Genomic DNA, 56,862 nt, shown 5'->3' with positions numbered 1-56,862 from the left:
TCAGGTCGACGAGCTGATCGCTGCCGAAGCCTACAAACCCTTTTACATGCACCGTGCCGGCCACTGGCTGGGCATGGACGTGCACGATGTCGGCGAATACAAGGTCGGTGGCGAGTGGCGCGTGCTCGAAGTGGGCATGGCGATGACGGTCGAGCCGGGCATCTATATCGCCGTGGACAACCAGAACGTGGCCAAGAAGTGGCGCGGCATCGGCGTGCGCATCGAGGATGACGTGGTGGTGACCAAGAGCGGTTGCGAAATCCTCACCACCGGCGTGCCGAAGACGGTCGCCGAGATCGAGGCGTTGATGGCTGCCGCCCGCAGCCAGGCGGCTTGAGCCGATGAAGCGGGTGCAGCTGGCGATTATCGGTGGTGGTATTGATCGGCTCGGCGCCAGCCTGATGCTGGTGTTGCCAGCGGGAGCGGCCTGATGGCGCGGGTACAGCTGGCTATTATCGGCGGTGGCTTGGTCGGCGCGAGCCTGGCCCTGGCTCTGCAAGCGGGGGCCAAGGCGCGTGGCTGGCAGATTGTGCTGGTCGAGCCGTTCGCCCCTGGCGACAGTTACCAGCCCAGCTACGACGCGCGCTCCACGGCGTTGTCCTACGGCACCCGGCAGATCTACGAGCGCCTTGGCCTGTGGCCGGCGATCAGCCCGCGGGCCGAGGCGATCACCCAGATCCATGTCTCCGACCGCGGCCGCTTTGGCGCCGCGCGCCTGAGTGCCGAGGACGAAGGGGTAGCGGCCCTCGGCTATGTGGTGGAAAACGCCTGGCTCGGCCACTGCCTGTGGCAGGCCCTCGACCGCGACGTGGTGAGCTGGCGCTGCCCGGCCGAAGTCACCCGCCTGCAGGCCCTCGGTGATGGCTACCGGCTGACCCTCAATAATGAGGAAATCCTTGACTGCGACCTCGCCGTGCTGGCCGATGGCGGGCGTTCCGGCCTGCGCGAGCAGCTGGGTATTGCGGTGCGGCACACGCCTTATGGGCAGACGGCGCTGATCGCCAATATCAGCCCCACCGAGCGGCACGCCGGCCAGGCCTTCGAGCGCTTCACCGACGAAGGGCCGATGGCCATGCTGCCACTGGCGGACAACCGCTGTGCGCTGGTCTGGACCCGTCCCGGTAATGACGCCGCGCGCCTGCAGGCGCTGGACGAGCGCGCCTTCCTTGCCGAGCTGCAGCAGGCCTTCGGCTACCGCCTCGGCGCCTTGCGTCAGGTTGGTGCCCGGCATACCTATCCGTTGGCACTGGTCGAGGCCCAGGAGCAGGTGCGCCCGCATCTGGTGGTGCTCGGCAATGCCGCGCACAGCCTGCACCCGGTGGCGGGGCAGGGTTACAACCTGGCCCTGCGTGACACCCTGGCCCTGGCCGACTGTCTGCTGGCCAGCCCGGCGCCGCTTGGCGATTTCGCCACCCTGCAACGCTACCTGAGCGTCCAGCAGCAGGATCAGGCGCTGACCGTCGGCTTCTCCGACCGGGTTACCCGCCTGTTCGGCCGCAACGAGTCGTTGCTGGTGGCCGGGCGCACCCTCGGTCTGCTCGGGCTCGACCTGTTGCCGCCGGCCAAACGCTGGTTCGCCCGCCAGGCCATGGGCCTGGGTACCCGTGCCCTCTAGGATGCCCATGAGTAACCGCCGACTGGCCCGCAAGGCGCGTTTGCTGCGCTGGGCGATGAACCTCTACCCGCCCTATCTGGGCGCGGGTATCCGCGTATTGAAGATGGCCCCGGACCTGCGTGAGATCCGGATTCGCATGGGCTTGGGCTGGTACAACCGCAACTATGTCGGCACCCAGTTTGGCGGTTCGCTGTATTCCATGACCGATCCCTTCTTCATGCTGATGATCATGGAAAACCTCGGCCGCGATTACATCGTCTGGGACAAGGCCGCGCACATCGACTTCGTCGCGCCGGGCAAGGGGCCGGTGTTTGCCGATTTCCATATCGACGAGACCCTGCTGAGCGACATTCGCAGCCATACCGCCCAGGGCGACAAGTATTTGCCCGAACTCAAGGTGGAAGTGCGCGATGCGGCGGGCAGCCTGGTCGCCATCGTGCACAAGACTCTCTACATCCGTCTCAAGCCGCGTGTGCGGCAAGTGGCATAAGGAACAGCGATGCAAGCGGATCTGATCATCGTGGGCGCCGGTATGGTTGGCAGCGCCCTGGCCCTGGCTCTGGAACACAGCGGCCTGGATATCCTGGTGGTCGACGGCGGCCCGCTGAGCATCAAACCCTTCGCGGCCGACGCCGCCTTCGAACCACGGGTCAGCGCGCTGTCCGCCGCCAGCCAGCGCATTCTCGAACGCCTTGACGTGTGGCCGGGGATCGCCGCGCGACGCGCTTCGGCCTACTGCGATATGCAGGTGTGGGACGGCTCCGGCACCGGCAGCGTGCATTTCTCCGCCGCCAGCGTGCATGCCGAGACCCTCGGTCATATCGTCGAGAACCGCGTGGTCCAGGATGCCTTGCTCGAACGTCTGCACGACAGCCGCCTGGGCCTGCTCGGCAATGCGCGTCTGGAGCAGCTGCGCCGCTCCGGTGATGGCTGGTTGCTCAAACTGGCCGATGGTCGTGAGCTGCGTTCGACGCTGCTGGTGGCCGCCGACGGCGCCAACTCGGCGGTGCGCCGCCTGGCCGGTTGCGCCACCCGCGAATGGGATTACCTGCACCATGCCATCGTCACCAGCGTGCGCTGCGCCCGCCCGCACCAGGCCACGGCCTGGCAGCGCTTCACCGACGACGGCCCGCTGGCCTTCCTGCCGCTGCGGCGTGGCGACGATGACCACTGGTGTTCGATCGTCTGGTCGGCGGTGCCGGCCGAGGCCGCCCGGCTGATGGCGCTGGACGACGAAGCGTTTCGCCACGAGCTGGGCAAGGCCTTCGAGTGGCGCCTGGGCGAGGTCAGCCAGGTCGACCCGCGCCTGTGCATCCCGCTGCGCCAGCGCCACGCCAAGCGCTACGTGGAAAGCGGCCTGGCGCTGATCGGCGACGCCGCCCACAGCATCCATCCGCTGGCCGGGCAGGGCGTCAATCTCGGTTTCCTCGATGCCGCCGTGCTGGCCGAGGTGCTGCTGCATGCCCTCGAGCGCGGCGAACAACCCAACGACGTGCGCGTGCTCAGCCGCTATGAGCGCCGGCGCATGCCGCACAACCTGGCGATGATGGCGGCCATGGAAGGCTTCGAGCGCCTGTTCCAGGCCGATCCGCTGCCACTGCGCTGGCTGCGTAACAGCGGCCTGAACTGGGTCGACGACTTGCCGGAGGCCAAGGCGCTGTTCGTTCGCCAGGCGCTGGGGTTGTCCGGTGATCTGCCGGTGTTGGCGCGGGCCTGAGGTCAAGGCGATTGTTCTTCAAGGATGAAAGGAAGCAGTATGTTGAAACCCATTTTCCGGGTAGCGCTTGCGTTGCTCTTGCTGGTTGCTGCTACAGGTTGCGGCACCCTGGTTGCGCGAGTGGGTGGGGCGCAAGCCTCACACCCGGTGGATACCTACAAGAGCACCAATAGCGATCTGTTGTCCCTGGGCATACGCAGCGGCGCTAGTGGTAGCGGCAATCCCGAGGCATTGCTCTGCTGGATGATGATTGTCTGCCCGCTTGTCGTCGTCGCATCCCTTCCTATAGACGTGTTGATCGATACCGCGCTCTTGCCAGTCGATGCGTTAGCCGAAGAAGAGCAGAGAGGATCGGCACCTTTGTAACAGGAGCTGGCTTATCTGTTGAGAAACTAAATAGTATTCACTACTATTCGGCTCCTTCTTCTCAACATGAGGCGGCATCATGCAGGCTCGCACTGGTCTTATCGCTACCCTGGCTCTCACCGCACTGGCTTCCAGCGTCCAGGCGGCCGATGAAGTGGTGGTCTACTCCGCGCGTATCGACGAGCTGATCAAGCCGGTGTTCGACGCCTACACCGCCAAGACCGGCGTCCAGGTGAAGTTCATCACCGACAAGGAAGCGCCGCTGTTGGCCCGCCTCAAGGCCGAAGGGGCCAATACCCCGGCCGATCTGCTGATCACCGTGGATGCCGGCAACCTCTGGCAGGCTGAGCAGGAAGGCGTGCTCAAGCCGCTGCAGTCCGAGGTGATTGCGGCCAACATCCCGCCGCAGTATCGCTCCAGCACCGGTGCCTGGACTGGCCTGTCGCTGCGCGCGCGGACCATTTTCTACTCCACCGAGCGCGTCAAGCCGGAAGAGCTGTCGACCTACGAAGCCCTGGCTGACAGCAACTGGGAAGGCCGCCTGTGCCTGCGCACCAGCAAGAAGGTCTACAACCAGTCGCTGACCGCCACCCTGATTGAAACCCATGGCGAAGCCAAGGCCGAAGAGATCGTCAAAGGCTGGGTCAACAACCTGGCTACCGACGTGTTCGCCGACGACACCGCCCTGCTGCAGGCCATCGACGCCGGCCAGTGCGACGTAGGCATGGCCAACACCTACTACTACGGCCGCCTGCACAAGCAGCAACCGTCGCTGAAAGTGAAGCCGTTCTGGCCGAACCAGGCCGACCGTGGCGTGCACGTCAACCTGTCCGGCGCCGGCGTGACCCTGCATGCACCGCATGCCGAGCAGGCGCAGAAGCTGCTGGAGTGGATGACCAGCGCCGAAGCGCAAAGCCTGTTCGCCGACGTCAACCAGGAATACCCGGCCAACCCGGCGGTCAAGCCGTCTGCCGAAGTGGCTGCCTGGGGCAGCTTCAAGGCCGACAGCGTGCCGATGGAAGTAGCCGGCAAGCGCCAGGCCGAGGCTACCAAGCTGATGGATCGCGCCGGCTGGAACTGATTTTCGTCCAAGCTGGTTATACTCGACGCCCCGGCTAGTCCGGGGCGTTCTGTTTTCTGCCGTCGAGGAAGTTGCGTGGCCCATCCCGCCCAGCGTCGCTGGTACCCCATCGCTTTTGCCATCGCCGCCCTGGTCCTGCTGCCGCTGTCGGTGTTGCTGCTGTCCTGGCATGAGGTCGATCAGAGCATCTGGGCCCACCTGTGGCAGACGCAATTGCCGCGTCTGCTGGGCAATACCCTGCTGTTGGTGGTGGGGGTCGGCACGGGCGTGGTACTGCTGGGTGTCAGCCTGGCCTGGCTGACCAGCCTCTGCGAGTTCCCCGGGCGGCGCTGGCTGGATTGGGCGCTGATGCTGCCATTCGCCATCCCTGCCTATGTGCTGGCCTTCGTCTTCGTCGGCCTGCTGGACTTTGCCGGGCCGCTGCAGACCCTGGCCCGCGACTGGTTTGGCAGCGGCCTGCGCTTCCCGCGAGTGCGCTCCAGTGGCGGGGTGATCATCGTCCTGGTGCTGGTGTTCTATCCCTACGTCTACCTGCTTGCCCGTGGCGCCTTTCTGGCCCAGGGCAAAGGCCTGATGGAGGCGGCGCGCGTGCTCGGCCAGTCGCCCTGGCAGGCGTTCTGGAGTGTCGCCCTGCCGATGGCGCGCCCGGCCATCGGTGCCGGCCTGGCCCTGGCGATCATGGAGACCCTGGCCGACTTCGGCGCGGTCTCGGTATTCAACTTCGATACCTTCACCACCGCCATCTACAAGACCTGGTACAGCTTCTACAGCCTGTCCAGCGCCACCCAGCTTGCCAGTCTGCTGCTGCTGGCGGTGCTGCTGGTGCTGTATGGCGAGCGCCGTGCGCGGGGCGCCACGCGTCCGGCCAGCGAACGTCCGCGCGGCCAGCCGTTGTATCACCTGCGCGGCTGGAAGGCGGCGCTGGCCAGCGGCTGGTGTGGCCTGGTGTTCACCTGCGCCTTCGTCGTGCCGCTGGCACAGCTGCTGGTTTGGTTCTGGCAGCGCGGCCGTTTCGACCTGGATGAGCGTTATGTCGGGTTGATTCTGCACACTCTTTATCTGGGTGGCCTGGCAGCGTTGCTCACGGTGAGCGTCGCCCTGCTGCTGGCCTTCGCCCGCCGCCAGGCTCCGACTCGTGGCATGCACGCCGCAGTGGGCCTGGCCAACCTCGGCTATGCGCTGCCCGGCTCGGTGCTGGCGGTGGCGGTGATGCTGGCGTTCAGTTACCTGGACAACCATCTGGTCATCCCCTTCTCCAGCTGGCTGGGCGGGGCCGGCAAGCCGTTGCTGCTGGGCAGTCTGGGCGCCTTGCTGCTGGCCTATCTGGTGCGCTTCATGGCGGTCGCCTATGGCCCGCTGGAGAACAGCCTGGCGCGCATTCGCCCGTCATTGCCACAGGCTTCGCGCAGCCTTGGCGTGGGTGGTCCGCAGCTGTTCCTGCGGGTCTATCTGCCGCTGCTGGTGCCGGGTGCGCTGAGCGCCGCGCTGCTGGTGTTCGTCGACGTGCTCAAGGAAATGCCGGCGACCCTGCTGATGCGCCCCTTCGGCTGGGACACCCTGTCGGTACGGGTGTTCGAGATGACCAGCGAGGGCGAGTGGGCACGTGCCGCGCTGCCGGCACTGAGCCTGGTACTGGTCGGCCTGCTGCCGGTGATAGGCCTGATTCGCCGCTCGGCCCGCCAACCGGGGCACTAGTTCCAGGCGCTGTGCCTCGCTCGTCTGTGCTTCGCCCGGCCTTGACCGGTCGGTCATTTTGCGAGATGACCAGACGCCTTTGCGGGGCTACAATGCGCGCCTGCTGACGCAGCCCGACCATGAACCCCGTATCCGCTGCAGGCCAAGGCCGGCGCGGGCGGGCGTCTAGCGCAAGGAGTTACCCATGGGACAGCGTACCCCTCTGTACGAACAGCATCTGGCGCTTGGCGCCAAGATGGTCGATTTCGGTGGCTGGGACATGCCACTGCACTACGGCTCGCAAGTCGAGGAACACCATCAGGTGCGCCGTGACTGCGGCGTGTTCGACGTTTCCCACATGACCGTGGTCGATGTCACCGGCCCTCAGGCGCAGGCCTGGCTGCAGTACCTGCTGGCCAACGACGTGGCGCGTCTGAAAACTCCGGGCAAGGCGCTCTACAGCGGCATGCTCAACGAGCGCGGCGGCGTGGTCGATGACCTCATCGTCTACCTCACCGACTGGGGCTACCGCGTGGTCGTCAATGCCGCCACCCGCGACAAGGACCTGGCCTGGATGCAGGCGCACACCGCCGGCTTCGACGTCACCCTGGCTGAGCGCGCCGAACTGGCCATGCTCGCCATCCAGGGCCCGCAGGCCCGCGCCAAGACCGCTGAGCTGGTCAGCGCCGCGCGCGCCGCGATCATCAACGAACTCAAGGTGTTCCAGGGCCTGCCGGAAGGCGACTGGTTCATCGCCCGCACCGGCTACACCGGTGAAGACGGCCTGGAAATCATGCTGCCGGCCGAACAGGCCGCGGCCTTCCTCAGCGAGCTGGTCGGTGCCGGCATCGCCCCTATCGGCCTTGGCGCGCGCGACACCCTGCGCCTGGAAGCCGGCATGAACCTGTATGGCCAGGACATGACCGAGGACGTTTCGCCGCTGGCCGCCAACATGGCCTGGACCATTGCCTGGGAGCCGGCCGAGCGCAACTTCATTGGCCGCGCCGCCCTGGAAAGCCAGCGCGCCGCCGGTGACCAGCCCAAGCTGGTCGGCCTGGTGCTGGAAGAGCGCGGCGTGCTGCGCGCCCACCAGGTGGTACGCATCGAAGGCGTCGGCGAAGGCGAAATCACCAGCGGCAGCTTCTCGCCGACCCTCGGCAAGTCCATCGCCCTGGCCCGCGTACCAGCGGCCACCGGCGAACGCGCCGAAGTGGAGATTCGCGGCAAGTGGTACCCGGTGCGCGTCGTACAAGCGAACTTTGTGCGTAACGGCAAAGCCACTATTTAACTGCTAACTTTTCCGGGCGGGCTACCCGCCACCTGATCCTGAGGACATCCTGATGAGCACTATCCCCGCCGATCTGCGTTTTGCTGCCAGCCACGAGTGGGCCCGCCTGGAAGCGGATGGCACCGTCACCGTGGGTATTTCCGACCACGCTCAGGAAGCCCTGGGTGATGTGGTCTACGTCGAACTGCCGGAAGTCGGCAAGCAGCTGGCCGCTGGTCAGGAAGCCGGGGTGGTGGAGTCGGTGAAAGCCGCTTCGGACATCTACGCGCCGATCGCCGGTGAAGTCATCGCGGTCAACGAAGCCCTCAGCGACAGCCCCGAGCAGGTCAACGGCGAACCCTACGCCGCCTGGTTCTTCAAGCTGCAGCCGAGCAACGCCGCCGACCTCGACAGCCTGCTGGATGCCGCCGGCTATCAAGCCGCCTGTGAGGCCGACGCCTGAGAAGCGGCCAGGATCTGCTGCGCGTCGGCCAGACGTCGTTGGAAGCCGCCTCGGGGTGCTCATTTACAGCACGTAAACTCCGCCCCCTCGGCCACTTCCGCCTAGCCTGGCTCTAGCTCGCGAGATCCTGATCCGCTTCTACGATCACCGCCCAGGTCATATTCGTTGTCGAGCCTCGATTCGTCGAGGCTCTGTCATTTCCCGAGAGCCACACCATGTCCCAGACGCCCCGTCTCGCCCAGTTGCACCAGCCCGATGCCTTCCTCCGTCGTCACCTCGGCCCCGATGCCGGCGAGCAGCAGGCCATGTTGTCCGTCCTCGGCGTGGCCGACCGCGACGAACTGATCGTGCAGACGGTGCCACCGGCCATCCGCCTGAATGGCCCGCTGGCTCTGCCGGCGGCACTGGACGAGCAGGGCGCCCTGGCCAAGCTCAAGGGTTATGCCCAGCAGAACCAGCAGTGGACCAGCCTGATCGGCATGGGCTACCACGGCACCCTGACCCCGACCGTGATCCTGCGCAACGTGCTGGAGAACCCGGGCTGGTACACCGCCTACACCCCCTACCAGCCGGAAATCGCCCAGGGTCGCCTGGAGGCGCTGCTGAACTTCCAGCAGCTGACCATCGACCTCACCGGCCTCGACCTGGCCAGTGCCTCGCTGCTCGACGAAGCTACCGCTGCCGGTGAAGCCATGGCCCTGGCCAAGCGCGTGGCCAAATCGAAGAGCAACCTGTTCTTTGTTGACGAGAACTGCCACCCGCAGACCATCTCCGTGGTGCAGACCCGTGCCGAAGGCTTCGGCCTGGAAGTGCGGGTCGGCAATCTCGATGAGCTGAGCCAGCACCAGGTATTCGGCGCCCTGCTGCAGTACCCGGACACCCACGGCGAGATCCGCGACCTGCGTCCAATCATTGCCGCGCTGCATGCCCAGCAGGCCCTGGCCTGCGTCTCCGCCGACCTGCTGTCGCTGCTGCTGCTGACCCCGCCGGGTGAGCTGGGCGCCGACGTGGTGTTCGGTTCGGCCCAGCGCTTCGGCGTGCCGATGGGCTACGGTGGTCCGCACGCGGCCTTCTTCGCCACCAGCGATGCCTACAAGCGCGCCATGCCCGGCCGCATCATCGGCGTGTCCAAGGATGCCCGTGGCAACACCGCCCTGCGCATGGCTCTGCAGACCCGCGAGCAACATATCCGCCGCGAGAAGGCCAACTCCAACATCTGCACCTCGCAGGTTCTGCTGGCCAACATCGCCAGCTGCTACGCCGTCTACCACGGCCCCGCCGGCCTCAAGCAGATCGCCCAGCGCGTGCACCGGCTGACCGCCATCCTCGCCGCCGGTCTGGCGCAGAAGGGTGTGCAGCGCGACAACCAGTACTTCTTCGACACCCTGACCCTGGAAGTTGGCGGCATGCAGACCGCCATCATCGAGTCGGCCAAGGCGGCGCGCATCAACCTGCGCATCCTTGGCCGCGGCAAGCTGGGTGTCAGCCTGGACGAAACCTGCAGCGCGCAGACCGTCGAGCAGTTGTTCGCCATCTTCCTCGGCGCCGACCACGGCCTGAGCGTTGCCGAACTGGACGCCAGTGAGCTGCCGCAGGGCATCCCGACCGAGCTGCTGCGTACCTCGGCCTACCTGACGCACCCGGTGTTCAACACGCACCACAGCGAAACCGCCATGCTGCGCTACCTCAAGCGCCTGGAGAACAAGGACCTGGCGCTGAACCAGTCGATGATCCCGCTGGGCTCCTGCACCATGAAGCTCAACGCCACCAGCGAGATGATCCCGATCACCTGGCCGGAATTCGCCAGCCTGCACCCCTTCGTGCCGGCCGAGCAGGCCCAGGGTTACAAGTTGATGATCGACGAGCTGGAAGAGTGGCTGCGCGCCATCACTGGGTTCGACGCCATCTGCACCCAGCCCAACTCCGGCGCCCAGGGCGAGTACGCCGGCCTGCTGGCGATCCGCAAGTACCACCAGAGCCGTGGCGATGGCCACCGCGACATCTGCCTGATCCCGGCCTCGGCCCACGGCACCAACCCGGCCTCGGCGCAGATGCTAAGCATGCGCGTGGTGGTGGTGGACTGCGACGCCGCCGGCAACGTCGACCTCGCCGACCTCAAGGCCAAGGCCGCCGAGGCCGGTGACAAGCTGTCCTGCCTGATGATCACCTACCCCTCGACCCACGGCGTGTACGAGGAAGGCATCCGCGACATCTGCGATGTGGTGCATGCCCACGGTGGCCAGGTGTACATGGACGGCGCCAACCTCAACGCCCAGGTCGGCCTGGCGCGTCCGGCCGATATCGGTGCCGACGTGTCGCACATGAACCTGCACAAGACCTTCTGCATCCCCCACGGCGGTGGCGGCCCGGGCATGGGCCCGATCGGTGTGCGCGCGCACCTGGCGCCGTTCGTTGCCAACCACCCGGTGATCGAGCTGGAAGGCCCGAACCCGCAGAACACTGCGGTCAGCGCCGCGCCCTGGGGCAGCGCGAGCATCCTGCCGATCAGCTGGATGTACATCGCCATGATGGGCCCGCAACTGGCTGATGCCACCGAAGTGGCGATCCTTAACGCCAACTACCTGGCCAGCCAGCTGACCGGCGCCTTCCCGGTGCTCTACACCGGGCGTAATGATCGCGTCGCGCATGAATGCATCCTCGATCTGCGTCCGCTCAAGGCGGAAACCGGGATCAGCGAGGAAGACGTCGCCAAGCGCCTGATGGACTACGGCTTCCACGCGCCGACCATGTCCTTCCCGGTGGCGGGCACGTTGATGATCGAGCCGACCGAGAGCGAGTCTAAGGAAGAGCTGGATCGTTTCATCAGCGCCATGCTCAGTATCCGTGCCGAGATCGCCAAGGTCGCCAGCGGCGAATGGCCGGCCGAGAACAATCCGCTGAAGAACGCCCCGCACACCCTGGCCGATGTCACCGGCGTGTGGGAACGGCCGTACAGCATCGAGGAAGCGGTGACCCCGTCCGCGCACACCCGCGCGCACAAGTACTGGCCGGCGGTGAACCGTATCGACAACGTGTTCGGCGACCGCAACCTGTTCTGCGCCTGTGTGCCGATGGACGACTACCGCGAGTAATTCACGCGAGTGCCATGAAAACCGCCTTCGGGCGGTTTTTTATTGCCGGCGATTTTTCCTGCACAAGCGGTTGCAGCTGCAAACTCCTGCGCATATGGGCCAGGCTGCGGAGAAAAGCCGGAGTCCGCTCAGGGCTTTGCTACGCTCTTGATCTGGGGCAGGGCGATAAATCTTTTTGCAGTCATAGTGCTCCAGAGTAGCGGACATGGCGGATGCGGCGGGGGAGGCCGGATCGGCAGCGCTGCGCTACACATCAGGCTACTCACTATCCACGTTGCCTGCTTCCGGCTCTCGAGATGCCGGCGCCGGTTGCGTGTGGCAATCGATCAGGGAGTCTTCGATGGCTGAAGCCAGCAAGAAAATGAGCCTGGTGGGGCTTACCACCCTGGTAGCGGTGAACATGATGGGCTCCGGCATCATCATGCTGCCGTCGAGCATGGCGCAGCTGGGGGCGGTGTCGCTGCTGTCATGGATCATCACGGCCATCGGTTCCATGGCCATCGCCTACTGCTTCGCCCAGTGCGGCATCTACTGCCCGCGCTCCGGCGGCATGTCGGCATACAGCGAGGAGGCGCACGGCAAATCGGCGTTCTTTCTCTGCTCGTTTCTCTATTTCCTCTCGCTGGCCATCGGCAACGTAGCCATCGGCATTTCCGCAGTGGGCTACCTGACGCCGTTCTTTCCCTGGCTGGGCAGCGGTGCCATTCCGCTGTTTATCGGCACGGTCGGGCTGATCTGGCTGACCACGGTGGCCAACTTCGGCGGCCCGAGCATCACCGGCAAGATCGGCGCGATCACCGTCTGGGGGGTGATCATCCCGGTGGCGGGGCTCAGCGTGATCGGCTGGTTCTGGTTCGACGCCAGCGTGTTCGCCGCCGCCTGGAATCCGAACAACCTGGCCACCAGCGATGCCATCGCGCAGAGTATTCCGCTGACCCTGTGGGCCTTCCTCGGCATGGAGTCGGCGGCGCAGAACTCCGACGCGGTGGACAATCCCAAGCGCAACGTGCCGCTGGCCTGCCTGTTTGGAACCCTCGGTGCGGCAGTGGTGTACATCCTCTCGACCACGGTGATCCAGGGCATCATCCCCAATGCCGAGCTGGCCAACTCCAGCGCGCCGTTCGCCTATGTCTACGCGCAGATGTTCAACCCGCTGGTCGGCAACATCATCATGATCCTCGCGGTGATGGCCTGCATCGGCTCGCTGCTGGGCTGGCAGTTCACCCTCGGCCAGACCGCCAAGGTCACCGCCGAGGAAGGCATGTTTCCCAAGCTGTTCGCCCGGGTCAGCAAGCTGGATGCCCCGATCATCGGCATGATCGCCTGCGCGGTGTTGCAGACCCTGCTGGCCCTCTCGACTATCTCGCCGAATGCCAGCGAGCAGTTTGGCAAGCTGGTCAACCTGGCTGCGGTGACCAACCTGATTCCCTATGTCACCGCGCTCTCCGGGTTGCTGGTGATCATGTACAAGGCCCAGGTCGGCGCGGCGATCTTTACCCGCAACGTGGCGGTGCTGCTGGTGGCGATGTTCTATTGCTATTACGCCCTGTATGCCTCGGGCAAGGATGCGGTGTTCGGTGCGGCGATTGTCCTGGTCATCGGCTATCTGCTGTACGGCTTCATTTCCCGGCGTTTTGTCGAGCCGCCGGTTGCACCCGTGCCTAGCGGCAAGCGTTAGGCGTGGCGCAGATATCAGTTTTCGGGGAACAGGACATGACACCAAAATCGCTCAAATCGACTGTTTATATGCTGCTCTGCCTACTGCTGGCCCTGCCGCTGCTGGCTGCCGCCGACACCCTTGAACGGGTGCGCAACAGCGCCAGCATCACCCTGGCGTTCGTGCCGGATGTGGCCCCGTTCAGCAGCCAGCAGGGTGAGCAGGTCAGTGGCTATGGCATCGAGCTGTGCCGGCGTATCGCGCAGAGGATCCAGACCGAGCTGGGTGCTAGCGAACTCAAGCTGAATTTCCTGGCGGTAGAGGATGCGCAGAAGCTGGCCCTGATGGGCGAAGGCAAGGCCGATCTGCTCTGTACGCCGAGCCCGGAAAGCCTGGCGGCACGACGGCAGATGAGTTTCTCAGTGCCGGTCTACACCGCCGGCCTGGGCGTGCTGGTGCGCGAGGATGCGCCGCAGACCCTGCTCGCCGTGCTCAGTGGCCAGCCGGCGCATAGCGGGCCGACCTGGCGTGCCACGATCAATCGCGGTCTGGCCCAGCACACCTACGTGAGCATGGCCGGTGGCGTCACCCAGGCGTGGATTCTGGACAAGGTGCGTCGGCTGGGTGTGGTAGTGCAGCTGCTCACTGTTGAGGATTATGACCAGGGCGTAGAGCTGATCAGCAGTGGTCAGGCCGATGCGTTCTTCTCCGAGCGCATGTTCCTTGAGCACTACCTGAAGACGCACGGCGGTACCGAGCAGCTGCAGGTGCTGCCGCGCATCTTCGAGTCCGTGCCGGTAGCGTTGGGCGTACCGCGCGGTGACGAGGATTTCCGCCTGCTGATCGACACTGCGTTGAGTGAGCTGTACCGCTCCGGCGAGCTTGAGCGGCTGTATAGCGAACACCTGGGCAAGCCGGGTGAGGCGGAGAAGGCGCTGTTCAAGGTCTATGCCCTGCCTTAGAACCTGTCTCGACTGGCGTGTTGCGCGCACCACACGAGCGCAGCCTACTGTAAGTCGCTCAGCGACAGCCGCTGTCCGGCAACTCGCCCAGCGCCCGGCTGATCAGCGCCTGGCTGCGTGGACTGGCGAGGATGCTGGTGTGGTTTTCGGCCATTACATAGAGATGCTCCGCCTCATCCTGCGCGGCACTGCGTAACTGGCTCGCCAGGGGCACCACGCCGTCGTTGGGCTGCTCCAGCAGCCGGCTGTTGCCGCTGTAGCTGACCAGCAGCCACTGGCGAATATGTGCTGGCAACGGCGTGGCGAAGAGCGTCTGCAGGTACTGGCTGCCTGGCGCCAGGTCGCGCCAGACCGGCGCCACTACTGGCGCATGGGCGATGCCGTCCGCTGCCGCCGGGTGACCATCCCAGGGCGTGGCCAGCGTCAGGAACAGGCACTGCCGGTCATTGCCGCCGCCGGCGCTGAGCAATTGCACGGCGCGCCGGGCCACCAGCCCACCCATGCTGTGGGCGAACACATGAAAGCGTGGCGGGCGGTGGCGCAGTTGCACATCGCGCAGCGCTTCACCGAGCAGATAGGCGCTGTGGTTCAGCGGCAGGCCGCTGGGGTAGTGGAACAGCACCAGCTGGAAGCGCTCACGGTCGATGCTCTCCGCCAGCGCGCGCCACACTGGCGGGCCGCTGTTGATCCCATGCACCAGGATTATCGGTTCCTTGTCGGCGTCCCAGGGCTCCAGCAAGTACAGGCCGTAACCAACCTCGCTGAGGAAATCCAGCGGCTGCCAGGCGCCCTGGCTGATCCGTTGCGGCGAGAAGCGTGGGTCATCGAAGTCCACCACCTGCAGGTAGTTGTGCTGCAGGCGTGGCAGCTCGCGGTAGGCCTGGCTCAGGTCGAGGGCCGGCGGTGGCGCGGGCGAATGGCTGGCGAGTTCGGGTTGCAACTCGTTGAGCTGGCCTAGCTGGCTGCGCTGTTCGGCGCTTGGCTGCACCCGGAAGGGCGCGCTGCGGGCCTGCGGCAGCCAGTGATATGGCTCGTCGACATCCAGGCGCAGATTGCCGTTGCGATCATTGAAAGCCAGTAGCTGGTAATTGCTGACGGGCATGCTGAAGTAGAACAGCCCGCCCGGCTGGACAATGCGGTAGGCCAGCAGCCGATTCTGCGGATCAAGCAGGGCGACCAGTGCCTGCTCCGAGCTCTGCAGGGTGCCGGGGATCAGCAGCAGTTCGCGCTGGGCCGTAGCGTACTGGCGATCCAGCTCCAGCAACTGGCAGCCGCCCAGCAGGGCGAGCAGCCCCAGTACAAGCAGTCGGGCCATCCATGTGCTCCATCCAGAAGAAATTGGCTGCAGTCTAGCTGCTCGTCAGCCGGCGCGAGTCGATCGAGCCGGCGGTTGCGCCGCGAGTTGCTAGCCTTGCGGCTGCAGCGCTTCGACTTTGAGCAGCACGCCGTCCTGGCCTGTGACCTTGACGGCAGTACCGGCAGGTAGATCGGGGCCGATCACCAGCCACAGGCTGTCGCCGGCCTTGATCTTGCCGCGTCCACCGACGATGGCCTCGTGCAGGACGAACTGGCGCCCGAGCAGCTCGCTGCCGCGCTGGTTCAGCCCGGGTTGGTCGGAGGGCTTTGCGGCACTGCGTTGGCGCTGCCACCAGAACAGTGCGGTGAGTACCGAGAGAATGGCGAACAGAAAAAACTGCCAGGCCCAGGGCAGTTCCGGGAAGAGGAAGGTCAACACCCCGACACAGGCTGCGGCCAGGCCGATCCACAGCAGGTAGCCGCCGGCACCGAAGACCTCGAGGATCAGCAGTACGGTGCCGAAGGCCAGCCAGTCCCAATAGGAGAGGTTCTGCAGGTAGGCCATCATTTCTGCTTGTCACCGAAGGTCGCTTTGACGATTTCGCCGATGCCGCCGACCGCGCCAATCACCTGGCTGGCTTCCAGCGGCATGAGGATCACCTTGCTGTTGTCGGAGCTGGCCAGGTTGCCCAGGGCCTCGATGTACTTCTGCGCGACGAAGTAGTTGACCGCCTGCACGTTGCCGCTGGCGATGGCCTCGGAGACCATGCGCGTGGCCTCGGCTTCGGCCTGGGCGGCACGCTCACGCGCTTCGGCTTCGAGGAAGGCGGCCTGGCGCTGGCCTTCGGCCTTGAGGATGTCACCCTGCTTCTGCCCTTCGGCGGTGAGGATGGCGGCGGCGCGCAGCCCCTCGGCTTCGAGAATCTGCGCGCGCTTGATGCGTTCGGCTTTCATCTGCCCGGACATGGCGGCCATCAGATCGGCGGGCGGGCTGATGTCCTTGATCTCGATGCGGGTGATCTTGATGCCCCAGGGCGCGGTGGCTTCATCCACGGTCTTCAGCAGGCGCTCGTTGATCGCGTCGCGCTGGCCGAGCATGGCGTCCAGCTCCATGGAGCCGAGCACGGTACGGATGTTGGTCATCACCAGGTTGCGGATGGCGTGTTCGAGGTTGTTGACCTCGTAGGCGGCCTGCGCCGAATTGATGATCTGGAAGAAGCAGATGGCGTCGATCTGCACAGTGGCGTTGTCGGCGGTGATCACTTCCTGCGGCGGGATATCCAGCACGCTTTCCATCACATTGAGCTTGCGGCCGATCTTGTCCATCACCGGCACGATGATGTTGAGGCCCGGTTTGAGCGTGTTGGTGTAGCGGCCGAAGCGCTCCACCGTCCACTCGAAGCCCTGTGGCACCACCTTGAAGCCCATGAATACCACGGCCACGGCGAGGCCGACGAAGAGCAGCAGTACGCCACCAATTTCCATATTTATTCTCCTGTCTTGTACATAGGGGGATTAACGCATCTAAGCACAGTCGCTGCGCCGTTGCTGCCTGGTCCGCGTCAACTGCCGCCAGCCAGCAGAGCCTGGATCAGTTGCGCATCGTGCTGGTAGCTGTCGGGGGCATAGCGCAGTTGGCCGTCGGCATCCACTTCGGCTGTCCAATAGGCGATCAGCAGCGGCGCCGGTTGCGGCAGGCGGTATTGCTGAGTCTTGCCGCTGGCAATGCGGGTTTGCACGGTTACCAGTTCCTCTTGTGGCAGCAGCCAGGTCAGCAGGCTGTCGACGGCCTCGACCCGCACGCAACCGGAGCTGAACAGGCGCGGCGCCTTGTCGAACAGGGCGCGGCTGGGCGTGTCGTGCAGGTATACCGAAAACGGGTTGGCGAAACGCAGGGCGACCTGGCCGAGCGGGTTCTTCGCCCCGGCAGCCTGGCGCAGCAGGATGGCGCCGGGGTTATCCCAGTCGACCTGTTCGGGATCGAGCCAATTGCCGGCATGGTCGTAGACGTCCATCTCATGTTCGCTCAGGTAGCTGCGATCGGCGCGGATGGCCGGCAGCTTGTCTTCGCGCAGGATGGTCGGTGGCACCGTCCAGGTCGGATTGAGGGTCAGGCGGTTGATTCGCGACGCCAGCAGCGGTGTCTGTCGCTCGACCCGGCCGATCTGGGTGCGGGTACGCCAGAGTTCTTCACCCTGCTGCAAGACCAGCAATTCGGCGGCGGCGACATTGATAGCCACCTGGGCCTGGCCGAGGTCGTCGGCCAGCCAGCGCAGGCGCTCCAGGTTGACGCGCAACTGCGCGCGGCGGGTCGGGGCATCAAGGTTCAGTTCGCTCAGGCTGGCGGGGCCGAGGATGCCATCGGGCTTGAGTCCGTGGCGGGCCTGGAAGTCTGCCAGGGCGCTGACGGTACTCGGGTCATAGAACTCGGCCTGGGCCTCGTCGGCGGGCAGGTTGAGGCGCTCGCGCAGTAACGGCACCCGCGCATCCTGTTTACCGGGGCGCAGCAACGCGCCGGTTGGTAGCGCTGGCCAGCTGGGCAGGGGCTGCAGGCGTTCATAGGCATACACGGCACGCAGGCGCTGGTATTGCGGCAGGCTGGGACGGGCGCTGGTAAACGCGACGGCGGGATCATCCACGTGCAGCAGGGCGATGGAAAGGGCCGCCAGCTGCGGATCCGGACGAGTTTGCTGGGGGTCGCGCCACAGTGGTTCCAGCTGCTGCTGGTCGAGACGGCCGCTACGCAGATCGCGCAGGGCGCGCAGGTAGCTGCTGCTGGCCTGCAGGTCGCTACAGTGATCCTCGGTCTGCGCGAGTGGGTAGTCGGTTGGGTTGAGACCATCGTCCGCCAGCTGCGCGAGTTGCTCCTGGAGCAGGTGCAGGTGGCTGCCGTCACGCCAGGCCGGACGGCCATCGCGTTGTGCGTAGAAGTTGTTCAGCAGGGTTGCCATAGAGTCGTCTAGGCTTGCCAGAACGGTCGTACAGGGGCTGGCGGGCTGCATCAACAGCGGGCGCAGGTCGACCGGCTGGGCGTCGGGTGCCTCCATGGCGTTCGCGACCAGTGGCAGGGTGAGCAGGAGAATGCTCGGGTAAGATGCACACTTTTTGAACAACATACTGCTCCAGTCCATGGCTCAGGGTGCCCCGTCAGCAGTGACGGGCGGCTGCTAGTCAGTATAAGTGGATTGGTGTCGGGGCTTGTGACAAGGCTCGACGGGCGTAGCGTTTTTTGAGGTATTGCGCGCATGTTTGGACGACTTGGCCGCTTGGCCCTGCTGGGGCTCTGGCTGTTTTGTGCACCACTGCTGGCGGCGCCCACGGCGAATGACCAGCTGATCAAGGACCTCGCCCGCGTGGCGCCGGGTCTTAATCAGCAGGCACTGCGGCATGCCGTGGCAGCCATGCAGTGCGCGGTCAACCACGGCGCCGAACCGGCCAGCCGGCTGGCAGTGATCGATTATTCGCAGCCGTCCACGGCGCGCCGCCTGTGGATCTTCGATCTGCAGCGCAAGCGCCTGCTGCTGAGTGACTATGTGGCCCACGGGCGCCGCTCCGGGGAAAACTTTGCGCAGAGCTTTTCCAACCGCGAGGGCAGCTACCAGAGCAGCCTCGGCCTGTTCCGTACCGCCGAGAGCTACCGTGGTAAGCATGGCTATTCGTTGCGCATGGATGGCCTGGAGCCGGGGCTGAACGATCTGGCCCGCGAGCGGGCCATCGTCATCCACGGCGCCAGCTACGTCGACCCGCGCCTGGTGCGCAGCCAGGGCCGTATCGGCCGCAGCCTGGGGTGCCCGGCGGTGCGTCCGGAAGTGGCGCGCATGGTGGTCGACAAACTCAAGGGCGGACAATTTTTGTTTGCCTGGCACTCGGACCAGCGCTGGTTGCGCAACTCCGCCTACCTGGACTGCAAGCCGCAGCGAGTGGCGAGCATTCTGGCCAAGCAGGGCCTGCCCAAAAGCTGAATGCTTCCAGGCCCCGTTACTTCTGCTCGCTCTGCGGGGTGACCCGCAGCACTTCCTCGATGGTGGTCAGGCCGGCGGCAACCTTCTGTGCGCCGGACAGGCGCAGGCTGCGCATGCCTTCCTTGAACGCCTGGCGGCGCAGGGTGACCAGGTCGGTGTCGGCGGTGATCAGCGGCTTGATACCGTCGTTCAGCAGCATGATCTCGTACACCCCGGCGCGGCCACGGTAGCCGGTTTCGCGGCATTCCAGGCAGCCCACCGCGCGATGGGCCTGGGTCGGCAGCGGCGAGCTCCAGGGCTTGGTCAGGCTCTGCCAGTCATCCTCGCTGATCTGCACCGGCTCCTTGCAGTGCGGGCACAGGGTGCGCACCAGTCGCTGGGCCATCACGCCGAGGATGGTGGCCTTGAGCAGGTAGTGCGGCACGCCCAGTTCGAGCAGGCGGGTGATGGCGCTGGGCGCGTCGTTGGTGTGCAGGGTCGACAGCACCAGATGGCCGGTGAGCGCCGCCTGGATCGCCATCTCGGCGGTTTCCAGGTCGCGGATCTCGCCGACCATGATGATGTCCGGGTCCTGGCGCATCAGCGCGCGCACACCGCTGGCGAAGGTCAGGTCGATGTTGTGCTGCACCTGCATCTGGTTGAAGGCGCCCTCGATCATCTCGATCGGGTCTTCGATGGTGCAGACGTTCACTTCTGCCGTGGCCAGCTGCTTGAGCGTGGTGTACAGGGTGGTGGTCTTGCCCGAGCCGGTGGGGCCGGTGACCAGGATGATGCCGTTGGGCTGGCCGGTCATGCTTTCCCAGCGGCGCAGGTCGTCGGGGGAGAAACCCAGCTGTTCCGGTTTTTTCAGCAGCACTTCCGGGTCGAAGATACGCATCACCATCTTCTCGCCGAAGGCGGTGGGCAGGGTCGACAGGCGCAGTTCGACTTCGCCGCCGTCTGGGGTCTTGGTCTTGATCCGGCCGTCCTGCGGCTTGCGCTTCTCGGCCACGTTCATCCGCCCCAGGCTCTTCAGGCGGCTGACGATGGCCACGGTGACCTGCGGCGGAAACTGGTAGACGTTGTGCAGCACGCCGTCGATGCGAAAACGCACGGTGCCCTGTTCGCGACGCGGCTCGATGTGGATATCGCTGGCGCGCTGCTGATAGGCGTACTGGAACAGCCAGTCGACGATATTGACGATGTGCGCGTCGTTGGCGTCCGGCTCCTGGTCGCTGGCGCCGAGGCTGAGCAGCTGCTCGAAGTTGCCGAGGCCGCTGACCTTCTGGTCAGTCGCGTTGGCGCCGCTGACCGAGCGGGCCAGGCGGTAGAACTCGGTGGTGAAGCGCTGCAGGTCGGTGGGGTTGACCACCACCCGCTTGATCGGCCGCTTCAGCACATGGGTCAGGTTGGCTTCCCAGCTGTGCACGAAGGGCTGGGCGCTGGCGATGGTTACCGCCTCGCTGTCCACCGCTACGGCGAGGATTTTGTGGCGCTGGGCGAAGGCGTAGGACATCAGCGGGGTGACCGCGGCGACGTTGATCTTCAGCGGGTCGATGCGCAGGTAGGGCTGCCCGGCCCAGGCTGCCAGCCACAGGGTCAGGCTCTCCAGATCGTGCTTCTTGCCCGGGTGCTGCAGGTCATCGACCTGCTGCGCGGCGAGGAACTCCAGCGGGTGCAGCTTGGCGTTCTCCGCGCCGCGGCGCAGCATCAGGCACTGCTCTGCCTGTTCCTGCGACACGCGGCCCTGGGTTATCAGCTCGCGCAGGATGTCGTTGAGGTCCAGTGTGCGGTCCTGGGTCGACGAGGCTAGAGCGGACATGCGGTTCCCTTTATGGAGTCGGCGAGCCTGTCAGCTTATTGCACCAGCAGCTTCCAGGGTTTGAGCGTGGCCACAGTATGAGCCTGCGCCACCCGTGTGGCCAACACCTCGGCATCCATGGGCTGCAGGGCCAGCTCGTGCAGCTTGCACAGCTCGCCGTACAGGCGATCGACTTCCGCCACCTCCAGAACCTGACGCGCCAAATGCAGCCAGGCCTGGATACGCTCGATGCGCGGCAGCTGTTCGGCGAGGTCTTCCGGCTGTTGCTGGTAGCGCTTGAGTTGCAGGGCGGCGCCTTCTTCTTTCAGCAGGGTCGGCAGCCAGTTGCCCAGCACCGCCGCACCCTGGCGATTGCCGCGGTTGTTGCGCTCGACCGTCCAGCTGCGCGCCAGCAGCCAGCGCGACAGGTTCAGCGAGAACAGGCCCCAGCGGTTGCCTTGCAGTTCGGCGGCGAACAAGGCCGGGGCATTCTTGCGCAGGCTGTCATCGTGCTGGCCGGCCAGCAGGCGCGGGCGCCAGTCGCCGAGCAGCCCATCCAGCGCTTCACGCAGGGTCGTGCTGGAGGCACGCGGGGCGGCCTGGCCGAGGCTGCCAAGCAGGGCGCGCAACTCGATCAGTTTTTCCAGCCACTGGGCCAGCAATTTCCAGTGACCGTTGAAACGGTACTGCTCGGCCAGGCGCTGGCTGCTGCCGAGCAGGTGCCAGGCGAGGGCGCAGAAGGCATCGTCCAGGCTCTGTTCGGCGCTCAGTTCGGGGGCGGGCAGGCTCAGGCTGTAGCTGCCCGAGTCGAACAGGCGGTAGCCTCGCTCGGCCTTGCTGATGTCGCAGGGCATCAGCGGCAAGTCGGCGGCCAGCTCGGCGGCCAGCTCCAGCAGGGCGGCCGGATCGCCTTCACGCAGCTCCAGCTCCAGCTCGCAGATTTCCTCTTCGCCTTCGCCGGCAATGACCTTGCCCAGGTCCAGGGCCGCCTCGATGACCACCTTGGCCTTGCCACGGCCCCAGGCGATCTCGGCTTTTTCCCGGACGAAGTCGGTGGTGAAAATCGGTTTCAGCTGCTTCTTGTCCAGTTCGGCCAGGCTGGCCGGCCAGCATTCGGCGCTGAGCTTCTTGGTGTCCAGTTTGGCTTTGCTCAGGTACCAGTCCCACTCGTTGCGCTCGGACAGCCCGGCCACACTCTGGCCGCGGGTCTTCAGGGTCTGGATGAACTGCTCGCCGTCACGGCGCAGGCGCAGGGCGACCTTGGCTTGGGCCAAGTCACGCTCGGGAGTATCGAAGTACTGGTTGAACAGCTCGCAGGTCTGCCAGCCGGACTTGTTGCGTTTCTTCAGCAGCGGATGATCACGCAGGGCGGCCAGGGTCTCGCGGCTTACGCGCAGCTTGATTTCGGTTTCTTTGACCATGGTCGACTCTTGGGAAGAAGGAAAAGAACTGTTCTGATGCCACAAAGCCGCCCTGAGGCGGCTTTGTGTCGAGCCGTTGCCAGCTTAGACGAACAATTTCACGCCCAGCCAGAACAGGCTGGCAGACAGCGTGATGGTGACCGGCAGAGTGAACACCCAGGCGGTCAGGATATTGCGCACGGTACTGAACTGCAGGCCGCTCTTGTTGGCGACCATGGTCCCGGCTACGCCGGACGACAGTACGTGGGTGGTCGACACCGGCAGGCTGTAGACGTTGGCCAGGCCGATGGCGATGGACGCGGTGATCTGCGCACTCATGCCCTGGGCGTAGGTCATGCCCTGCTTGCCGATCTTCTCGCCGACGGTCAGCACTACGCGCTTCCAGCCGACCATGGTGCCAATACCGAGCGCCAGGGCGACCGCGAGGATGACCCAGAAGGGGGCGTATTCGGTGGTGGCGGTCAGGTCCTTGCGCAGCTTGGCGAGGTCGGCCACTTCACGCTTGGGCAGGTTGTCCAGCTTGCTGACCTTCTTCGCCGTGTCATCCAGGCACAGCAGGTAGCGGCGCGCCTGGGTGCGCTGCGCTTCGGACATCTGCTCGTAGTCGGTGACGCCTTCGAGGGTCTTCAGCAGTGCCGCAATGGTCGGCTCGGTGAGCTTGGCATCGCAGTGGAATTTCTTCGGCAGCTCGGTGGTGCCGTTCTTGCCCAGCGCCAGGTATTCGCTCAGCGAGTCGTTATTACGCTCGTAGAATTCCTGCAGGTGAATGGCGGCGTCGCGGGTGCGCTCTATCTGGTAGGTGGTGCTGTTCAGGTCGAGAACGAACTTGGCCGGGACGATACCGATCAGCACCAGCATGATCAGGCCGATACCCTTCTGCCCGTCGTTGGAGCCGTGCACGAAGCTCACGCCCATCGCCGAGGCGATCAGCACCACGCGGTTCCAGAATGGCGGCTTGTTCTTGCCCTTGATCTCCTTACGGGTCTCGGGCGTCTCATGCATTTTCGAGCCGCCCCACATGCGCTTGAGTGCCAGCAGCAGCAGCCCCGCCACGGCAAAACCGGCCAGCGGGGAGAGCAGCAGGGACAGGCCGATGTCGATCGCCTTCTGCCAGTTCACCCCTTCGCTCAGGGCGATGTCGGAGATCAGCGCATGAGCCAGGCCGACACCGAGGATCGAACCGATCAGGGTGTGCGAGCTGGAGGCCGGAATGCCGAAGTACCAGGTGCCGAGGTTCCAGGCGATCGCCGCACTGAGCATGGAAAACACCATCACCAGGCCATAGGCGGTGTTGGAGTTGATCAACAGCTCCACCGGCAGCAGGTGGACGATGGCGTAGGCCACGCCAACGCCACCGAGCAGCACGCCGAGGAAGTTGAAAATGCCGGAGAAGATCACGGCGAGGTGCGGGGGCATGGCCTTGGTGTAGATCACCGTGGCAACCGCGTTCGCGGTGTCATGGAACCCGTTGATGAATTCGAAGGTCAGGACGAAGGCCAGGGCCAGAAGCAGGCTCACGGCGACCCAGATATCAAGCCCGCTGAATAGATCGAACATGACGGTTTTGTGACCGGTTAGTTATGGGGCGGCGGATTATGCCAGAACATCGATAACTATGCTGATCGGCGGCCAGCCCGGCCGTTGGATCACGACAGGAGGTCATGACAGCGTCGTTGACGCTACTGTTTATCTTCTCGCCCGCAGGCCTCTATGATGACTTCACGCTGATGGAGACCGCCGATGCCTTTGCCCAACCTGAAAGACCAGCTGACCGCGCTGATTGCTGCGCCGTCGGTGAGTTGCACCCAGCCGCACTGGGATCAGTCCAATCGGGCGGTGATCGATCTGCTGGCCGGCTGGCTCGGCGACCTCGGTTTCGCCTGCGAAATCCAGGACATCGCGCCGGGCAAGGCCAACCTGCTGGCTACCTACGGCAGTGGCCCCGGCGGCCTGGTGCTGGCCGGGCACAGCGACACCGTGCCGTTCGATGCCGCGCTGTGGCAGAGCGATCCGCTCAAGCTGACCGAGCAGGGCGACCGCTGGATCGGCCTCGGCGTGTGCGACATGAAGGGCTTCTTCCCCCTGGCGATCGAGGCGGTGCGCACGCTGCTCGATCAGCCGTTCAAGCAGCCGCTGCTGATCCTCGCTACCTGCGACGAGGAAAGCTCGATGTCCGGCGCCCGTGCCCTGGCCGCTGCCGGCAAGCCGCTGGGGCGTGCTGCGGTGATCGGCGAGCCGACGGGCTTGAAACCGATCCGCCTGCACAAGGGGGTGATGATGGAGCGCATCGACATCCTTGGCCAGAGCGGTCATTCCTCCGATCCCAGCCTCGGCCACAGTGCCCTGGAGGCCATGCAGGATGCCATGGGCGAGCTGCGTGCCCTGCGTAATCAGTGGCAGTGCGAGTTCAACAACCCGCAGTTCAGCGTGCCGCAGCCGACCCTCAACCTCGGCTGCATCCATGGCGGCGACAACCCCAACCGCATCTGCGGCCAGTGCGCGCTGGAGTTTGACCTGCGTCCGCTGCCGGGTATGGACCCCGAGCAGTTGCGCGCGGCGATCCGCAGCAAACTGCAGCCGCTGGCCGAACGGCATCAGGTCAAGATCGACTTCGCGCCACTGTTCGCCAACGTACCGCCCTTCGAGCAGAGCGCCGATTGCGAGCTGGTGCGCCTAGCGGAGAAGCTGACCGGGCATGCGGCGCAGTCGGTGGCATTTGGCACCGAAGCCCCGTATCTTCAGCAGCTCGGTTGCGAGACCATTGTCCTCGGTCCCGGCGATATCGCCTGCGCCCACCAGCCGGGCGAGTTTCTCGAGCTGGCGCGTATCCAGCCCACGATTACGCTGCTGCGCCAGCTGATCCAGCACTACTGCCTCTAAGAGCCTGCCTGAGCCATGAAGGAGCACCTGATGTTGCGACGAAGCTAGGTCGATTCCCTCTTCCCTCGACGGGGAGACTTTCCATCGCTCGTCCATCCATCGTTCGACAGGCTTTTTCATGCACGACTACGTCAACTGGCTGCGCCACGCTACGCCCTATATCAACGCCCATCGGGACTGCACCTTCGTGGTCATGCTGCCCGGCGAAGGCGTCGAACACCCGAATTTCGGCAATATCGTCCACGACCTGGTGCTGCTGCACAGCCTTGGTGTGCGCCTGGTGCTGGTACACGGTTCGCGCCCGCAAATCGAGACGCGCCTGGCCGAGCGTGGGCTGACCCCGCGCTACTACAACAACCTGCGCATCACCGACGGACCGACCCTGGAGTGCGTGATCGATGCCGTCGGCCAGCTGCGCATCGCCATCGAGGCGCGCCTGTCGATGGATATTGCGGCCTCGCCGATGCAGGGCTCGCGCCTGCGCGTGACCGGCGGCAACTTCGTCACCGCGCGGCCGATCGGCGTGCTCGATGGCGTCGACTACCACCACACCGGCGAAGTCCGTCGGGTCGACCGCAAGGGCATCGGTCGCCTGCTCGACGAGCGCAGCATCGTGCTGCTGTCGTCGCTCGGCTACTCGCCCACCGGGGAGATCTTCAACCTGGCCTGCGAGGACGTTGCTACCCGCGCCGCCATTGACCTGCAGGCCGACAAGCTGCTGCTGTTCAGCGCCGAGCGCGGCCTGCTCGACGAAGCCGGCAAGCTGGTGCGCGAGCTGCGTCCGCAGCAGGTGCCGGCACATCTGGCGCGGCTCGGTGCCTGCTACCAGGCCGAGTTGCTGGATGCCGCCGCCCAGGCCTGCCGGGGCGGGGTCAAGCGCAGCCATATCGTCAGCTACACGGAAGATGGGTCGCTGCTCACAGAGCTGTTCACCCGTGACGGTGGCGGCACCCTGGTCGACCAGGAACAGTTCGAATCGCTGCGCGAGGCGACCATCGAGGATGTCGGCGGGCTGATCGACCTGATTACCCCGCTGGAGGACCAGGGCATCCTGGTGCGCCGTTCACGCGAGGTGCTGGAGCGCGAGATCGAACAGTTCAGCATCGTCGAGCGCGACGGCCTGATCATCGCCTGCGCGGCGCTGTACCAGATCGCCGACTCCGACTGCGGGGAGCTGGCCTGCCTGGCGGTGAACCCGGACTACCGGCATGGCGGTCGCGGTGACGAACTGCTCGAACGCATCGAGGAACGCGCCCGCGCGCAGGGCTTGAAGACCCTGATCGTGCTCACCACGCGCACCGCCCACTGGTTCCAGGAGCGCGGCTTCGAGCCAAGCAGCGTCGAGCGTCTGCCCGCCGCGCGCGCCTCGCTGTACAACTACCAGCGCAATTCGAAGATCTTCGAAAAGGCTCTCTAGATAGCGCGTGCAATGCAAAAGGGTCGCTACTGCGGCCCTTTTTTATGCGTTCGATGGTTCAGGCGCTGCGGCGCTGATGCTGTTTGAACTGCTCGTTGCCGTCGTCCCAGCCGGCTTCCCAGGCCGCGGCCTGAACCTCGGCGGGGTAGGGCTGCTGGTGCTGCGGCTGGCCGGTGAGACCGGCCATGTAGCCTTGCTGGTAGGCCTTGTTGAGGCTTTCCAAGCTCCAGTGGCGATCTTCGTCAGTGCTGTCGTCGGCGGGCGTCATCGGGGGTGGCCAATGCGGATATCCCCCACAGGGTAGCCGTCGCCGCGGACGACCGCCTGCCATTGGTCAGGGCCGAACGGTCGAGCTGGCGGATTTGTGACGGGCTGCCCTTAATGGCCGCCGTCCGCCCCCTAGGTCGCTGATTTCAAACGCCAATACCGAGAATGCTGGCCTGGTAGGCGGCGACGAAGGTGTCGAAGTCGCCCGGCTCGGCACTTTCCAGTTCGGCCTGCTCGGCCAGCGACTGCTGTGCCATAGCGGCAAAGCTCGCCTGTTCCTCGGCGCTCAGCGGCTGCGCGCGGAAATTCGCCGCATGTTCCTTGCTATGGCGCAGGGCCATGGCACGGAAGCTCTCGCCGGTCTCGCGCAGCTCGGCCAGAACCCGCGCCGACGGCGTTTGCGCCGGCTCGTCGACCTTGCGCTGCTGCAGGTGCAGGGCGGTCTGGTAGGCGTCGTCGCCATAGGCGCGGTCGAGCAGTTCGGCGATCGGCTTGAAGCGTTCGAGCAGCTCGGCGGCCCAGGTCAGCAGTTCCACCGGCTGCCCCTCACGCTGCAGCTGCAGGCCCGGGCGGCGGCCTTCCTTGACCGTCATGAGGAAGTTCTCGGTGCTGGCGCGGCACACGCCGCTGGCCAGCAGCGGGCTGTCCTCCAGGGCGCAGAACAGGATGAAGGCGTCGAGGAAGCGTGCCTGATCCAGGTCGATACCCAGCGGCAGGTAGGGGTTGATGTCCAGGCAACGCACTTCCACGTACTGCACGCCACGGGCCATCAGCGCCTGGATCGGCCGCTCGCCGGAATAGGTGACGCGCTTGGGGCGAATGCTCGAGTAGTACTCGTTCTCGATCTGGATGATGTTGCTGTTGAGCTGCAACCATTCGCCGGCGGCGTTCTTGGTGCCGATCGCGGCATAGGCCGGGTAGGGCGTGGCTACTGCCGAACGCAGGCTCTCGGTGTAGCTGGCCAGGTCGTTGTAGCAGGGCGTCAGGCCGGCCTGGGCGTTGCTCTGGTAGCCCAGGTCGCTCATGCGCAGGCTGGTGGCATACGGCAGGAACAGGGTGTCGGCGTCGAGCTGTTGCAGCTGGTGCGGGCGGCCGCGCAGGAAGCTGGCGTCGAGCGCCGGCGAGGCGCCGAACAGGTACATCAGCAGCCAGCTGTAGCGACGGAAGTTGCGGATCAGTGCGATGTAGCTGGCCGACTGGTAATCGCGGGCGCTCTGGGTGTCGCCATCCAGCTGCTGCAACAGCGGCCACAGGCCTTCGGCCAGGCTGAAGTTGTAGTGGATGCCGGCGATGCACTGCATGGTCTTGCCGTAGCGCAGGGCCAGGCCCTGGCGGTAGACGTACTTGAGGCGGCCGATATTCGAGCTGCCGTAGCGGGCGATCGGGATATCCGCCTCGTCCGGCAGCAGGCCGGGCATCGACGGGCTCCACAGGTACTCGCCGTCCAGCTGGCTGCTGGCGAAGCGGTGGATGCGCTCGAGATCGGCAAGAGTATCTGCCGGGTTCGCTTCGGCCGGAGTGATGAACTCCAGCAGCGCTTCGGAATAGTCGGTGGTGATCTGCGGGTGAGTCAGCGCCGAGCCCAGGGCGCGCGGGTGTTCAGTCTGCGCCAGGCTGCCGTCGGCATTCACGCGCAGGCATTCGCGCTCGATACCGTGCAGGTTCTGGGTCAGCAGGGGCAGGGCGGCAGCATCGCCGAGCAACGCCAGGCGGCGGGAGAAAAGCTCGCTCAAGATGGTTATTCCTTCACTCGACGGTCGCCCTTATATGGGGGTGGAAACGTCGCTTACAAGTCGGAATGGACGGACCGGCCTGGAGGCCTGACCGGAAAAGGGCAGGATGCGCCGAGCGGGGGCTCGGTGCAATCCTGAGAGAGGCGCCGGGTGGTCTGCCGGCGACTTCCTGAATCTCATGCAGGCGGTTGCAGGCACCGGTTGCTTTTGCCCCTCTCCCACAAGTGGGGGAGGGGCTACGGGGCGCTACTTGCAGATAAAGGTGGCCTGGGCCGTGGCGATCAGCTTGCCAGCTTGCTCCACCTTGGCCTCCAGCACATGCACCTTGCGCCCGGCATTCAGCACGCGGGCGGTGCAGAGGATCTCTCCCTGCTCGACCGCACGGATGTAGTTGACCTTGCACTCCAGGGTCATGCTGCCGGCCGCGCCGCCAAACAGGCTGTGGCTGGCCTGGCCGAGGGTGGTGTCGATCAGCGAGAAAAGCGCGCCGCCGTGCATGCGCCCGTGCAGGTTGAGCAGATGCTCCTGCATGCTCATGCGCGCCTGGGCTTCGCCGTTCTCGGCCTTGTCGATGTGGATGCCCAGCAGTTTGCTGAAGTTGCTGTCCTGGCCAACGGGTGAGGGAGTAGTCATGGCTTACTTCTTCAATTGCTTGGCGTTGGCGAACAGCGCGGCCATGCCGGCATTGGCCGGGGCCGGCTTGTCCTGGCTGGAGTGGCGCTCGCTGCGCGGTTGGGCGCCGCCGCGGTTCTGCCCGCCATTGCCGCGGTTGCCGCCACGTGGGCCGTCGACCTTCTCGCCAGGGGTGTCGCTCATGCGCATGGACAGGCCGACGCGGTTGCGTGGGATGTCCACTTCCATGACCTTGACCTTGACGATGTCGCCGGCCTTGACCACCTCATACGGGTCCTTGACGAACTTCTCCGACAACGCCGAGATGTGCACCAGGCCGTCCTGGTGTACGCCGATGTCGACGAAGGCGCCGAAGTTGGTGACGTTGGTTACCACGCCTTCCAGCACCATGCCTGGCTGCAGGTCCTTGAGGGTTTCCACGCCGTCCTGGAACTCGGCGGTCTTGAACTCCGGGCGCGGGTCGCGGCCGGGTTTGTCGAGTTCCTTGAGGATGTCGGTGACGGTCGGCAGGCCGAACTGTTCGTCGGTGAACTTGGCCGGGTCGAGGCGGCGCAGGAAGGCCGAGTCGCCGAGCAGCGAACGGATATCGCGTTCGGTGCCCTGGGCAATGCGCTGCACCAGCGGATAGGTCTCCGGGTGCACGGCGGAGGCGTCCAGCGGGTTGTCGCCGTTCATCACACGGAGGAAGCCGGCGGCCTGCTCGAAGGTCTTCTCGCCGAGGCGCGGCACCTTCTTCAACTCGGCGCGGGTCTTGAATGCACCGTTGGCGTCGCGGTGGCTGACGATATTCTGCGCCAGGGTCGTGTTGAGTCCGGAAATGCGCGCCAGCAGGGCGACGGAGGCGGTGTTCACATCGACGCCGACGGCGTTCACGCAGTCCTCGACCACCGCGTCCAGCGAACGCGCCAGCTTGAGCTGCGACACGTCGTGCTGGTACTGGCCGACACCGATGGATTTCGGGTCGATCTTCACCAGCTCGGCCAACGGGTCCTGCAGGCGGCGGGCGATGGAAACGGCGCCGCGCAGCGACACGTCGAGGTCGGGGAATTCCTTGGCGGCCAGCTCGGAGGCTGAGTACACCGAAGCGCCGGCTTCGCTGACCATGACTTTGGTCAGCTTGAGGCCCGGCAGTTTCTTGATCAGGTCGGCGGCCAGCTTGTCGGTCTCGCGGCTGGCGGTGCCGTTGCCGATCGAGATCAGATCCACCGCGTGCTTGGCGCATAGCTTGGCGAGGATCGCCAGGGTGCCGTCCCAGTCGTTGCGCGGCGCGTGCGGGTAGACGGTGGCGGTTTCCAGCACCTTGCCGGTGGCATCGACCACGGCCACCTTGCAGCCGGTACGCAGGCCCGGGTCGAGTGCCAGCGTGGCGCGTGGGCCCGCCGGGGCGGCCAGCAGCAAGTCATGCAGGTTGCGGGCGAAGACGTTGATCGCCTCGTCTTCGGCCTTCTCGCGCAGCTCGCTGAACAGGTCGGTTTCCAGGTGGGTGTAGAGCTTGACCTTCCAGGTCCAGCGCACCACCTCGCCCAGCCACTTGTCGGCAGCGCGGCCACGGTTGTCGATGCCGAAGCGCTCGCCGATCATCAGCTCGCACGGGTGCATAGTGCCTGGCGCTTCGTCACCGACCTTGAGGCTGGCGCCGAGGATGCCTTCGTTGCGCCCACGGAAGATCGCCAGGGCGCGGTGCGAGGGTACGCCCTTGAAGGCTTCGTCGTGCTCGAAGTAGTCGCTGAACTTGGCACCCTCGGCCTCCTTGCCAGCAACCACGCGGGCGCTGAGGGTGGCGTTGTCCTTGAGGAAGCTGCGCAGGCGCTCGAGCAAGGTGGCATCTTCGGCGAAGCGCTCCATGAGGATGTACTTGGCGCCTTCGAGCACGGCCTTGACGTCGGCGAAGCCTTTATCGGCATCGACGAAGCGCGCGGCCTGGTCTTCCGGATTCAGCGTCGGGTCGTTGAACAGGCCGTCGGCCAACTCGCCGAGGCCGGCTTCCAGGGCGATCTGGCCCTTGGTGCGGCGCTTCTGCTTGTACGGCAGGTAGAGGTCTTCGAGGCGCGTCTTGGTTTCGGCCAGGTTGATCTCGCGGCTCAGCTCGGGGGTCAGTTTGCCCTGTTCCTCGATGCTGGCGAGGATCGCGGCGCGGCGCTCGTCCAGTTCGCGCAGGTAACGCAGGCGTTCTTCCAGGTTGCGCAGCTGGGTATCGTCCAGGCTGCCGGTGACTTCCTTACGGTAGCGGGCGATGAATGGCACGGTGGAGCCTTCATCGAGCAGGGCCACGGCGGCGGCGACCTGTTGTGGGCGCACGCCCAGTTCTGCGGCGATGCGAGTGTTGATACTGTCCATTTAAAACACCTGACGGAGAACACCAGCCGGCCGCCCTGAGGCTGCCCGGCACGAAAGCGCCGCATTATAAACACCGGTCCTTGCGGCATTGGGAACCGTTCGGGGAAAAATCTGCTAACAATGGGGGCAGCCGCCAATCATCGGTGCTGGGCAATAATGCCGGCACTTCGAATGGGAGAAATCATGAGCAGCACACCTGTAGTGGAAGGCGAGAAGATCCTCATTGTCGACGATGACCCCGGCCTGCGCCGCCTGTTGGAGCGTTTCCTCAGCGAGCAGGGTTACCGCGTGCGTGCGGTGGAGAACGTCGAGCAGATGGACCGCCTGCTGGCCCGCGAGCTGTTCCAGCTGCTGGTGCTCGACCTCATGCTGCCGGGTGAGGACGGCCTGTCCGCCTGCGGCCGCCTGCGCGCGGCGAACAACCAGCTGCCGATCATCATGCTCACCGCCAAGGGCGACGAGACCAGCCGCATCCAGGGCCTGGAGCAGGGTGCCGACGACTACCTGGCCAAGCCGTTCAACCCGCGCGAGCTGCTGGCGCGGATCAAGGCCGTGCTGCGCCGCCAGACGCCGGTGGTGCCGGGTGCGCCGGGCAGCGAGGACGAGAGCGTCAGCTTTGGCGAGTACGAGCTGTCCCTGGCTACCCGCGAGCTGAAGAAGGGTGAAGAAGTACACATGCTCACCACCGGCGAGTTCGCCGTCCTCAAGGCCCTGGTCCAGCATGCCCGCGAGCCGCTGACCCGCGACAAGCTGATGAACCTGGCCCGTGGCCGCGAGTGGGACGCCCTGGAACGATCCATCGATGTGCAGATCTCCCGTCTGCGCCGGCTGATCGAGCCGGACCCGTCCAAGCCGCGCTATATCCAGACGGTGTGGGGCGTGGGCTACGTGTTTGTGCCGGATGGCAGCAAGTAACTCGGTATCACGCTCGTTCGGGGTGCTGTAGGAGCCAGCTTGCTGGCGATCCCCTCACCCCATCGCCATTAAGCTGGCTCCTACAGGTATCGCGTCGCCCTGATGAAAACCCCGCTCTGGTTCCCGCAAAGCTTCTTCGCCCGCACCCTCTGGCTGGTGCTTATCGTCGTGCTGTTTTCCAAGGCGCTGACCTTGGTCTACCTGATGATGAACGAGGACGTGCTGGTCGATCGTCAGTACAGCCACGGTGCCGCGCTGACCCTGCGTGCCTATTGGGCGGCCGATCCCGAGGACCGTGCGCATATCGCCGCCGCGGCGACCCTGAAACAGGTGAGCGCCGACCAGGTGCCGCCGACCGAACAGCACTGGCCCTATTCGGAAATATTTCTACGCCAGATGCAGGCCGAGCTGGGTCCGGACACCGAGGTGCGGGTACGGGTCAAGAGCCCGCCTGCGCTGTGGGTGCGGGCGCCGAATCTGGGTGACGGCTGGACCAAGGTGCCGCTGTATCCGCACCCGCTGCGTGGGCAGAAGATCTGGAGTGTGCTCGGCTGGTTCCTCGGCATCGGCCTGCTGTCCACGGCGGCGGCGTGGATCTTCGTGCGCCAGCTCAGCGCGCCGCTCAAGCGCCTGGTGTTCGCCGCCCGCCAGCTCGGCCAGGGGCGCAGCGTACGGCTGCCGGTAAGCGACACGCCGAGCGAGATGACCGAGGTCTACCGCGCCTTCAACCAGATGGCCGAGGATGTCGAGCAGGGCGCCCGCGAGCGCGAGCTGATGCTGGCCGGGGTGTCCCATGACCTGCGCACGCCGCTGACCCGCTTACGCCTGTCGCTGGAGTTGCTCGACAGCGACTCGGAACTGACCGAGGACATGATCCGCGATATCGAGGACATGGACGCCATCCTCGACCAGTTCCTCGCCTTCATCCGCGACGGCCGCGACGAGAAGCCGGAATCCTGTGACCTCAGCGAGCTGGTGCGTGAAGTGGTGGCGCCCTACAACCAGCAGCGTGAGCAGGTGCGCCTGTGCCTGGAGCAGGTGCCGCCGTTCCCGCTGCGCCGGGTGTCGATGAAGCGCCTGCTGACCAACCTGCTGGAAAACGCCCTGCGCTATGGCGGCCAGGGAGTCGAGGTGGTGGCCAATCTGTCTGGCGACAGCAGCGCACCCTATGTAGTGCTCAGCGTGCTGGACCGCGGCCCGGGCATCGATCCGGCCGAGCTGGGCGAGCTGTTCAATCCTTTTATCCGTGGTGATCGTGCCCGTGGCGGCAAGGGCACCGGCCTCGGTCTGGCCATCGTCAAGCGCATCGCCTCGCTGCACGGCGGCAGCGTCGAGCTGCGCAACCGCTCCGGCGGTGGCTTGGAGGCGCGCATCTGCCTGCCGCTGGGGTTGCTGCTGCCGCGCGATGCGGTATAGCGCTGAGCTTCTGCTTTCCGGGTAAATTGCCGATCACGGGGCGGTGCAGGCAGAATGCCAGCCCCGCTGGAGTGACAGCGACTGAACATGGAGGTTTGTGCATGAATACCGTCGGCTTGCTGATCGCCCTGAGTGGTTTCATCTGGTCGGTCGCCCGTGGCATTCAGGTGTCGCTACTGTGCTGCGTCCTGAATTTCATCTTCCCGCCCATTGCGCAGGCAATCTTTGCCATTTACGAGCCGGCGATCCGTTTCCCGTTGCTGGTTCTCGTTTCCGGGCTGGGTCTGATGTACGCCAGTGGCGGCCTGCAGTTCGGCTGAGAATCCACTTCCCAACAAAAAGCCCCGAACTAGGCGGGGCTTTTTGCATTGCGGCAAGGCTTACAGGCCGGCGGCAGCGCGCAGATCGGCAACCTTGTCGGTCTTTTCCCAGGTGAAGGTGGTGAAGCTGTCGCCAGCCACGGTCACTTCCTGCGGGGTACGGCCGAAGTGGCCGTAGGCCGCCGTGGCGCGGTACATCGGGTGGAGCAGGTCGAGCATCTTGGTGATGGCGTACGGACGCAGGTCGAACACTTCGCGCACCAGCTGGATGATCTTGTCTTCGGCGATCTTGTGGGTGCCGAAGGTGTTGATCGAGATCGAGGTCGGCTGGGCCACGCCGATGGCGTAGGAGACCTGGATCTCGCAGCGGTCGGCCAGGCCGGCGGCGACGATGTTCTTCGCCACGTAACGGCCGGCGTAGGCCGCCGAACGGTCAACCTTGGATGGGTCCTTGCCGGAGAACGCGCCGCCGCCGTGACGGGCCATGCCGCCGTAGCTGTCGACGATGATCTTGCGCCCGGTCAGGCCGCAGTCGCCCACCGGGCCACCGATCACGAAGTTGCCGGTCGGGTTGATGTGGAACTGGGTGTCCTTGTGCAGCAGCTCGGCCGGCAGGGTGTGCTTGATGATCAGCTCCATCACCGCCTCGCGCAGGTCGCTCAGGCTGACCTCCGGGTTGTGCTGGGTGGACAGCACCACGGCGTCGATGCCGACCACCTTGCCGTTCTCGTACTGGCAGGTGACCTGGCTCTTGGCGTCCGGGCGCAGCCATGGCAGCAGGCCGGACTTGCGCGCTTCGGCCTGGCGCTCGACCAGGGCGTGGGACAGACGGATCGGCGCCGGCATCAGCACGTCGGTTTCGTTGCTGGCGTAGCCGAACATCAGGCCCTGGTCGCCGGCGCCCTGGTCTTCCGGCTTGGCGCGGTCGACGCCCTGGTTGATGTCCGGGGACTGCTTGCCAATGATGTTCAGCACGCCGCAGGTGGCGCCGTCGAAGCCGACGTCGGAGTTGGTGTAGCCGATGTCGCAGATCACGTCGCGGACGATCTGTTCCAGGTCGACCCAGGCGCTGGTGGTGACTTCGCCGGCGACGATGGCTACGCCGGTCTTGACCAGGGTCTCCACGGCCACGCGGGCGTGTTTGTCCTGGGCGATGATGGCGTCGAGGACGGCATCGGAAATCTGGTCGGCGATCTTGTCCGGATGGCCTTCGGACACGGACTCGGAGGTAAACAGGGAGTATTCGCTCATTTCAAAATCCTATTCATTCCTGGGTTTGCTTCGCATCCGGCTTGGCGAAGTGCCGTACCTGAATCTGAAAGCCGTTCTTGAGGCCCACATAGAGGCTCTCGCCGGGCGTGAGCCCCGCGGCATCGGCCCAACGGGCCAAGTCTTCCTGTTCGAAGCCGAGCCAGAGATCGCCGCAGGCCGTCCTGGCCCAACTCTGGTCATGGCTGCACAACTCGGTGATCAGCAGGCTACCGGCCGGTTTGACCAGGCGCGCCAGCTGCTTCAGTGCCTCGGCCGGGGCGGCGAAATGGTGCAGAACCATGTTCACCACCACGCAGTCGGCGGCGCCGATCTCGTCGTTCAGGGCATCGGCGAGCAGCAGCTCGACATTGCCCAGTTGTTCTTGCGCGCAGCGCTGGCGCGCCAGTTCCAGCATCGCCGCACTGTTGTCCAGCGCGGTCACCTGGCTGAAGCGCCGTGCCAGCTCCGGCAGGAAGCCGCCATCGCCGGGGCCGACTTCCAGGGCCGTGGCTCCGGCGGCGAAGCCCAGCGCATCGAGCAGGGCCAGCACGCTGTCGCGGTACTGCGGCAGGCCGGCGATCAGGTCCTGCTGGGCCTGGAACTTGTCCGCTGTCTTGGCGAAGAAGTCGCGGCTGGCGGCGGCGCGCTGGGCGTGCACAGCGGCGATACGCTCCTGCACCTCGGCTGGCAGTTGCAGTTCATCGACCTCCGCCAGCAGCGCGCCATGCAGGGTGCCGCCGAGCAGTTCGCTGTGCGGCAGTGCGCGGCGGTAGAAGATCGCATTGCCTTCGCGGCGGGTGGCCACCAGGCCGGCCTGGGCCAGCACCTTGAGATGGTGACTCATGCCCGACTGGCCGATGGCGAAGATCTGCGCCAGCTCCAGCACGCCGAACGAGTCGTTGGTCAGCGCGCGCAGCACGTTCAGGCGCAGCGGATCGCCGCCGGCCTTGCACAGGGCGGCGAGCTCATCGGCTGGCTCAAAACGCAGTTGGGGCACGCGCATATTCATAGTGGCGGCAGTCTAGTCGGTCACTTTTCATCCAGCAACACCAATATCAAAACTTTTTGATATTGGTGTCTGGGCGAGTCGGCCGGCAGCTTTCGTCGATCTTTCATTGCCCCGAAGCGCCTGGCTGGGCGAAAATGCGCGCCTTTTTCCGCCCTTTCATTAAGTAACAGTCCGTCCAGGAGATCAGCGATGCCCAGCCGTCGTGAGCGTGCCAATGCCATTCGTGCCCTCAGCATGGATGCCGTGCAGAAAGCCAACAGCGGCCACCCGGGTGCCCCCATGGGCATGGCGGACATCGCCGAAGTGCTGTGGCGCGACTACCTGCAGCACAACCCGAGTAACCCGAACTGGGCCGACCGCGACCGCTTCGTGCTGTCCAACGGCCACGGCTCGATGCTGATCTACTCGCTGCTGCACCTCACCGGCTACGACCTGGGCATCGACGACCTCAAGCAGTTTCGCCAGCTGCACAGCCGCACCCCGGGCCACCCGGAGTACGGCTACACCCCGGGCGTCGAGACCACCACCGGCCCGCTGGGCCAGGGCATCGCCAACGCCGTCGGCTTCGCCCTCGCCGAGAAAGTCCTGGGTGCGCAGTTCAACCGTGACGGCCACGCCATCGTCGACCACTTCACCTACGCCTTCCTCGGCGACGGCTGCATGATGGAAGGCATCAGCCACGAAGTCTGCTCGCTGGCCGGCACCCTGGGCCTGGGCAAGCTGGTCGCCTTCTACGACGACAATGGCATCTCCATCGACGGCGAAGTGCACGGCTGGTTCACCGACGACACCCCGGCACGCTTCGAAGCCTACGGCTGGCAGGTGATCCGCAATGTCGATGGCCACGATGCCGAAGAAATCAAGATCGCCATCGAGACCGCGCGCAAGTCCACTGACCGTCCAACCCTGATCTGCTGCAAGACCGTGATCGGCTTCGGTTCGCCGAACAAGGGCGGCAAGGAAGAGTGCCACGGCGCGCCGCTGGGTAACGACGAGATCGCCGCCACCCGCGCGCAGCTGGGCTGGAACCACGGCCCCTTCGAGATTCCGGCTGACATCTACGCCGAGTGGGACGCCAAGGAAGCCGGCGCCGCCCGCGAAGCCGCGTGGAACGACAAGTTCGCCGCCTACGCTGCTGCCCATCCCGAGCTGGCTGCCGAGTTCAAGCGCCGCGTTGCCGGTGAACTACCGGCCGACTTCGCCGAGAAGGCCGCCGCCTACATCAAGGATGTCGCCGAGAAGGGCGAAACCATCGCCAGCCGCAAGGCCAGCCAGAACGCGCTGAACGCCTTCGGCCCGCTGCTGCCGGAATTCCTCGGTGGCTCGGCCGACCTGGCCGGCTCCAACCTGACCCTGTGGAAGGGCTGCCAGGGCGTGTCGGCTGAAGACGCCTCCGGCAACTACATGTTCTACGGCGTGCGCGAGTTCGGCATGAGCGCGATCATGAACGGTGTGGCCCTGCACGGTGGTTTCATTCCGTACGGCGCGACCTTCCTGATCTTCATGGAATACGCCCGTAACGCTGTGCGCATGTCCGCGCTGATGAAGCAGCGCGTGCTGTACGTGTTCACCCACGACTCCATCGGCCTGGGTGAAGACGGCCCGACCCACCAGCCGATCGAGCAGCTGGCCAGCCTGCGTGGCACGCCTAACCTCGACACCTGGCGTCCGGCCGATGCGGTGGAATCCGCCGTGGCCTGGAAATACGCGATCGAACGCGCCGACGGCCCGTCCGCGCTGATCTTCAGCCGGCAGAACCTGCCGCACCAGAGTCGCGATGCCCAGCAGCTGGCCGACGTGGCCCGTGGCGCCTACGTACTCAAGGACTGCGCCGGCGAGCCGGAACTGATCCTGATCGCCACCGGTTCGGAAGTCGGTCTGGCCGTGCAGGCCTATGACAAGCTGAGCGAGCAGGGTAAGAAGGTCCGCGTGGTGTCCATGCCGTCGACCAGCGTGTTCGACCAGCAGGACGCTGCCTACAAGCAGGCCGTGCTGCCGCTGCAAGTCGGCGCGCGTATCGCCATCGAAGCCTCGCACGCGGACTACTGGTACAAGTACGTGGGCCTGGAAGGGCGCATCATCGGCATGACCACCTTCGGTGAGTCCGCCCCGGCACCGGCGCTGTTCGAGGAGTTCGGCTTCACCGTCGACAATATCTTGGAAACCGCCGCCGAACTGCTGGACGCCTGAGGCCGTGCTGCGGTGGCTGCCGCCAGCCACCGCACCCTGCCCGAGACCACCATGGCCAAACGCCCCTATAAAGTCGCCCTCAACGGCTACGGCCGCATCGGTCGTTGCGTGCTGCGCGCCTTGCACGAGCGCGGCGCCGCGGCCGGTTTCGAGATAGTCGCGCTGAACGACCTGGCCGACCAGGCCAGCATCGAATACCTGACTCGCTTCGACTCCACCCACGGCCGCTTCCCCGGCGAGGTGAAAGTCGACGGCGATTGCCTGCATATCAATGGCAACTGCGTGAGGGTGCTGCGTCAGGCCACCCCCGAGGCCATCGACTGGGCTGCGCTGGACATCGACCTGGTGCTGGAGTGCTCTGGCGTCTACCACAGTCGTGCCGATGCCGAGCGCTTCCTCGCTGCCGGTGCGCCCCGGGTGCTGTTCTCCCAGCCGATGGCCAGCGAGGCGGATATCGATGCCACCGTGGTGTTCGGCGTCAATCAGGCCTGCCTGACGGGCGCCGAGCAACTGGTGTCGAACGCCTCCTGCACCACCAATTGTGGGGTGCCGCTGCTCAAGCTGCTCAACGAGACGGTGGGGATCGAGTACGTATCGATTACCACCATCCACTCGGCGATGAACGACCAGCCGGTGATCGACGCCTACCACCATGAAGACCTGCGCCGCACGCGCTCGGCCTTCCAGTCGGTGATCCCGGTGTCGACCGGTCTGGCCCGTGGTATCGAACGCCTGCTGCCGGAACTGACCGGGCGCATTCAGGCAAAGGCCATTCGGGTGCCGACGGTCAATGTGTCCTGCCTGGATATCACCCTGCAAACCGCCCGCGACACCAGTGCCGAAGAGATCAACCGGGTGCTGCGTGAGGCCGCCACCAGTGGCCCGCTGCAAGGCCTGCTGGCCTACACCGAACTGCCCCACGCCAGCTGCGACTTCAACCACGACGCCCATTCGGCGATTGTCGACGGCAGCCAGACCCGTGTATCCGGCCCGCGCCTGGTGAACCTGCTGGCCTGGTTCGACAACGAGTGGGGGTTTGCCAACCGCATGCTCGACGTTGCCCAACATTTTCTCGATGTTTCTGCCTGTTCCACTGAACAGAAAGCCACTAACCAGCCCCTTGTGAAGGACTGACCATGACTGTTTTGAAGATGACCGACCTCGACCTCGCCGGTAAGCGCGTGCTGATCCGCGAAGACCTCAACGTCCCGGTAAAAGACGGCGTGGTGAAGAGCGACGCGCGCATCCTCGCCTCCCTGCCGACCATCAAGCTGGCCCTGGAGAAGGGCGCGGCAGTCATGGTCTGCTCGCACCTGGGTCGCCCGACCGAGGGCGAGTTCAGCGCCGAGAACAGCCTGGCGCCGGTGGCGGCCTACCTGAGCAAGGCTCTGGGCCATGACGTACCGCTGGTGGCGGATTATCTGGGCGGCGTTGAACTCAAGGCCGGCGAGATCGTGCTGTTCGAGAACGTGCGCTTCAACAAGGGCGAGAAGAAGAACGCCGACGAGCTGGCCCAGCAATACGCCGCCCTGTGCGACGTGTTCGTCATGGACGCCTTCGGCACCGCCCACCGCGCCGAGGGTTCGACCCACGGCGTGGCCAAGTTCGCCAAGGTCGCCTGCGCCGGCCCGCTGCTGGCGGCCGAGTTGGACGCCCTGGGCAAGGCCCTGGGCAACCCGGCCAAGCCGATGGCGGCCATCGTTGCCGGCTCCAAGGTGTCGACCAAGCTCGACGTGCTGAACAGCCTGAGCCAGATCTGCGACCAGCTGATCGTCGGCGGCGGCATCGCCAACACCTTCCTCGCCGCCGCCGGTTTCCCGGTCGGCAAGTCGCTGTACGAGGCCGACCTGATCGACACCGCCAAGGCCATCGCCGCCAAGGTCAGCGTGCCGCTGCCGGTCGACGTGGTGGTGGCCAAGGCCTTCGCCGAAGACGCCGAAGCCAGCATCAAGCTGGTCGCCGATGTGGCCGAGGACGACATGATCCTCGACATTGGCCCGCAAACTGCTGCGCAGTTCGCCGAGCTGCTGAAGTCGTCGAAGACCATCCTGTGGAACGGTCCGGTCGGCGTGTTCGAATTCGACCAGTTCGGCAACGGCACCAAGGTGCTGGCCCAGGCCATCGCCGAAAGCCCGGCGTTCTCCATCGCCGGCGGTGGCGACACCCTGGCCGCCATCGACAAATACGGCGTCGGCGCGCAGATCAGCTATATCTCCACCGGTGGTGGCGCGTTCCTCGAGTTCGTCGAGGGCAAGGTGCTGCCGGCCGTGGAAGTGCTGGAACAACGCGCCAAGGCCTGAGTGGCCGCGAATACTTGAATAGCGCCTGCCCCTGCGGCAGGCTTGCACGATTAACGAGCCCCACCGGGAGAAAGAACACCATGGCACTTATCAGCATGCGCCAGATGCTCGACCACGCCGCCGAATTCGGCTACGGCGTGCCGGCCTTCAACGTCAACAACCTCGAGCAGATGCGCGCGATCATGGAAGCGGCCGACAAGACCGATTCCCCGGTGATCGTCCAGGCTTCCGCCGGTGCCCGCAAATACGCTGGCGCCCCCTTCCTGCGCCACCTGATCCTGGCCGCCATCGAAGAATTCCCGCATATTCCGGTGTGCATGCACCAGGACCACGGCACCAGCCCGGACGTTTGCCAGCGTTCGATCCAGCTGGGCTTCAGCTCGGTGATGATGGACGGCTCGCTGAAGGAAGACGGCAAGACCCCAGCCGACTACGACTACAACGTCCGTGTCACCCAGCAGACCGTGGCGTTTGCCCACGCCTGTGGCGTATCGGTTGAAGGTGAGCTGGGTTGCCTGGGTAGCCTGGAAACCGGCATGGCCGGCGAAGAAGACGGCGTTGGCGCCGAAGGCGTGCTGGACCACAGCCAGATGCTGACCGACCCGGAAGAAGCCGCCGACTTCGTCAAGCGCACCCAGGTCGATGCCCTGGCCATCGCCATCGGCACCAGCCACGGCGCCTACAAGTTCACCAAGCCGCCGACCGGTGACATCCTCGCCATCGACCGCATCAAGGAAATCCACAAGCGCATCCCCAACACCCACCTGGTGATGCACGGTTCTTCCTCGGTACCGCAAGAGTGGCTGGCGATCATCAACCAGTACGGCGGCGACATCAAAGAAACCTACGGCGTGCCGGTCGAAGAGATCGTCGAAGGCATCAAGTACGGCGTGCGCAAGGTCAACATCGACACCGACCTGCGTCTGGCGTCCACCGGCGCCATGCGTCGCCTGATGGCCACCAACCCGAGCGAGTTCGACCCGCGCAAGTTCTTCGGCGCCACAGTGACCGCCATGCGCGACATCTGCATCGCTCGCTACGAAGCCTTCGGCACCGCCGGTAATGCCTCCAAGATCAAACCGATCTCCCTGGAAGGCATGTTCCAGCGCTACGCCAAGGGTGAGCTGACCGCCAAGGTCAACTAAGCCATCTGCTGCACCGAAAGCCCCGCTCTGCGGGGCTTTTGTTTATCGGGGGGAAGGTAATGCCGTCTATCGTTCGAGGCGTATTCTGCGTCGCTGTGCTGGCGCTCGCCGGTTGTGCCCAGCAGCCGAGAGTTGAAGCGCCTGCTCCAGCTCCTGCGTCAGTTCAGACCCAGGCCGACCCGCAGCGCTGTGTCACGCAGGCCGAATGCACCACCAAGACCTCGCGCACCCTGCTGTTCGTCTTCGACTATGCCGCCGCCGGTGGTGCTCTGGTGGAACGCCAGGAGCGCCTGCTATTCACCCCGGCGGATGCGCCACGGAGCGAGTGGCCGGCCATCTACATCCGCCTGGCCGAACCCATGAGCGGGCGCTTCGACTTCAATGCCGAGTGCCAGGCACCAAGCTGTCGCTATAGCGCTGAGCAGTTGCTGCAGGTCTATCGCGACTATCTGGCTGGCAGGCCCGGCGCGCTGCCCCGCCCCTAGATCACAGCCTGTTTCCGGCCAGCCATAACCCGCGACGCATCCTTGATCTAGAACGATCGTGCATCACGTTCGTCTGATAAAACCCTGCGCCGCGAGCGCCGCCATCAAGCCCTCGATCCATATCCCGATACAGTGGCATCTCCATCTAGACTCTTTGCAGGAGCGTGTAGGAGAGGGATCGCTGTACGGCATCGCACAGACCGGCATGAGCCGGCAGGTGGTGAGGTGTTGCATACATCCACCGAAGCATTCGCAGATCGAGAGCCAGGAGTGAACCATGAGTTCGCTTAAAACAATTCAGGCCCGCTATACCCTTATCTTCATTGCCTTCATCGCCGTGATCTTTGTCCTGACCGAAGAGGGCATCCGCCACTTCATCACGCCCAAGCTGAAAGCCTCGGAAGAGCAGCTGGTGCTGGGCAAGGTCAACAAGATCGCCGAAACCATCCTCTTCGAGTTGGCCAAGGTCGAAGCGCAGTCGCGCAGCATCACCCAGACCATTCCACTGCTCGAAAGCGACAGCATCGATACCGTGGTGCCTGGCCTGGTTGACCAGTACGGTGATCCCAAGGTGTTCGGCGGCGGCATCTGGCCGCTGCCGCAGCAGCGCTCCGAGCGCGACAAACACAGCACCTTCTTTCACCGCGATGCCGGCGGCAAGATGACGGTCAACACCTACTGGAACTCCGACGCCGCGCCCAACTACTACGAGCAGCCCTGGCACCGCGCCGGGCAGCAGGCACCGGTCGGCCAGTGCGCCTGGGCTGCGGCCTACAAGGACGATGCCAGCGCCCAGCCACGCACCAACTGCGCCATGGCCATCAGCAAGGACGGCGCGCCGTTCGGCGTGTCGACCATCGACGTGACCCTGGGCTTCTTCAACAAGCTGGTGGCCGAGAAGGAAAAGGAAATCCAGGGCGAGGTGATGATCGTCGAGCCGGACGGCAAGATCCTCAGTAACCAGGCGCGGATCGGCGGCGAGATTGTGCTGAAGAACGTATCCGAGCTGGCTGGCCAGTCGTTGTTCGTCAACGAGATCCAGGAAGGCCTGGGCAAGATCGGCCGCGATACTTTGTACAAGCACCAGTTCCAGGCCGAGGACGGCGATGACTGGACCTTCTACCTGCAGCCGATCGAGGGCACGCCCTGGCTGCTGGCCGCAGCGCTGCCGACCCACCTGCTCACCGAGAACAGTGCCGGCGTGCTGAAGACCCTGGCCACCCTGCAGATTCCCCTGGTGATCCTGCTGCTGGCGATGATGCTGTTTTCCATCCGCCAGCTGATGCAGCGCCTGCATGTGCTGCGCGGCAATATCGACTCGCTGTCCGCCGGCGATGCCGACCTGACCCGGCGCATCGCCCTCAAGGGCGAGGACGAGATGGATGCGGTGGGCAGCTCGGTCAACCGCTTCATCGCCTACCTGCAGAACATGATCGCCGATGTCACTCAGGCTTCCGCGGTGATCGCCGAAGAGCTGGCGCAGCTCCAGCAGCAGTCGCGCCACACCAACGAAGTGCTGACCCGCCATGCCTCGGAAACCGACCAGGCGGTGACGGCTATCACCGAGATGAGTTCCACCGCCGACACCGTGGCGCAGAGCGCGACTGAGACCGCCAGCTTCACCCGCGACGCCAACGACAAGGCCGAGCAGTCCCGTGTGGTAGTGGCCGAGGCCTCGACCAGCGTGCTGGCCCTGGTCGATGAGGTGGAAAGTGCCACCGCGCGCGTGCAGGAGATGCAGCAGGACGCTCAGCGCATCAACGATGTGCTCGGCGTGATCGGTGAAATTGCCGGGCAGACCAACCTGCTGGCGCTCAACGCCGCCATCGAGGCGGCACGTGCCGGTGAGCAGGGGCGGGGCTTTGCCGTGGTCGCCGACGAAGTGCGCGCCCTGGCCGGGCGCACCCAGCAGAGCACCTCGGAGATCAATGAGATGCTCAGCAAGCTGCAGCAGGGCGTTAGCTCGGCCGTGCAGGCCATGGAGAAGACCAAGGCCAGCTGCCAGGCCACGGCGGACAAGACCTCCCGGGTCAACGTCGGCCTCGACGACATGGCCTCCTCGGTCAGTCGCATTCACGACCTCAGCGCGCAGATCGCCACCGCCGCCGAGGAGCAGAGCGCGGTGACCGAGGAGATCAACCAGAACATGGTTGCCATCCGCCACATGGTCGACGACCTGGTCAGCAGCGGGCAGCAGGCGGACAAGAGCACCGATGCGCTGCTCGCCTCCAACCGCCGCCTGGTCGAGCTGGTCAACCGCTTCAAGGTGCGCTGAGTGGCCACTGCCCACGGGTGCCGCGCGGCCCCGTGGGCGGTAGACTGGTGACCCGTTCCCGCAGTACCGCTCGATGACCGCGCTCAGATACCTTCAGGCCTACCCGATGCACCTGCAGCAGCAGGTGATGCAGATGATCGCCGACGGCCGTCTCGGTGATTACCTGAGCTCACGCTATCCGACGCGCCACCAGATCCAGAGCGACAAGGCGCTGTACGGATACGTCCTCGACCTCAAGCAGCAGCACCTGCGCAACGCGCCGAACATCGACAAGGTGCTCTACGACAACCGCCTCGACCTGACCCATCGCGCCCTCGGCCTGCACACGGCGGTATCGCGGGTGCAGGGCGGTAAGCTCAAGGCGAAGAAGGAGATCCGCGTGGCCGCGCTGTTCAAGGAGGCGGCGCCGGAATTCCTGCAGATGATCGTGGTGCACGAGCTGGCGCACCTGAAGGAATACGACCACAACAAGGCTTTCTACAAGCTCTGCGAATACATGCTGCCGGGCTACCACCAGCTGGAATTCGACCTGCGCGTGTACCTGACCTGGCGCGAACTGGTTGCACCGAACTGAGTGGGTGATCAATCCGCAAGCCGCGTCGTACAAGAACTGAACAGCAGGGCGCAGCCCACGGCTGACAGGGCCTGGAGGGGATCATGCGCAGGTTATCCACAGAGTCATCCCCGCCAGCTGTGCATAAGCTATCCGACCAGCGTCAGCGCCAGACTGATGGCCAAGCGCTATGGTTAAGACATGCCCTCGGCAATGGAACTTCTTTTCCGCGCAAGGCCGCGTTTTCTCGCGGAGTAAAGCCCATGAGTAGTGCAACGCTCAGCATCGAACAGCTGAGTAGCTTCAGCCCGATGGACTTCCTCACCCCGCAGTACCGCCAGCAGCTGCATGCCAGTCTCACGTATGTGCAACGGCCGGCCGGCACGCTGTTGTTGCAGAAGGGTGAGCGCTCGCTGGCGCAGTACTACCTGCTCAGCGGCAAGGTAGCGGTGGATGCCGGCCCGGCCAAACAGACCTTCGAAGGCGGCTCGCCGCAGGCGCATATGCCGCTCAACGGGGTCCAGCCCAATCCGGCCACGGTCAAGGCGCTGACCGATGTCAGCCTGTTCGCCGTCGAGCACCAGTTGCTTGAGCGCCTGCTGGGCTGGAGCCAGGAAGCGGCCTATCAGGTCGACAGCCTCGGCGGCGGCATGCTGGTCGATGAGGGTGACGGCGAGGACTGGCTGGCGCGCCTGCTCAGCACGCCGCTGTTTGGCCGTCTGGCGCCTTCGCATCTGCATGCCCTGCTGGCGCGCTTCGAGTATATCGAGGCCAAGGCCGGCGATGACGTGGTGCGCTATGGCGAGCCGGGCGAGCACTTCTATGTGATCAAGCGCGGACGGGCGCGTATCAGCCTGCCACCGGCATACCGCGAGCAGCCGGCGCTGAGCCTGGAAAGTGGCGACTTCTTCGGCGAGGAGGCGCTGGTCAGTGGCTCGGTACGTTCGGCCAGCGTGACCATGCTCGAAGATGGCGAACTGGCGCGTCTGCACCGTGACGACTTCGTCGAGCTGGTGCGACCGACCCTGATCCCGCGTATCAGCGGCAAAGACCTGGAAAAGATCGGCCAGCAGGCCGGGCGCAAGTACTTGTTGCTCGATGTACGCCTGGCGGTCGAGTACCGCCTGGGCCATCTGCCGGAGAGCTTCAACCTGCCGGTGGCCAATCTGCGCACCCATGCCGACAGCCTCGATCGCGGCACCTGCTACGTTGTCACCCCCGAGGGCGGCATCCGCAGCGAACTGGCCGTGCACCTGCTCAACCAGCTCGGCTTCGACGCTTACCTGCTGGGCGAAGCTTCATCGGCCGCCGCCTGAGCCTGGCGTTACAGGCGGGCGGGGCGTGGTCTCGCCAGCTGGTCTTCACGGCTTGCGCGCGGCTGAGTGTCAGACAGCCTGTAGGATCTGCCAGCGCTGCGGGCCGCTGCTTACCTCGTCTCCCACGCCGAGCCCTAGCAGTTGCTGCCCGAGCGGTGCGCGCGGGGTGATCAGCATGACCTCGCCCCATGTGCTCGGCAGTTTCAGGCCGGCGCCATCGGGGCCGAGCAGCAGACACTGGCGCCGCCCGTCGGCCGTCTGCAGCAACACCAGGGCGCCGAGCTGGATGCCCTGTTCCTCGTTGAACTCGCGCATCTGCAGGGTTCGCCAGGCGTGCAGTGCCTGGCGAATCTCCTCCACCCGCCGCGCCTGCCCGGCGGCCAGGTAGGAAGCTTCCAGACCGAGGGTGTCGTACTTGTTCTCGGCGATGTTTTCTTCGTGCGTGGCCGCTTCGTGTGCGGTTTGCGCGGCGCGCACGGCCATGGCCAGATCGGTCTCCAGGTGTTCGCACACCTGCTGTTGCAGAAGGGTCTTGTCCATGGTCGTGGTGGGCAGTGAACGGGCGTGCAGGGTAGCAGGCCACCCTGGCCGGGGTCTTGTGTCCATGCACTGGTCTAGACTCAGGCAGACTCTGCAAGGTGATCTCCCATGCGTACCCTTCGCCGCTGCTGCCTGCTCTGCCTGATGCTCTGCTACGCCGGCCTGGGGCTGGCGGCCGAGCCCTTGCAGCTGTACACCGAGGAGTACCCGCCGCTGAATTTCAGCCAGGCGGGCAAGCCTGCCGGACTCGGCGTCGAAGTGGTGGAGGAAATCCTCCGCCGTACCGGGCAGCAGGCGTCTATCGAGGTGGTGCCCTGGGCCCGTGGCTACCAGGCGACGCTGAGCCAGCCCAATACCGGGCTGTTCGTCGCCATGCGTACCGAGGAGCGCGAGCAGCTGTTCAAGTGGGTCGGGCCGATCATCGTCGGCGTTACCAGTTTCTATGCCCTCAAGGGGTCCGGCTTGACCATCGCCAGCCTGGAAGACGCCCGCAAGGTCGGCACTATCGCCGTGCCGCGCCAGTGGTACAGCTACCAGACACTTGAAGCCAAGGGCCTGCCCAACCTCTACGGGGTTATCGGGCCGAAGCAGATGATGACCATGCTGCACCATCGGCGGGTACCCGTGGTGGTGGCGGACAATGTCACCCTGGAAAGTCTGCTCGCTCTCGGTGATCTCAAACCGACGGATGTCGAGCCCTTGTACAGTTTTCTGCGCAGCTATGCCTACATCGCCTTCTCACCATCGACCGACGATGCGCTGATTGCGCAGTGGCAGACGACATTGGATGCGATGAAGGCCGACGGCAGCTTCGCCGCAATCTACCAGCGCTGGCTGCCAGGCCAGGAGATGCCGGACTAGCTCTTGCAGTCGCGCAGGCGCATAAATTCGGCGCGGCTGATGCGCTGGAAATCCTGGCTACCGTAGTCATAGTCGTCGGCCGGGCTGAAGCTAAGCGTCACGCGGTAGAAGCCGAAGCGCGGGGTGATGGTCAGTGGATGGTGCTCCTTGGCCGTCAGCGTCAGGTTCAGGCCTCGCGGCTGGGCGCTGTAGGCGCTCAGGCAGCGCTCGTGCAGATGAACCTCGCCACGCCCTGGCTGCGCCCAATTGGCCTGCAGATCCTGCAGTTCGGTGGCGTAGGAGTCACGGCTCTGCACGCTGGCAATCAGGCCCATATCCGCGCGGTCGGGGGCGATGATCTGCTCATCCTCCAGAGCGAAGTCATACTGCGGGGAGCCATGCACATCAAGCACCACCACCCGGTCAGGCAGGCGTACCTGGTAGTCGGTGTCGCCCAGCAGTTTGTCCCCCACGTCGATGCGCTCTTCGAAGCGCCAGTTGTCCCAGTAGCTGACCGAGGGGCGGAAGCGGGCATAGTCATGGCGCAGCTCGCTCAGGTCGGCATACACCTGCGGGTAGGCATAGGCCACCGCGGTATTGGCCAGCTCGACCTGACTGACCCGGCCGAGATGGCGCCAGCTGAAGCCATACAAGGCGCCCAACTCCCACACCGCCACACTGATGCACAACAGCACGCTCAGGCCATAACGACGCAGCGCCAGCGACCAGCCACGGCGGACCCCACACCAAGTAAACAGCAGCAGGCCACGCACCAGCACCGTCAACACCAGCAGCGCACAAAGCAAGAGTCCCAACATCATCAGCATTGCCCGTCCTCCTTGGTGAAGGCCGGCAGTCTGCGGCGCCAGGATGGAGGTGCTGGGTCAGGTCTGTGGAGATTGTGTGGAGTTGCGGCGCATGCCGATATGCGGAATACCGTCTTCCAGATAGACCTCGCCGACTGGCGCGAAGCCATAACGGCCGTAGTAGCCCTGCAAGTGCGCCTGGGCTGACAGATAAATCGACAGGCCCGGCCAGCGTTCGGCGCAGGCCAGCAGTGCGCGCTCCATCAGCACATGGCCAAGGCCCGTACCGCGCGCCTGCGGCGCGATCACAACGCGGCCGATCACCACGTCACCGTCCTGTGTCGTTGGGGCGAGCAGGCGCAGATAGGCCACCAGCGTATCGTCGTGCCAGGCCAGCAGGTGACAGGTAGCGCCGAGCAGGTCCTGCCCGTCCACATCCAGATAAGGGCAGTTCTGCTCAACCACGAACACCTGCGCGCGCAAGGCGAGCAGGGCGTAAAGCTCGTGGGTGGAGAGGTCGGTGTGATGGCGGATGATCCAGGTGATGGGCATGGTGGGCTCGACAGTGAGAAGGGTGGCGCGTGTTGCGGGGGCGCGACTGAGTGCGTGGTTCGGCGAACGAACTCAGCGCTTTCGGCAATTTTTCTGTGCGCCGCACAGCGGGCCGCAGGCGCCGTTAAATAGCGCTATCTGAATCTTCACGGGGCAGGGGTGAGCTCCTCAGGGGAAAGGCTCAAGTCTTGGCTGGGCTCGGCGGCTAGCTTCAAGCGGTCGGCTTTGCTGATGTACGTGGACTTTTTTTTAGGGGCCAATTTGGCACTGGCTTTTTTAGCGTGAGCCTTCAAAAGCTGATTTATTTTTTTGCGTCGATTCATGGGTTTCACTCGGTGGGTAAGTTATGGACTCTGCCCTGTCCAAATCGGATAGCTGTTCGGCCTAAAACCTGCCCCAGTAAATGCTATGGATTCGGGCGAAAAGCCTGCCGGGCGATCGGCCCCAGGCTTCGCCGCGCAAAGCTGCGCCGAAATTACTGACTCCCCCCCGACCTGTCCACCGCGTAACGCTGTGCCTTTGTCTCATCACCCGCCTAGCGCCACCTACACTGCAACGGAAGTGCGCGGAGGTGTGTGTTGGTCAACGAAACGTCCGATTATTCGATCTACCGGCGGGTGGTGTCGCAGTTGATGCAGGGCCAGGAGCAGTTGCCCAGCCTGCCGACCATTACCCTGGATATCCGCCGGGCCCTGAGTGACGAGCGGATGACGGTGCCGGCGCTGGTGCGCCTGGTCAGCCGTGATCCGGCGTTGAGCGCGATTCTGATGAAACATGCCTCCTGCGCGCTGTATCGGCATGCGCTGGTGCCCAAGACGCTGCATGAGGTGATCACTCTGCTGGGCATGGCCGAGGTCGATCGCATCACCATGGTGCACAGCATTCGCAGCCTGTTCACCCTGCACAGCGCGGCGCACAAGCGGCTGTTCGTCGAGGTGTGGGAGCGCCTGGTGCTCAAGGCCAGCACCAGCGCCATGCTCGCCCGCCTGCTCGGCCATGTGGCGCCGGAGCATGCCTTGCTGGCCAGCCTGCTCAGCGAGGTGGGCACCCTGGCGGTGCTGTCGGCGTTCAAGGATGAGGCGCAGATCCCTTCCGGCGAGCTGTATTACAAGCTGTGCCGCGAATACAGCAAGTCGCTCGGAGTGATCGTGCTGAAGAAGTGGGCAGTGGACGACGAGTACATCGGCGTGATCCGCAACGCCGGCAGCTGGGGCCTGAGTGAAAGCCGCGAGTTGGGGCTGATCGATCTGGTCAACCTGGCGCTGTTCCATGCGATCAAGGAGCAGAACCCGCAAGCTGATCTGCCGATGCTGGTGGAGCTGGCGGCCTACCAGAAGCTGTTGCCGCCGCTGAACTTCGTCAGCGCCAATGGCGAGCTGGAACTGGTGCTCAACCACCAGGCGGATATCTACGCGATTGCTGCGACCCTGCGCTGAGCGCCCGGATTGGCAGCCCTGGCCGTGGCCGCTGGCACGCTAGGCCACGGTGCGGCGTTGGGTGAGCTGTTATGGTCGAGCCTTTCCCGCCTACCGAGAGACCGCGCATGCCCGCACCTTGTGTCGTCATTCCCCTGCCGTGCCGTGACTACGACCCCAGTGAAGCTGCCCTGAGCTGGCGCCTGCTGCGCCAGGCCGGCTACCGGGTGTGTTTTGCTACCCCGGACGGTCTGCCGGCACAGCCGGACCCGCAGATGATGAGCGGTGAAGGGCTAGATCCCTGGGGGCGGATTGCCGGTCTGCGCCGCTTCAAGTTGCTCGGCCTGCTGCTGCGCGCCCGTGGCGATGCCCGCGAGGCCTGCGCCGCGATGTTGGCCGATCCTGATTACCGTCAGCCGCTGCGCCATGAACGTCTGCGTGTCGAGGACTTCGCCGGGGTGGTGGTGCCGGGTGGGCACTGGGCGCGCGGCATGCGCGAATACCTGGAAAGCGCGCCGCTGCAAGCCTTCATCGCCGCCTGGATGGCCGCCGACAAGCCGTTGGCCGCGGTCTGCCACGGTGTCTTGCTGGTGGCGCGCAGCCGCGCGGCGGATGGTCGCTCGGTGCTGCACGGGCGCAAGACCACGGGGCTGACCTGGCAGATGGAGAAGACCGCCTGGAACCTGACGCGCTTCTATGGGCGCTGGTGGGATCGCGACTATTACCGCACCTATCGCGAGGCGCCGGGTGAGGCGGCCGGGCATATGAGCGTGCAGGGCGAGGTCGGGCGTCTGCTGGCCAGACCGGCGGACTTTCTCGATGTGCCCAAGGACGCCGCCGACTACTGGCGCAAGACCAGCGGCCTGCACCGCGACAGCGTCAGTGACAGTCGGCCGGCCTGGGTGGTGCGGGACGGTAATTACGTGTCGGCGCGCTGGCCGGGGGATGTGCACAGCTGGACGCGGAGCTTTATCGAGTTACTGCCAAAGGTCTGAGCAATACGGCCTCTTGAGGATAAGGCGTCGGCGGGGCGCAGCCCTCTCCCCCGGCCCCTCTCCCGTGAACGGGCGAGGGGTGACTAACTCTTAGCTCTGGGGACTGATGGCGCCATCGCGCAGCTTGTAGCGGGCGATCATGGGCAGACGCTTGGCCGCGTCCCCGCATCCTTCAGGCCGGAGTGACCTCATGCAACTGCACGCGGTTGCGGCCGCTGGCCTTGGCGGCATACATGGCGGCGTCGGCGCGGCGGATCAGCAGGGTGCCGCTGTCCTCGCCGCGACTCAGGGCGATGCCGATACTGGCGCCGACTTGCACGGTCAGTTGGTCCAGTTCGATGGGCAAGCTGATCTGTTCGAGAACCCGCTGCGCCACCTGCTCCGCGTGCTCGGGCGAGTTGATGGTTTCGCACACCAGAACGAACTCATCGCCACCCAGGCGCGCCGGCAGGTCGGTTTCGCGGGCGCAGTGCTGCAGGCGCCGGGCGATGGCGGCCAGGACCTGATCGCCGAGGGCGTGGCCGTGCTGGTCGTTGATCGGCTTGAAACCGTCCAGGTCGATCAGCATCACGGCCAGCAACTCCTGGCGCCGCTGTGAACGGCGGATGGCCAGCTCCAGCTGGGTCTGCAACGCAGTACGGTTGGCCAGGCCGGTGAGCGGATCTTTCATGGCCAGGCCGCGCAGGCGCTGGTTGGCTTCTTCCAGGGCTTCGGTGCGCTCGGCCACGCGCTGCTCCAGCTGGCGCTCCTGCTGCTGCAGGGCCTGTTCCTTCTGCCGCTTGAGCTCGTTGAAGCGCGCGGCGAGGGCGAATGACAGCAGGATCATCTCCAGCGACGAGCCGATCTGCATGGCGTGGATGGTGAAGAAGTTCGACGGGATCAGGGCGAAGTTGCGCAGCGCCAGCAGGACCGCGCCGCCGAGCAGCATGCTCCAGGCCAGGGCGAAGATGCCGGCGCTCGGCACACGATTCTTCAGGCAGACGAAGGCGGTGCCGAGCAGGGTCAGGCACATGGCGATCCCGGAAATCGACATGATCTGCAGGGCCAGCTGCACCGGCAGCAGCAGGGTGCCCAGGGCGCAGCAGGCTACGATGACGAAGGCCAGGCGCAACCAACGGTCGCCACGCGGCAGCCATTTCGGCGTATCGAGGAAGCTGCGGGCGAAGAGGATGCCGATGGCCGCGGCGCCATTGATGCCAAAGGGCAGGGCGCGGTTGGTCCACCAGCCGGCTTGCGGCCAGAGGAACTGCGCGCCGAGGCCGTTGAGGCCGAGGATGCCGATGGCGAATACGCTGACGAACAGCACGTAGTAGAGGAACGGGCGCTCGCGCAGGGCGAGGAACAGCAGCAGGTTGTAGCAGCCGAGGGCGATCAGGGTGCCGCCGTAGAGGGCCTGCACCACATAGCCTTGGAGGCTGTGCTGCTCGTGGGCCTGCCGCGAGTAGAGGCTGGCGCCGAGCGTCATGCTGCCCTCGGAGCTGGCGCGCAGGTAGAGGGTGCGGCGCTCGCCGGGTTGCAGGTGCAGGTCGAACACCGGGTTGCGGTTGCCGACGCTGCGCTCCGCGAAGGGCAGCATGTCGCCGGCCTGGCTGTGGCGCACGCCGTCTGCGCCGACATCGTAGAGGTCGAGCCGATCCAGCGAGGGATAGTCGATTTCCAGGCGCCAGTCGCGCGCCTGGCTGGCCGCGGACTCGACCTGCAGACGCAGCCAGATGGCACCCTGGACATAGCCGAAGCTCAGGTCGCGGCGCCCTGCGCTGCTGTGGAAACGTTCGGGGCTGGCGAGCAGCGCTTGCAGTTGCAGCTCGCCGGTCGGGTCGGCGAGGTAGTCGACCTGGCCGAGCAGGGCCACGGACGGGCGGGCATCGTGCAACACCAGGGTGGCCCGCGCAGGCAGCGTCAGCAGGCTCAGCAGCAGGGCGAGCAGCATCAGCAGGGGTAGTGAAGGATGGTGACGGGCGCCAGGCATCGGGACACTCGGGTGATCTGCGCCGCGTGGCGCCATCCACCAATACTGGCAGAGTGCCAATAAGGCTGCCCAGCCTTACCCGCTATTTTTCAGGGTTTCTGGCGGCCGGGGCTTTCTGCTGCGGGCTTTCCCTTAGGGGGCGCCCTGCACACAAGGGGCAATCGGCGGGCTTGCGGCGCACCCTAAGTGGACAGGTTGTTAGACGAACTGCGCCGCCGCATGGGCCGAGGCCCAGGCCCACTGGAAATTGAAGCCGCCCAGGTGGCCGGTGACGTCGAGCACCTCGCCGATGAAATACAGCCCCGGTGATTTCAGCGACTCCATGGTCTTCGACGACACCTCGCGGGTGTCCACGCCGCCGAGGGTGACTTCGGCGGTGCGGTAGCCCTCGGTGCCGGCCGGGACCAGCGTCCACTCGGCCAGGCGCGTGGCCACGGTATTCAGCTCGGCCGGGGTGTACTGCTTGAGCGGCTTGGAGACGAACCACTGCTCGGCCAGCAGGTTGGCCATCTTCTTGGTGAACAGCTCGCCGAGCAGGGTCTTCAGCTCGCTATTCGGCCGTTCGCGCTGCTGCTCGGCCAGCCACTCGGGCAGGTCGAGGTGCGGCAGCAGGTTGATCTGCACGCTGTCGCCGGGCTGCCAGTAGGAGGAGATCTGCAGGATCGCCGGGCCACTAAGGCCGCGGTGGGTGAACAGGATGTTCTCCTTGAAGCTCTGCCCGTTGCAGCTCACCAGGCAGTCTTCCACCGAGGTGCCGGACAGCTCGGTGCACAGCTCTTTCAGCTGCGGCTCGGTGATGGTGAACGGCACCAGGCCGGCGCGGGTCGGTAGCAGCTCATGGCCGAACTGCCGCGCCACCTGATAGCCGAAGCCGGTGGCGCCGAGGGTGGGGATCGACAGGCCGCCGGTGGCGATCACCAGGGATTCGCAGTCGAAGCTGCCGCCGCTGGTGAGCAGACGGTAGCCGGTCTCCAGCTTGTCGATCTTCTCGATCTGGGTGTCCAGGCGCAGGTCGACGCCGGCCGCGTCGCATTCGGCCAGCAGCAGGTTGAGGATGTCGCTGGCCTTGTTGTCGCAGAACAGCTGGCCGAGTTTCTTCTCGTGGTAGGGCACGCCGTGCTTGGCCACCAGCTCGATGAAGTCCCACTGGGTGTAGCGCGCCAGTGCCGACTTGCAGAAGTGCGGGTTGCCGGAGAGGAAGTTGCCCGGCTCGCTGTACATATTGGTGAAGTTGCAGCGCCCGCCGCCGGACATGAGGATCTTCTTGCCCGCCTTGTTGGCGTGGTCGAGCAGCAGTACCTGGCGCCCGCGCGCGCCGGCTTGCGCCGCGCACATCAGGCCGGCGGCGCCAGCGCCAATGATGATGACCGGGAAGAAGGACACGGCTGGAACCTCGGATAAGTCGCAAAGGCGCGCATTCTAGCGGAAAGCGGCGGCGGGCTTGTGGGCGGTCGTCGGTCAGTGAAGTGTTGGTGCCCACGCTCCAGCGTGGGCACCCAGCCCAGGACGCTCCGCGTCCCGTAGACGCGGAGCGCCTGTGGCGGCATTCCCACGCGGAGCGTGGGAATGATCAAAGGGTGTAGGTGCGTAGCCCGGATGCAATCCGGGAATGCAGGCAGCTCCGGATTGCATCCGGGCTACAGACCCTCTCCCCAACCCTCTCCCATAAATGGGAGAGGGAGCAGAAGCGGCTCCGTGCATCAGCCAGTTTGCGGCGCTGTGGGTTAGTCACCCCTCGCCCGTTTACGGGAGAGGGGCCGGGGGAGAGGGTGCTATGCCGCCTTGCCCACCACCGCCTCCGGCTGCTGCTTCTGCAGGTGCGCGACCAGGGTGCGCAGCGGTGCCAGCTGGCGGCAGATCAGGCCGAGTTGCACCTGCACCAGGCGGTGACCTTCGTCGATTTCTTCCGGCAACTGTTCCAGCTCCTCGGCCAGGGCCTGGTCGGCTTCGCTGTAGACCGCCACCGGCTGGTTGTCGCGCAGGCTGCTGGCGATGCTCTCCAGCGTCGCGCTGATATGCGCCACGGCGCGGTCATGCAGGGCGTCGCTGGCATCGTCGGCCAGGCTCTCGCGGTGTGCGCCGAGGGCCGACAGGTAGCTGAGCAGGGTGTGCGACAGCACCAGGAAGCGGAAACCGGTCTCGGCGTCCTTCCTGAAATGGCCGGGCTCCATGAGCATGTTGCTCAGGGTGGTCGACAGCGCCGCATCGGCGTTGTGTGCGTTGCGCCGGGCCAGGCGGTAGCTCAGGTCGTCGCGCTTGCCCGATTCATACTGCTGCATGATCTGCAGCAGGTAGCGGCTGTTGCTGCTCAGGGTGCTGGCCAGTACCTGGTTGAGCTTGCGCCCCTGCCAGTCGGGCAGGATGAAGAACACCGCCAGGCCGGCGATCACCGTGCCCAGCACGGTATCCACCAGGCGCGGCCAGATCACCGCATAGCCGTCGCTGACCTGGTTGAAGCAGAGCACCACCACCAGGGTCATGGCGCTGGTGGCCAGGGTGTAGCGGTCGACCCGGTTGGTGAAGAAGGCCACCCCGGCCACCACGGCGAACAGCGACTGCAGCAGCGGATCGGGGAACAGACTGATCAGCGCCCAGCCAGCGACCAGGCCGAGCAGGGTGCCGCTGACCCGCTGCACCAGGCGCAGGCGCGTGGCACCGTAGCTGGGCCGGCAGACGAACAGGGTGGTCAGCAGAATCCAGTAGCCCTGTTGCGGATGCACCCAGTGCAGCAGGCCATAGCCGGCGGCTAGAGCCACCGACAGGCGCAGGGCATGGCGGAATACCAGCGAGGTCGGCGAGATATGCTGGCGCAGGCGCTCGAAGGCGTCCTTGAGGCTTTGCGGCGAGCGGTCGAGCAGTGCGCTGTCCTGCTCGTCGGCCAGGGCATCCGGGTTGCTGGCGCTGGTCAGCTTGCGTTCCAGGGTTTCCAGGTTGCCGGCCAGGGCGGCCA

Annotated in this window: 49 protein-coding genes (2 of these 49 cut by a window edge); 29 read left to right on the top strand and 20 right to left on the bottom strand. The window is 65.3% G+C overall.

Annotated elements, in window-relative coordinates:
- The 12 genes from pepP to H3H45_RS03530 all read left to right on the top strand — a co-directional run.
- On the top strand, positions 1-337 hold the end of the coding sequence (gene pepP, locus H3H45_RS03585; RefSeq protein WP_182832364.1) for a Xaa-Pro aminopeptidase. The gene continues 998 nt to the left of window position 1, outside the view; only the last 337 of its 1,335 coding nucleotides appear in the window; its start codon lies off the left edge, out of view; it ends in the stop codon at positions 335-337.
- 93 nt (positions 338-430) lie between these two features.
- A complete protein-coding gene (ubiH, locus tag H3H45_RS03580) occupies positions 431-1,615 on the top strand; it encodes a 2-octaprenyl-6-methoxyphenyl hydroxylase (protein ID WP_182832363.1) in 1,185 nt (394 codons plus the stop codon).
- A 7-nt stretch (positions 1,616-1,622) separates the two neighbouring features.
- Positions 1,623-2,105, top strand: a complete 483-nt coding sequence (locus H3H45_RS03575) for a DUF4442 domain-containing protein (protein ID WP_407926671.1) — start codon at positions 1,623-1,625, stop codon at positions 2,103-2,105.
- A gap of 9 nt (positions 2,106-2,114) precedes the next feature.
- Positions 2,115-3,332, top strand: coding sequence for a 2-octaprenyl-3-methyl-6-methoxy-1,4-benzoquinol hydroxylase (locus H3H45_RS03570; protein ID WP_182832361.1), 1,218 nt, complete (start codon positions 2,115-2,117; stop codon positions 3,330-3,332).
- Between the two features lie 39 nt (positions 3,333-3,371).
- The gene (locus H3H45_RS03565) at positions 3,372-3,698 is read left to right on the top strand and encodes a YceK/YidQ family lipoprotein (protein WP_182832360.1); all 327 of its coding nucleotides are present in this window, start codon (positions 3,372-3,374) and stop codon (positions 3,696-3,698) included.
- Positions 3,699-3,777: 79 nt separating this feature from the next.
- Complete coding sequence (locus H3H45_RS03560) at positions 3,778-4,779, top strand: extracellular solute-binding protein (protein WP_182832359.1); 1,002 nt, start codon at positions 3,778-3,780, stop codon at positions 4,777-4,779.
- A 75-nt stretch (positions 4,780-4,854) separates the two neighbouring features.
- Complete coding sequence (locus H3H45_RS03555) at positions 4,855-6,474, top strand: ABC transporter permease (protein ID WP_182832358.1); 1,620 nt, start codon at positions 4,855-4,857, stop codon at positions 6,472-6,474.
- Between the two features lie 184 nt (positions 6,475-6,658).
- Complete coding sequence (gene gcvT, locus H3H45_RS03550) at positions 6,659-7,741, top strand: glycine cleavage system aminomethyltransferase GcvT (protein WP_182832357.1); 1,083 nt, start codon at positions 6,659-6,661, stop codon at positions 7,739-7,741.
- A 52-nt stretch (positions 7,742-7,793) separates the two neighbouring features.
- A complete protein-coding gene (gene gcvH / locus H3H45_RS03545) occupies positions 7,794-8,183 on the top strand; it encodes a glycine cleavage system protein GcvH (RefSeq protein ID WP_173210200.1) in 390 nt (129 codons plus the stop codon).
- A gap of 215 nt (positions 8,184-8,398) precedes the next feature.
- A complete protein-coding gene (gene gcvP / locus H3H45_RS03540) occupies positions 8,399-11,275 on the top strand; it encodes an aminomethyl-transferring glycine dehydrogenase (RefSeq protein ID WP_182832356.1) in 2,877 nt (958 codons plus the stop codon).
- A gap of 340 nt (positions 11,276-11,615) precedes the next feature.
- On the top strand, positions 11,616-12,953 hold the full coding sequence (gene potE / locus H3H45_RS03535; RefSeq protein WP_182832355.1) for a putrescine-ornithine antiporter: 1,338 nt from the start codon (positions 11,616-11,618) through the stop codon (positions 12,951-12,953).
- A gap of 68 nt (positions 12,954-13,021) precedes the next feature.
- Entirely contained in the window at positions 13,022-13,894 is an 873-nt protein-coding gene (locus tag H3H45_RS03530; protein ID WP_235983333.1) for an amino acid ABC transporter substrate-binding protein, read from the top strand.
- 58 nt (positions 13,895-13,952) lie between these two features.
- On the opposite strand, the gene H3H45_RS03525 is transcribed toward H3H45_RS03530, so the two are convergent.
- From H3H45_RS03525 to H3H45_RS03510, 4 genes are all read right to left on the bottom strand, one after another.
- Entirely contained in the window at positions 13,953-15,209 is a 1,257-nt protein-coding gene (locus tag H3H45_RS03525; RefSeq protein WP_182832353.1) for an esterase/lipase family protein, read from the bottom strand.
- A 90-nt stretch (positions 15,210-15,299) separates the two neighbouring features.
- Positions 15,300-15,758, bottom strand: coding sequence for an NfeD family protein (locus tag H3H45_RS03520; protein WP_182832352.1), 459 nt, complete (start codon positions 15,756-15,758; stop codon positions 15,300-15,302).
- Complete coding sequence (locus H3H45_RS03515; RefSeq protein ID WP_182832351.1) at positions 15,755-16,675, bottom strand: SPFH domain-containing protein; 921 nt, start codon at positions 16,673-16,675, stop codon at positions 15,755-15,757. Before H3H45_RS03515 ends, H3H45_RS03520 begins: the two co-directional genes overlap by 4 nt.
- A gap of 77 nt (positions 16,676-16,752) precedes the next feature.
- Positions 16,753-18,306 (bottom strand): L,D-transpeptidase family protein, encoded by a 1,554-nt coding sequence (locus tag H3H45_RS03510; RefSeq protein ID WP_235983331.1) that lies wholly within the window; start codon positions 18,304-18,306, stop codon positions 16,753-16,755.
- A gap of 129 nt (positions 18,307-18,435) precedes the next feature.
- Between H3H45_RS03510 and H3H45_RS03505 the strand changes: the two genes are divergently transcribed.
- Positions 18,436-19,152 carry a murein L,D-transpeptidase catalytic domain family protein gene (locus H3H45_RS03505; RefSeq protein WP_182832350.1) on the top strand — a complete coding sequence of 239 codons (717 nt, stop codon included), beginning with the start codon at positions 18,436-18,438 and terminating at the stop codon, positions 19,150-19,152.
- 16 nt (positions 19,153-19,168) lie between these two features.
- Here the strand turns inward: H3H45_RS03505 and H3H45_RS03500 are convergent, their stop codons facing one another.
- The 3 genes from H3H45_RS03500 to H3H45_RS03490 all read right to left on the bottom strand — a co-directional run bounded on the left by H3H45_RS03500 (position 19,169) and on the right by H3H45_RS03490 (position 23,910).
- Complete coding sequence (locus H3H45_RS03500; protein WP_182832349.1) at positions 19,169-20,953, bottom strand: GspE/PulE family protein; 1,785 nt, start codon at positions 20,951-20,953, stop codon at positions 19,169-19,171.
- 35 nt (positions 20,954-20,988) lie between these two features.
- Positions 20,989-22,353 carry a CYTH domain-containing protein gene (locus H3H45_RS03495; RefSeq protein WP_182832348.1) on the bottom strand — a complete coding sequence of 455 codons (1,365 nt, stop codon included), beginning with the start codon at positions 22,351-22,353 and terminating at the stop codon, positions 20,989-20,991.
- A gap of 84 nt (positions 22,354-22,437) precedes the next feature.
- Entirely contained in the window at positions 22,438-23,910 is a 1,473-nt protein-coding gene (locus H3H45_RS03490) for an inorganic phosphate transporter (RefSeq protein WP_182832347.1), read from the bottom strand.
- A 183-nt stretch (positions 23,911-24,093) separates the two neighbouring features.
- Between H3H45_RS03490 and argE the strand changes: the two genes are divergently transcribed.
- Together argE and argA are read left to right on the top strand one after the other, a co-directional pair.
- Entirely contained in the window at positions 24,094-25,233 is a 1,140-nt protein-coding gene (argE, locus tag H3H45_RS03485) for an acetylornithine deacetylase (RefSeq protein WP_182832346.1), read from the top strand.
- Positions 25,234-25,351: 118 nt separating this feature from the next.
- Positions 25,352-26,650 (top strand): amino-acid N-acetyltransferase, encoded by a 1,299-nt coding sequence (gene argA / locus H3H45_RS03480; protein ID WP_182832345.1) that lies wholly within the window; start codon positions 25,352-25,354, stop codon positions 26,648-26,650.
- A gap of 58 nt (positions 26,651-26,708) precedes the next feature.
- Here the strand turns inward: argA and rmf are convergent, their stop codons facing one another.
- The 4 genes from rmf to H3H45_RS03460 form a co-directional block, all read right to left on the bottom strand.
- Positions 26,709-26,918 (bottom strand): ribosome modulation factor, encoded by a 210-nt coding sequence (gene rmf, locus H3H45_RS03475; protein ID WP_182832344.1) that lies wholly within the window; start codon positions 26,916-26,918, stop codon positions 26,709-26,711.
- Positions 26,919-27,063: 145 nt separating this feature from the next.
- Positions 27,064-28,650 (bottom strand): glutamate--cysteine ligase, encoded by a 1,587-nt coding sequence (gshA, locus tag H3H45_RS03470; protein ID WP_182832343.1) that lies wholly within the window; start codon positions 28,648-28,650, stop codon positions 27,064-27,066.
- 246 nt (positions 28,651-28,896) lie between these two features.
- Positions 28,897-29,283 carry a PaaI family thioesterase gene (locus H3H45_RS03465; protein WP_182832342.1) on the bottom strand — a complete coding sequence of 129 codons (387 nt, stop codon included), beginning with the start codon at positions 29,281-29,283 and terminating at the stop codon, positions 28,897-28,899.
- Positions 29,284-29,286: 3 nt separating this feature from the next.
- Complete coding sequence (locus H3H45_RS03460; RefSeq protein WP_182832341.1) at positions 29,287-31,620, bottom strand: Tex family protein; 2,334 nt, start codon at positions 31,618-31,620, stop codon at positions 29,287-29,289.
- 183 nt (positions 31,621-31,803) lie between these two features.
- On the opposite strand from H3H45_RS03460, the gene ompR reads away from it, so the two are divergent.
- From ompR to H3H45_RS03445, 3 genes are all read left to right on the top strand, one after another.
- Complete coding sequence (ompR, locus tag H3H45_RS03455; RefSeq protein ID WP_182832340.1) at positions 31,804-32,535, top strand: osmolarity response regulator transcription factor OmpR; 732 nt, start codon at positions 31,804-31,806, stop codon at positions 32,533-32,535.
- Between the two features lie 102 nt (positions 32,536-32,637).
- The gene (locus H3H45_RS03450; RefSeq protein ID WP_182832339.1) at positions 32,638-33,951 is read left to right on the top strand and encodes an ATP-binding protein; all 1,314 of its coding nucleotides are present in this window, start codon (positions 32,638-32,640) and stop codon (positions 33,949-33,951) included.
- A 101-nt stretch (positions 33,952-34,052) separates the two neighbouring features.
- A complete protein-coding gene (locus H3H45_RS03445; protein WP_182832338.1) occupies positions 34,053-34,271 on the top strand; it encodes a hypothetical protein in 219 nt (72 codons plus the stop codon).
- Positions 34,272-34,331: 60 nt separating this feature from the next.
- Here H3H45_RS03445 and metK read toward each other — a convergent pair whose 3' ends face one another.
- Positions 34,332-35,522: a methionine adenosyltransferase gene (gene metK / locus H3H45_RS03440; RefSeq protein WP_182832337.1), complete on the bottom strand. Its 1,191-nt coding sequence runs from the start codon at positions 35,520-35,522 to the stop codon at positions 34,332-34,334.
- 13 nt (positions 35,523-35,535) lie between these two features.
- Entirely contained in the window at positions 35,536-36,531 is a 996-nt protein-coding gene (locus H3H45_RS03435) for an ArsR/SmtB family transcription factor (protein ID WP_182832336.1), read from the bottom strand.
- A gap of 189 nt (positions 36,532-36,720) precedes the next feature.
- Here H3H45_RS03435 and tkt point away from each other — a divergent pair, with 189 nt between their 5' ends.
- From tkt to H3H45_RS03395, 8 genes are all read left to right on the top strand, one after another.
- Positions 36,721-38,721, top strand: a complete 2,001-nt coding sequence (tkt, locus tag H3H45_RS03430) for a transketolase (protein ID WP_182832335.1) — start codon at positions 36,721-36,723, stop codon at positions 38,719-38,721.
- A gap of 51 nt (positions 38,722-38,772) precedes the next feature.
- The gene (gene epd / locus H3H45_RS03425) at positions 38,773-39,855 is read left to right on the top strand and encodes an erythrose-4-phosphate dehydrogenase (RefSeq protein ID WP_182833123.1); all 1,083 of its coding nucleotides are present in this window, start codon (positions 38,773-38,775) and stop codon (positions 39,853-39,855) included.
- Between the two features lie 2 nt (positions 39,856-39,857).
- Positions 39,858-41,021 carry a phosphoglycerate kinase gene (locus tag H3H45_RS03420; RefSeq protein ID WP_182832334.1) on the top strand — a complete coding sequence of 388 codons (1,164 nt, stop codon included), beginning with the start codon at positions 39,858-39,860 and terminating at the stop codon, positions 41,019-41,021.
- A gap of 80 nt (positions 41,022-41,101) precedes the next feature.
- The gene (gene fba, locus H3H45_RS03415; protein ID WP_160078062.1) at positions 41,102-42,166 is read left to right on the top strand and encodes a class II fructose-bisphosphate aldolase; all 1,065 of its coding nucleotides are present in this window, start codon (positions 41,102-41,104) and stop codon (positions 42,164-42,166) included.
- A 59-nt stretch (positions 42,167-42,225) separates the two neighbouring features.
- A complete protein-coding gene (locus H3H45_RS03410; protein ID WP_182832333.1) occupies positions 42,226-42,651 on the top strand; it encodes a hypothetical protein in 426 nt (141 codons plus the stop codon).
- A gap of 277 nt (positions 42,652-42,928) precedes the next feature.
- A complete protein-coding gene (locus H3H45_RS03405) occupies positions 42,929-44,926 on the top strand; it encodes a methyl-accepting chemotaxis protein (protein ID WP_182832332.1) in 1,998 nt (665 codons plus the stop codon).
- 73 nt (positions 44,927-44,999) lie between these two features.
- Complete coding sequence (locus H3H45_RS03400; protein WP_182832331.1) at positions 45,000-45,500, top strand: YgjP-like metallopeptidase domain-containing protein; 501 nt, start codon at positions 45,000-45,002, stop codon at positions 45,498-45,500.
- A gap of 242 nt (positions 45,501-45,742) precedes the next feature.
- On the top strand, positions 45,743-46,795 hold the full coding sequence (locus H3H45_RS03395; RefSeq protein ID WP_182832330.1) for a cyclic nucleotide-binding domain-containing protein: 1,053 nt from the start codon (positions 45,743-45,745) through the stop codon (positions 46,793-46,795).
- Positions 46,796-46,864: 69 nt separating this feature from the next.
- Here the strand turns inward: H3H45_RS03395 and H3H45_RS03390 are convergent, their stop codons facing one another.
- On the bottom strand, positions 46,865-47,335 hold the full coding sequence (locus tag H3H45_RS03390) for a GreA/GreB family elongation factor (protein ID WP_182832329.1): 471 nt from the start codon (positions 47,333-47,335) through the stop codon (positions 46,865-46,867).
- 108 nt (positions 47,336-47,443) lie between these two features.
- Here H3H45_RS03390 and H3H45_RS03385 point away from each other — a divergent pair, with 108 nt between their 5' ends.
- Positions 47,444-48,196, top strand: a complete 753-nt coding sequence (locus tag H3H45_RS03385) for a substrate-binding periplasmic protein (RefSeq protein ID WP_235983329.1) — start codon at positions 47,444-47,446, stop codon at positions 48,194-48,196.
- Here the strand turns inward: H3H45_RS03385 and H3H45_RS03380 are convergent.
- The 3 genes from H3H45_RS03380 to H3H45_RS03370 all read right to left on the bottom strand — a co-directional run bounded on the left by H3H45_RS03380 (position 48,193) and on the right by H3H45_RS03370 (position 49,856).
- Positions 48,193-49,002, bottom strand: a complete 810-nt coding sequence (locus H3H45_RS03380) for a hypothetical protein (RefSeq protein ID WP_182832328.1) — start codon at positions 49,000-49,002, stop codon at positions 48,193-48,195. The genes H3H45_RS03385 and H3H45_RS03380 overlap by 4 nt on opposite strands.
- A gap of 57 nt (positions 49,003-49,059) precedes the next feature.
- Complete coding sequence (locus H3H45_RS03375; protein ID WP_182832327.1) at positions 49,060-49,533, bottom strand: GNAT family N-acetyltransferase; 474 nt, start codon at positions 49,531-49,533, stop codon at positions 49,060-49,062.
- A 146-nt stretch (positions 49,534-49,679) separates the two neighbouring features.
- The gene (locus H3H45_RS03370; RefSeq protein WP_182832326.1) at positions 49,680-49,856 is read right to left on the bottom strand and encodes a DUF2986 domain-containing protein; all 177 of its coding nucleotides are present in this window, start codon (positions 49,854-49,856) and stop codon (positions 49,680-49,682) included.
- A 255-nt stretch (positions 49,857-50,111) separates the two neighbouring features.
- Between H3H45_RS03370 and H3H45_RS03365 the strand changes: the two genes are divergently transcribed.
- Complete coding sequence (locus H3H45_RS03365) at positions 50,112-50,969, top strand: HDOD domain-containing protein (RefSeq protein WP_235983324.1); 858 nt, start codon at positions 50,112-50,114, stop codon at positions 50,967-50,969.
- 107 nt (positions 50,970-51,076) lie between these two features.
- The gene (locus tag H3H45_RS03360) at positions 51,077-51,943 is read left to right on the top strand and encodes a type 1 glutamine amidotransferase domain-containing protein (protein ID WP_182832325.1); all 867 of its coding nucleotides are present in this window, start codon (positions 51,077-51,079) and stop codon (positions 51,941-51,943) included.
- A gap of 172 nt (positions 51,944-52,115) precedes the next feature.
- Here H3H45_RS03360 and H3H45_RS03355 read toward each other — a convergent pair whose 3' ends face one another.
- From H3H45_RS03355 to yccS, 3 genes are all read right to left on the bottom strand, one after another.
- Entirely contained in the window at positions 52,116-53,912 is a 1,797-nt protein-coding gene (locus tag H3H45_RS03355) for a sensor domain-containing diguanylate cyclase (protein WP_182832324.1), read from the bottom strand.
- Positions 53,913-54,110: 198 nt separating this feature from the next.
- Positions 54,111-55,295, bottom strand: a complete 1,185-nt coding sequence (locus H3H45_RS03350; RefSeq protein ID WP_182832323.1) for a BaiN/RdsA family NAD(P)/FAD-dependent oxidoreductase — start codon at positions 55,293-55,295, stop codon at positions 54,111-54,113.
- A gap of 389 nt (positions 55,296-55,684) precedes the next feature.
- Positions 55,685-56,862, bottom strand: partial view of a YccS family putative transporter gene (yccS, locus tag H3H45_RS03345; protein ID WP_182832322.1) — the 3' portion only. 1,015 nt of this gene lie beyond the right edge of the window; the window shows 1,178 of its 2,193 coding nt (coding positions 1,016-2,193); its start codon lies off the right edge, out of view — the gene reads right to left on this strand; its stop codon occupies positions 55,685-55,687.

This window comes from Aquipseudomonas guryensis (assembly GCF_014164785.1).
In the GTDB taxonomy this organism is placed as follows: domain Bacteria; phylum Pseudomonadota; class Gammaproteobacteria; order Pseudomonadales; family Pseudomonadaceae; genus Aquipseudomonas; species Aquipseudomonas guryensis.
The sequence above is the reverse complement of the archived record's forward strand: the minus strand, read 5'-3'. Positions and strand labels throughout refer to the sequence as shown.

Excerpts from the sequence above, each read along its gene's own strand:
- H3H45_RS03460 (WP_182832341.1), bottom strand. The coding sequence starts at position 31,620 with ATGGACAGTATCAACACTCGCATCGCCGCAGAACTGGGCGTGCGCCCA.
- H3H45_RS03405 (WP_182832332.1), top strand. The coding sequence starts at position 42,929 with ATGAGTTCGCTTAAAACAATTCAGGCCCGCTATACCCTTATCTTCATT.
- H3H45_RS03465 (WP_182832342.1), bottom strand. The coding sequence starts at position 29,283 with ATGACTACTCCCTCACCCGTTGGCCAGGACAGCAACTTCAGCAAACTG.
- H3H45_RS03445 (WP_182832338.1), top strand. The coding sequence starts at position 34,053 with ATGAATACCGTCGGCTTGCTGATCGCCCTGAGTGGTTTCATCTGGTCG.
- gcvT (WP_182832357.1), top strand. The coding sequence starts at position 6,659 with ATGGGACAGCGTACCCCTCTGTACGAACAGCATCTGGCGCTTGGCGCC.
- gcvP (WP_182832356.1), top strand. The coding sequence starts at position 8,399 with ATGTCCCAGACGCCCCGTCTCGCCCAGTTGCACCAGCCCGATGCCTTC.
- tkt (WP_182832335.1), top strand. The coding sequence starts at position 36,721 with ATGCCCAGCCGTCGTGAGCGTGCCAATGCCATTCGTGCCCTCAGCATG.
- fba (WP_160078062.1), top strand. The coding sequence starts at position 41,102 with ATGGCACTTATCAGCATGCGCCAGATGCTCGACCACGCCGCCGAATTC.
- metK (WP_182832337.1), bottom strand. The coding sequence starts at position 35,522 with ATGAGCGAATACTCCCTGTTTACCTCCGAGTCCGTGTCCGAAGGCCAT.
- H3H45_RS03360 (WP_182832325.1), top strand. The coding sequence starts at position 51,077 with ATGCCCGCACCTTGTGTCGTCATTCCCCTGCCGTGCCGTGACTACGAC.
- epd (WP_182833123.1), top strand. The coding sequence starts at position 38,773 with ATGGCCAAACGCCCCTATAAAGTCGCCCTCAACGGCTACGGCCGCATC.
- H3H45_RS03450 (WP_182832339.1), top strand. The coding sequence starts at position 32,638 with ATGAAAACCCCGCTCTGGTTCCCGCAAAGCTTCTTCGCCCGCACCCTC.
- argA (WP_182832345.1), top strand. The coding sequence starts at position 25,352 with ATGCACGACTACGTCAACTGGCTGCGCCACGCTACGCCCTATATCAAC.
- H3H45_RS03390 (WP_182832329.1), bottom strand. The coding sequence starts at position 47,335 with ATGGACAAGACCCTTCTGCAACAGCAGGTGTGCGAACACCTGGAGACC.
- H3H45_RS03370 (WP_182832326.1), bottom strand. The coding sequence starts at position 49,856 with ATGAATCGACGCAAAAAAATAAATCAGCTTTTGAAGGCTCACGCTAAA.
- H3H45_RS03355 (WP_182832324.1), bottom strand. The coding sequence starts at position 53,912 with ATGCCTGGCGCCCGTCACCATCCTTCACTACCCCTGCTGATGCTGCTC.
- H3H45_RS03400 (WP_182832331.1), top strand. The coding sequence starts at position 45,000 with ATGACCGCGCTCAGATACCTTCAGGCCTACCCGATGCACCTGCAGCAG.
- H3H45_RS03435 (WP_182832336.1), bottom strand. The coding sequence starts at position 36,531 with ATGAATATGCGCGTGCCCCAACTGCGTTTTGAGCCAGCCGATGAGCTC.
- ompR (WP_182832340.1), top strand. The coding sequence starts at position 31,804 with ATGAGCAGCACACCTGTAGTGGAAGGCGAGAAGATCCTCATTGTCGAC.
- H3H45_RS03375 (WP_182832327.1), bottom strand. The coding sequence starts at position 49,533 with ATGCCCATCACCTGGATCATCCGCCATCACACCGACCTCTCCACCCAC.
- H3H45_RS03570 (WP_182832361.1), top strand. The coding sequence starts at position 2,115 with ATGCAAGCGGATCTGATCATCGTGGGCGCCGGTATGGTTGGCAGCGCC.
- H3H45_RS03525 (WP_182832353.1), bottom strand. The coding sequence starts at position 15,209 with ATGGCCCGACTGCTTGTACTGGGGCTGCTCGCCCTGCTGGGCGGCTGC.
- gcvH (WP_173210200.1), top strand. The coding sequence starts at position 7,794 with ATGAGCACTATCCCCGCCGATCTGCGTTTTGCTGCCAGCCACGAGTGG.
- H3H45_RS03380 (WP_182832328.1), bottom strand. The coding sequence starts at position 49,002 with ATGCTGATGATGTTGGGACTCTTGCTTTGTGCGCTGCTGGTGTTGACG.
- ubiH (WP_182832363.1), top strand. The coding sequence starts at position 431 with ATGGCGCGGGTACAGCTGGCTATTATCGGCGGTGGCTTGGTCGGCGCG.
- H3H45_RS03385 (WP_235983329.1), top strand. The coding sequence starts at position 47,444 with ATGCGTACCCTTCGCCGCTGCTGCCTGCTCTGCCTGATGCTCTGCTAC.
- H3H45_RS03395 (WP_182832330.1), top strand. The coding sequence starts at position 45,743 with ATGAGTAGTGCAACGCTCAGCATCGAACAGCTGAGTAGCTTCAGCCCG.
- potE (WP_182832355.1), top strand. The coding sequence starts at position 11,616 with ATGGCTGAAGCCAGCAAGAAAATGAGCCTGGTGGGGCTTACCACCCTG.
- H3H45_RS03575 (WP_407926671.1), top strand. The coding sequence starts at position 1,623 with ATGAGTAACCGCCGACTGGCCCGCAAGGCGCGTTTGCTGCGCTGGGCG.
- H3H45_RS03565 (WP_182832360.1), top strand. The coding sequence starts at position 3,372 with ATGTTGAAACCCATTTTCCGGGTAGCGCTTGCGTTGCTCTTGCTGGTT.
- H3H45_RS03490 (WP_182832347.1), bottom strand. The coding sequence starts at position 23,910 with ATGTTCGATCTATTCAGCGGGCTTGATATCTGGGTCGCCGTGAGCCTG.
- H3H45_RS03500 (WP_182832349.1), bottom strand. The coding sequence starts at position 20,953 with ATGTCCGCTCTAGCCTCGTCGACCCAGGACCGCACACTGGACCTCAAC.
- rmf (WP_182832344.1), bottom strand. The coding sequence starts at position 26,918 with ATGACGCCCGCCGACGACAGCACTGACGAAGATCGCCACTGGAGCTTG.
- H3H45_RS03515 (WP_182832351.1), bottom strand. The coding sequence starts at position 16,675 with ATGGAAATTGGTGGCGTACTGCTGCTCTTCGTCGGCCTCGCCGTGGCC.
- H3H45_RS03510 (WP_235983331.1), bottom strand. The coding sequence starts at position 18,306 with ATGTTGTTCAAAAAGTGTGCATCTTACCCGAGCATTCTCCTGCTCACC.
- H3H45_RS03495 (WP_182832348.1), bottom strand. The coding sequence starts at position 22,353 with ATGGTCAAAGAAACCGAAATCAAGCTGCGCGTAAGCCGCGAGACCCTG.
- H3H45_RS03420 (WP_182832334.1), top strand. The coding sequence starts at position 39,858 with ATGACTGTTTTGAAGATGACCGACCTCGACCTCGCCGGTAAGCGCGTG.
- H3H45_RS03520 (WP_182832352.1), bottom strand. The coding sequence starts at position 15,758 with ATGATGGCCTACCTGCAGAACCTCTCCTATTGGGACTGGCTGGCCTTC.
- argE (WP_182832346.1), top strand. The coding sequence starts at position 24,094 with ATGCCTTTGCCCAACCTGAAAGACCAGCTGACCGCGCTGATTGCTGCG.
- H3H45_RS03530 (WP_235983333.1), top strand. The coding sequence starts at position 13,022 with ATGCTGCTCTGCCTACTGCTGGCCCTGCCGCTGCTGGCTGCCGCCGAC.
- H3H45_RS03410 (WP_182832333.1), top strand. The coding sequence starts at position 42,226 with ATGCCGTCTATCGTTCGAGGCGTATTCTGCGTCGCTGTGCTGGCGCTC.
- H3H45_RS03505 (WP_182832350.1), top strand. The coding sequence starts at position 18,436 with ATGTTTGGACGACTTGGCCGCTTGGCCCTGCTGGGGCTCTGGCTGTTT.
- H3H45_RS03560 (WP_182832359.1), top strand. The coding sequence starts at position 3,778 with ATGCAGGCTCGCACTGGTCTTATCGCTACCCTGGCTCTCACCGCACTG.